Origin of the sequence: Arthrobacter endolithicus (assembly GCF_026627425.1) — a bacterium.
Classification (GTDB): Bacteria; Actinomycetota; Actinomycetes; order Actinomycetales; family Micrococcaceae; genus Arthrobacter_M.
Genome location: NZ_JAPNLH010000012.1, coordinates 55,860 through 112,369, shown reverse-complemented (window position 1 = coordinate 112,369; position 56,510 = coordinate 55,860). Strand labels below are relative to the sequence as shown.

At 64.0% G+C, this 56,510-nt stretch carries 54 protein-coding genes, 5 tRNA genes and 1 riboswitch (2 of these 60 cut by a window edge); of the genes, 31 read left to right on the top strand and 28 right to left on the bottom strand.

Features of this window, described 5'->3' with window-relative positions; translation table 11 throughout:
• The 4 genes from cysS to OS914_RS12235 form a co-directional block, all read right to left on the bottom strand.
• A protein-coding gene (gene cysS, locus OS914_RS12250; RefSeq protein WP_267546332.1) for a cysteine--tRNA ligase crosses the window boundary here: on the bottom strand, positions 1–138 show its beginning. Its footprint begins 1,326 nt before the window's first position; the window shows 138 of its 1,464 coding nt (coding positions 1–138); the start codon lies at positions 136–138; its stop codon lies beyond the left edge, outside the window.
• A 50-nt stretch (positions 139–188) separates the two neighbouring features.
• A complete protein-coding gene (ispF, locus tag OS914_RS12245) occupies positions 189–689 on the bottom strand; it encodes a 2-C-methyl-D-erythritol 2,4-cyclodiphosphate synthase (protein ID WP_267546331.1) in 501 nt (166 codons plus the stop codon).
• A 2-nt stretch (positions 690–691) separates the two neighbouring features.
• Positions 692–1,456, bottom strand: coding sequence for a 2-C-methyl-D-erythritol 4-phosphate cytidylyltransferase (ispD, locus tag OS914_RS12240; RefSeq protein ID WP_267546330.1), 765 nt, complete (start codon positions 1,454–1,456; stop codon positions 692–694).
• 148 nt (positions 1,457–1,604) lie between these two features.
• Positions 1,605–2,087, bottom strand: coding sequence for a CarD family transcriptional regulator (locus tag OS914_RS12235; protein WP_267546329.1), 483 nt, complete (start codon positions 2,085–2,087; stop codon positions 1,605–1,607).
• 287 nt (positions 2,088–2,374) lie between these two features.
• Between OS914_RS12235 and OS914_RS12230 the strand changes: the two genes are divergently transcribed.
• On the top strand, positions 2,375–2,950 hold the full coding sequence (locus OS914_RS12230) for a hypothetical protein (RefSeq protein ID WP_267546328.1): 576 nt from the start codon (positions 2,375–2,377) through the stop codon (positions 2,948–2,950).
• 59 nt (positions 2,951–3,009) lie between these two features.
• Here OS914_RS12230 and OS914_RS12225 read toward each other — a convergent pair whose 3' ends face one another.
• Together OS914_RS12225 and OS914_RS12220 are read right to left on the bottom strand one after the other, a co-directional pair.
• Positions 3,010–3,690: a response regulator transcription factor gene (locus OS914_RS12225; protein ID WP_267546327.1), complete on the bottom strand. Its 681-nt coding sequence runs from the start codon at positions 3,688–3,690 to the stop codon at positions 3,010–3,012.
• Complete coding sequence (locus OS914_RS12220; RefSeq protein ID WP_267546350.1) at positions 3,687–4,916, bottom strand: sensor histidine kinase; 1,230 nt, start codon at positions 4,914–4,916, stop codon at positions 3,687–3,689. Before OS914_RS12220 ends, OS914_RS12225 begins: the two co-directional genes overlap by 4 nt.
• Before the next feature lie 247 nt (positions 4,917–5,163).
• On the opposite strand from OS914_RS12220, the gene phoU reads away from it, so the two are divergent.
• A complete protein-coding gene (gene phoU / locus OS914_RS12215) occupies positions 5,164–5,823 on the top strand; it encodes a phosphate signaling complex protein PhoU (RefSeq protein WP_267546326.1) in 660 nt (219 codons plus the stop codon).
• A 44-nt stretch (positions 5,824–5,867) separates the two neighbouring features.
• On the opposite strand, the gene OS914_RS12210 is transcribed toward phoU, so the two are convergent.
• Positions 5,868–6,617 (bottom strand): phosphoglyceromutase, encoded by a 750-nt coding sequence (locus OS914_RS12210; RefSeq protein WP_267546325.1) that lies wholly within the window; start codon positions 6,615–6,617, stop codon positions 5,868–5,870.
• 49 nt (positions 6,618–6,666) lie between these two features.
• On the opposite strand from OS914_RS12210, the gene OS914_RS12205 reads away from it, so the two are divergent.
• Positions 6,667–7,545, top strand: a complete 879-nt coding sequence (locus OS914_RS12205; protein WP_267546324.1) for a class I SAM-dependent methyltransferase — start codon at positions 6,667–6,669, stop codon at positions 7,543–7,545.
• Position 7,546: 1 nt separating this feature from the next.
• Here the strand turns inward: OS914_RS12205 and OS914_RS12200 are convergent, their stop codons facing one another.
• Positions 7,547–7,894 (bottom strand): DUF2516 family protein, encoded by a 348-nt coding sequence (locus tag OS914_RS12200; RefSeq protein WP_324290654.1) that lies wholly within the window; start codon positions 7,892–7,894, stop codon positions 7,547–7,549.
• Positions 7,884–9,122, bottom strand: a complete 1,239-nt coding sequence (locus OS914_RS12195; protein WP_267546323.1) for a trans-sulfuration enzyme family protein — start codon at positions 9,120–9,122, stop codon at positions 7,884–7,886. The genes OS914_RS12200 and OS914_RS12195 overlap by 11 nt, the downstream gene beginning before the upstream one ends.
• 125 nt (positions 9,123–9,247) lie before the next feature.
• Here OS914_RS12195 and tmk point away from each other — a divergent pair, with 125 nt between their 5' ends.
• From tmk to OS914_RS12175, 4 genes are all read left to right on the top strand, one after another.
• Positions 9,248–9,907, top strand: coding sequence for a dTMP kinase (gene tmk / locus OS914_RS12190; protein WP_267546348.1), 660 nt, complete (start codon positions 9,248–9,250; stop codon positions 9,905–9,907).
• Positions 9,904–11,058: a DNA polymerase III subunit delta' gene (locus tag OS914_RS12185; RefSeq protein WP_267546322.1), complete on the top strand. Its 1,155-nt coding sequence runs from the start codon at positions 9,904–9,906 to the stop codon at positions 11,056–11,058. The genes tmk and OS914_RS12185 overlap by 4 nt, the downstream gene beginning before the upstream one ends.
• Before the next feature lie 94 nt (positions 11,059–11,152).
• Positions 11,153–12,754: an alpha/beta hydrolase gene (locus OS914_RS12180; RefSeq protein ID WP_267546321.1), complete on the top strand. Its 1,602-nt coding sequence runs from the start codon at positions 11,153–11,155 to the stop codon at positions 12,752–12,754.
• Between the two features lie 127 nt (positions 12,755–12,881).
• Positions 12,882–12,954 (top strand) — tRNA-Thr (locus tag OS914_RS12175).
• Between the two features lie 97 nt (positions 12,955–13,051).
• Here OS914_RS12175 and OS914_RS12170 read toward each other — a convergent pair.
• The 6 genes from OS914_RS12170 to OS914_RS18245 form a co-directional block, all read right to left on the bottom strand.
• Positions 13,052–13,492 (bottom strand): hypothetical protein, encoded by a 441-nt coding sequence (locus OS914_RS12170; protein WP_267546347.1) that lies wholly within the window; start codon positions 13,490–13,492, stop codon positions 13,052–13,054.
• An 11-nt stretch (positions 13,493–13,503) separates the two neighbouring features.
• The gene (locus OS914_RS12165; RefSeq protein WP_267546320.1) at positions 13,504–14,073 is read right to left on the bottom strand and encodes a bacterial proteasome activator family protein; all 570 of its coding nucleotides are present in this window, start codon (positions 14,071–14,073) and stop codon (positions 13,504–13,506) included.
• A 57-nt stretch (positions 14,074–14,130) separates the two neighbouring features.
• Entirely contained in the window at positions 14,131–14,358 is a 228-nt protein-coding gene (locus tag OS914_RS12160; protein ID WP_420713946.1) for a YbdD/YjiX family protein, read from the bottom strand.
• Positions 14,355–16,691 (bottom strand): carbon starvation CstA family protein, encoded by a 2,337-nt coding sequence (locus OS914_RS12155; protein WP_267546319.1) that lies wholly within the window; start codon positions 16,689–16,691, stop codon positions 14,355–14,357. The genes OS914_RS12160 and OS914_RS12155 overlap by 4 nt, the downstream gene beginning before the upstream one ends.
• A 97-nt stretch (positions 16,692–16,788) precedes the next feature.
• The gene (locus OS914_RS12150) at positions 16,789–17,772 is read right to left on the bottom strand and encodes an NAD(P)H-quinone oxidoreductase (RefSeq protein WP_267546318.1); all 984 of its coding nucleotides are present in this window, start codon (positions 17,770–17,772) and stop codon (positions 16,789–16,791) included.
• An 84-nt stretch (positions 17,773–17,856) separates the two neighbouring features.
• Positions 17,857–19,818: a 13E12 repeat family protein gene (locus OS914_RS18245; RefSeq protein WP_420713945.1), complete on the bottom strand. Its 1,962-nt coding sequence runs from the start codon at positions 19,816–19,818 to the stop codon at positions 17,857–17,859.
• A 248-nt stretch (positions 19,819–20,066) separates the two neighbouring features.
• Between OS914_RS18245 and OS914_RS12140 the strand changes: the two genes are divergently transcribed.
• Positions 20,067–20,157: transfer RNA gene (locus OS914_RS12140), tRNA-Ser, on the top strand.
• A gap of 102 nt (positions 20,158–20,259) precedes the next feature.
• Here the strand turns inward: OS914_RS12140 and OS914_RS12135 are convergent.
• Complete coding sequence (locus tag OS914_RS12135; RefSeq protein WP_267546317.1) at positions 20,260–22,230, bottom strand: FAD/NAD(P)-binding protein; 1,971 nt, start codon at positions 22,228–22,230, stop codon at positions 20,260–20,262.
• Positions 22,231–22,386: 156 nt separating this feature from the next.
• Here OS914_RS12135 and OS914_RS12130 point away from each other — a divergent pair.
• A tRNA-Ser gene (locus tag OS914_RS12130) sits at positions 22,387–22,474 on the top strand.
• Positions 22,475–22,531: 57 nt separating this feature from the next.
• Here the strand turns inward: OS914_RS12130 and OS914_RS12125 are convergent.
• The gene (locus tag OS914_RS12125; RefSeq protein ID WP_267546316.1) at positions 22,532–24,817 is read right to left on the bottom strand and encodes a RecQ family ATP-dependent DNA helicase; all 2,286 of its coding nucleotides are present in this window, start codon (positions 24,815–24,817) and stop codon (positions 22,532–22,534) included.
• A gap of 68 nt (positions 24,818–24,885) precedes the next feature.
• Between OS914_RS12125 and OS914_RS12120 the strand changes: the two genes are divergently transcribed.
• On the top strand, positions 24,886–26,319 hold the full coding sequence (locus tag OS914_RS12120; RefSeq protein WP_267546315.1) for a phosphomannomutase/phosphoglucomutase: 1,434 nt from the start codon (positions 24,886–24,888) through the stop codon (positions 26,317–26,319).
• Complete coding sequence (locus OS914_RS12115) at positions 26,316–26,825, top strand: hypothetical protein (protein WP_267546314.1); 510 nt, start codon at positions 26,316–26,318, stop codon at positions 26,823–26,825. Before OS914_RS12120 ends, OS914_RS12115 begins: the two co-directional genes overlap by 4 nt.
• 44 nt (positions 26,826–26,869) lie before the next feature.
• On the opposite strand, the gene OS914_RS12110 is transcribed toward OS914_RS12115, so the two are convergent.
• The 3 genes from OS914_RS12110 to OS914_RS12100 all read right to left on the bottom strand — a co-directional run bounded on the left by OS914_RS12110 (position 26,870) and on the right by OS914_RS12100 (position 30,529).
• The gene (locus OS914_RS12110; RefSeq protein WP_267546313.1) at positions 26,870–28,036 is read right to left on the bottom strand and encodes a globin domain-containing protein; all 1,167 of its coding nucleotides are present in this window, start codon (positions 28,034–28,036) and stop codon (positions 26,870–26,872) included.
• 129 nt (positions 28,037–28,165) lie between these two features.
• Positions 28,166–28,630, bottom strand: coding sequence for an RrF2 family transcriptional regulator (locus OS914_RS12105; RefSeq protein WP_267546312.1), 465 nt, complete (start codon positions 28,628–28,630; stop codon positions 28,166–28,168).
• 72 nt (positions 28,631–28,702) lie between these two features.
• Complete coding sequence (locus OS914_RS12100) at positions 28,703–30,529, bottom strand: phosphoenolpyruvate carboxykinase (GTP) (RefSeq protein ID WP_267546311.1); 1,827 nt, start codon at positions 30,527–30,529, stop codon at positions 28,703–28,705.
• 256 nt (positions 30,530–30,785) lie between these two features.
• Between OS914_RS12100 and OS914_RS12095 the strand changes: the two genes are divergently transcribed.
• Positions 30,786–30,861 (top strand) — tRNA-Arg (locus OS914_RS12095).
• Between the two features lie 89 nt (positions 30,862–30,950).
• Here the strand turns inward: OS914_RS12095 and OS914_RS12090 are convergent.
• A complete protein-coding gene (locus OS914_RS12090; protein ID WP_267546310.1) occupies positions 30,951–31,679 on the bottom strand; it encodes a FadR/GntR family transcriptional regulator in 729 nt (242 codons plus the stop codon).
• A 253-nt stretch (positions 31,680–31,932) separates the two neighbouring features.
• Between OS914_RS12090 and OS914_RS12085 the strand changes: the two genes are divergently transcribed.
• The 11 genes from OS914_RS12085 (at position 31,933) to OS914_RS12035 (ending at position 45,394) form a co-directional block, all read left to right on the top strand.
• Complete coding sequence (locus tag OS914_RS12085; protein WP_267546309.1) at positions 31,933–33,561, top strand: ABC transporter substrate-binding protein; 1,629 nt, start codon at positions 31,933–31,935, stop codon at positions 33,559–33,561.
• Between the two features lie 125 nt (positions 33,562–33,686).
• Positions 33,687–34,643: an ABC transporter permease gene (locus OS914_RS12080; RefSeq protein WP_267546308.1), complete on the top strand. Its 957-nt coding sequence runs from the start codon at positions 33,687–33,689 to the stop codon at positions 34,641–34,643.
• A 3-nt stretch (positions 34,644–34,646) separates the two neighbouring features.
• Complete coding sequence (locus tag OS914_RS12075; protein WP_267546307.1) at positions 34,647–36,857, top strand: dipeptide/oligopeptide/nickel ABC transporter permease/ATP-binding protein; 2,211 nt, start codon at positions 34,647–34,649, stop codon at positions 36,855–36,857.
• Positions 36,854–37,684 (top strand): ABC transporter ATP-binding protein, encoded by an 831-nt coding sequence (locus OS914_RS12070; protein ID WP_267546306.1) that lies wholly within the window; start codon positions 36,854–36,856, stop codon positions 37,682–37,684. The genes OS914_RS12075 and OS914_RS12070 overlap by 4 nt, the downstream gene beginning before the upstream one ends.
• A gap of 72 nt (positions 37,685–37,756) precedes the next feature.
• Positions 37,757–38,686, top strand: coding sequence for a dihydrodipicolinate synthase family protein (locus OS914_RS12065; protein WP_267546305.1), 930 nt, complete (start codon positions 37,757–37,759; stop codon positions 38,684–38,686).
• Positions 38,687–38,763: 77 nt separating this feature from the next.
• A complete protein-coding gene (locus OS914_RS12060; RefSeq protein ID WP_267546304.1) occupies positions 38,764–39,708 on the top strand; it encodes an ROK family protein in 945 nt (314 codons plus the stop codon).
• 36 nt (positions 39,709–39,744) lie between these two features.
• A complete protein-coding gene (locus tag OS914_RS12055) occupies positions 39,745–40,431 on the top strand; it encodes an N-acetylmannosamine-6-phosphate 2-epimerase (RefSeq protein ID WP_267546303.1) in 687 nt (228 codons plus the stop codon).
• Between the two features lie 121 nt (positions 40,432–40,552).
• Positions 40,553–41,974 carry a dihydrolipoyl dehydrogenase family protein gene (locus tag OS914_RS12050; RefSeq protein ID WP_267546302.1) on the top strand — a complete coding sequence of 474 codons (1,422 nt, stop codon included), beginning with the start codon at positions 40,553–40,555 and terminating at the stop codon, positions 41,972–41,974.
• A gap of 65 nt (positions 41,975–42,039) precedes the next feature.
• The gene (locus tag OS914_RS12045; protein ID WP_267546301.1) at positions 42,040–42,753 is read left to right on the top strand and encodes a heme ABC exporter ATP-binding protein CcmA; all 714 of its coding nucleotides are present in this window, start codon (positions 42,040–42,042) and stop codon (positions 42,751–42,753) included.
• A complete protein-coding gene (locus OS914_RS12040) occupies positions 42,750–44,786 on the top strand; it encodes a YhgE/Pip domain-containing protein (protein WP_267546300.1) in 2,037 nt (678 codons plus the stop codon). Before OS914_RS12045 ends, OS914_RS12040 begins: the two co-directional genes overlap by 4 nt.
• Positions 44,783–45,394 carry a TetR/AcrR family transcriptional regulator gene (locus OS914_RS12035; protein WP_267546299.1) on the top strand — a complete coding sequence of 204 codons (612 nt, stop codon included), beginning with the start codon at positions 44,783–44,785 and terminating at the stop codon, positions 45,392–45,394. The genes OS914_RS12040 and OS914_RS12035 overlap by 4 nt, the downstream gene beginning before the upstream one ends.
• Before the next feature lie 107 nt (positions 45,395–45,501).
• Here the strand turns inward: OS914_RS12035 and OS914_RS12030 are convergent, their stop codons facing one another.
• Both OS914_RS12030 and OS914_RS12025 read right to left on the bottom strand, forming a co-directional pair.
• On the bottom strand, positions 45,502–46,029 hold the full coding sequence (locus OS914_RS12030; RefSeq protein ID WP_267546298.1) for a SixA phosphatase family protein: 528 nt from the start codon (positions 46,027–46,029) through the stop codon (positions 45,502–45,504).
• A 22-nt stretch (positions 46,030–46,051) separates the two neighbouring features.
• Positions 46,052–46,918, bottom strand: a complete 867-nt coding sequence (locus OS914_RS12025; protein WP_267546297.1) for a winged helix-turn-helix domain-containing protein — start codon at positions 46,916–46,918, stop codon at positions 46,052–46,054.
• Between the two features lie 406 nt (positions 46,919–47,324).
• Between OS914_RS12025 and OS914_RS12020 the strand changes: the two genes are divergently transcribed.
• Together OS914_RS12020 and OS914_RS12015 are read left to right on the top strand one after the other, a co-directional pair.
• On the top strand, positions 47,325–48,068 hold the full coding sequence (locus OS914_RS12020; protein ID WP_267546296.1) for a response regulator transcription factor: 744 nt from the start codon (positions 47,325–47,327) through the stop codon (positions 48,066–48,068).
• A gap of 74 nt (positions 48,069–48,142) precedes the next feature.
• Entirely contained in the window at positions 48,143–49,558 is a 1,416-nt protein-coding gene (locus OS914_RS12015) for a sensor histidine kinase (RefSeq protein ID WP_267546345.1), read from the top strand.
• 9 nt (positions 49,559–49,567) lie between these two features.
• Here the strand turns inward: OS914_RS12015 and OS914_RS12010 are convergent, their stop codons facing one another.
• Entirely contained in the window at positions 49,568–50,833 is a 1,266-nt protein-coding gene (locus OS914_RS12010; protein ID WP_267546295.1) for an MFS transporter, read from the bottom strand.
• Positions 50,830–51,282 carry a MarR family winged helix-turn-helix transcriptional regulator gene (locus OS914_RS12005; RefSeq protein WP_267546294.1) on the bottom strand — a complete coding sequence of 151 codons (453 nt, stop codon included), beginning with the start codon at positions 51,280–51,282 and terminating at the stop codon, positions 50,830–50,832. Before OS914_RS12005 ends, OS914_RS12010 begins: the two co-directional genes overlap by 4 nt.
• A 197-nt stretch (positions 51,283–51,479) precedes the next feature.
• Positions 51,480–51,667: riboswitch (cyclic di-AMP (ydaO/yuaA leader) on the top strand.
• A 4-nt stretch (positions 51,668–51,671) separates the two neighbouring features.
• On the opposite strand from OS914_RS12005, the gene OS914_RS12000 reads away from it, so the two are divergent.
• Positions 51,672–52,337 carry an aggregation-promoting factor C-terminal-like domain-containing protein gene (locus OS914_RS12000; RefSeq protein WP_267546293.1) on the top strand — a complete coding sequence of 222 codons (666 nt, stop codon included), beginning with the start codon at positions 51,672–51,674 and terminating at the stop codon, positions 52,335–52,337.
• Between the two features lie 22 nt (positions 52,338–52,359).
• On the opposite strand, the gene upp is transcribed toward OS914_RS12000, so the two are convergent.
• Complete coding sequence (upp, locus tag OS914_RS11995) at positions 52,360–52,995, bottom strand: uracil phosphoribosyltransferase (RefSeq protein ID WP_267546292.1); 636 nt, start codon at positions 52,993–52,995, stop codon at positions 52,360–52,362.
• A gap of 97 nt (positions 52,996–53,092) precedes the next feature.
• Between upp and OS914_RS11990 the strand changes: the two genes are divergently transcribed.
• Positions 53,093–53,530, top strand: a complete 438-nt coding sequence (locus OS914_RS11990; protein WP_267546344.1) for a nucleoside deaminase — start codon at positions 53,093–53,095, stop codon at positions 53,528–53,530.
• 151 nt (positions 53,531–53,681) lie between these two features.
• Positions 53,682–53,771 (top strand) — tRNA-Ser (locus tag OS914_RS11985).
• A 139-nt stretch (positions 53,772–53,910) separates the two neighbouring features.
• On the opposite strand, the gene OS914_RS11980 is transcribed toward OS914_RS11985, so the two are convergent.
• Positions 53,911–54,201, bottom strand: a complete 291-nt coding sequence (locus OS914_RS11980; RefSeq protein WP_267546291.1) for a hypothetical protein — start codon at positions 54,199–54,201, stop codon at positions 53,911–53,913.
• 250 nt (positions 54,202–54,451) lie between these two features.
• On the opposite strand from OS914_RS11980, the gene OS914_RS11975 reads away from it, so the two are divergent.
• On the top strand, positions 54,452–55,267 hold the full coding sequence (locus OS914_RS11975) for an MBL fold metallo-hydrolase (RefSeq protein ID WP_267546290.1): 816 nt from the start codon (positions 54,452–54,454) through the stop codon (positions 55,265–55,267).
• Between the two features lie 102 nt (positions 55,268–55,369).
• Here OS914_RS11975 and OS914_RS11970 read toward each other — a convergent pair whose 3' ends face one another.
• Positions 55,370–55,705, bottom strand: a complete 336-nt coding sequence (locus OS914_RS11970) for a YnfA family protein (RefSeq protein ID WP_267546289.1) — start codon at positions 55,703–55,705, stop codon at positions 55,370–55,372.
• 183 nt (positions 55,706–55,888) lie between these two features.
• Between OS914_RS11970 and OS914_RS11965 the strand changes: the two genes are divergently transcribed.
• Together OS914_RS11965 and OS914_RS11960 are read left to right on the top strand one after the other, a co-directional pair.
• Positions 55,889–56,215, top strand: a complete 327-nt coding sequence (locus tag OS914_RS11965; RefSeq protein WP_267546288.1) for a hypothetical protein — start codon at positions 55,889–55,891, stop codon at positions 56,213–56,215.
• A gap of 17 nt (positions 56,216–56,232) precedes the next feature.
• Positions 56,233–56,510: the 5' portion of a hypothetical protein gene (locus OS914_RS11960; protein WP_267546287.1), read on the top strand. The gene runs 13 nt beyond the window's last position; the window shows 278 of its 291 coding nt (coding positions 1–278); its start codon is at positions 56,233–56,235; the stop codon falls past the right edge of the window.

Below are 56,510 nucleotides of genomic sequence, written 5' to 3'. Positions count from 1 at the left end.
CAAGGCGGAACGCAGATGGCCAATGTGCGGCTCACCCTGCACGGTGGCGCCGCAGTAGTACAACGAGGCTTCCCCTTCGGTCAGGGGAAGAAAGTCGCGGATTTCGGCAGTGGCGGAATCGTAAAAGCGCAGGGTCACCGTTCTAGGCTAGCGGATCGGACTGCCGGACTTGTCCGCTCATGGCGCAGCTATTCGGTGCGGCAGATCAGCGCCGTGGCGATGGCGGCGATTCCTTCACCCCGCCCGGTAAAGCCCAGTGTGTCGCTGGTCGTAGCGGAAATGCTGACGGGAGCACCGACCGCAGCGCTGAGGGCATGCTGCGCTTCCTCCCGGCGCGGGGCGAACTTTGGTTTGTTGCCGACGAATTGCACGGCGATATTGCCGATCTCAAAGCCGGCATCCCGGACGATCCGGGCCGCCTGAGCCAGCAGCGTCACGCCACTGGCCCCTTTGAATTCGGGCCGGTCCGTGCCGAAATGGGTCCCAAGATCGCCCAGCCCGGCGGCTGAAAACAACGCATCCGCCGCCGCGTGCGACACCGGATCGCCGTCGGAATGACCGGTCAGTCCACGTTCACCGGGCCAGAAAAGACCGGCCAACCACAAGGGCGCGGTCTCACCCGCCGGGGCGAAAGCATGGACATCCAGCCCAATTCCGGTCTGCGGAAGGGCTCGGCGTGCACTGTCCATGGCTATCCCTCGACCCAACGGGGTGCGAGCGGACCGGCCAGCAAGGCCTCGGCGAGCAGCAGGTCCCATGGGCCGGTGATTTTCAGGCTGCTCGCGGAGCCCTTCACCACATAGACGTCAACGCCGGCTGCCTCCACCAACATCGCGTCGTCCGTCACAGCTTCCAGCTGCTCAGCATTCAACCCCGCCGCGGCATCGTGGGCACGGCGAAGGGTAATCAGATCGAATCCCTGTGGGGTCTGGACCGAACGCAACGCTGCACGGTCCGGAGTCGACCGTACGCACTCAGCGGCGATTCCCGTGCTCGCAGATCTCTCAACTACTTTGACTGTATCGGTCACCGGCAGGGCCGGGATGACGGCCAACGCACCGGCTGCCAGGGTCTGCGCGACGCGATGGTAGACCTCCACAGGGGTTAAAGGCCGGGCCGCGTCTTGGATTAGTACGGCTGTCACCTCGGCGTCCAAAGCAGCCAGCGCCGCCCGCACCGACTCCGCCCGGGTGGCACCGCCGTCGACCGTTGTGATCTTTGGGTAGCGGTCGGTATCCAGTGACTCGCAGAGCGCGCGCAGGTCAGCATCCCCGGCCGGAAGCGCCACGCAAATCTGCCCCGCTATCCTCGCCGACACTACGGTACGCAGGGTGTGCAGCAGCATCGGCTCGCTGCCGACCGGCACCTTGGCCTTGGCCATGCCAAATCCCAGCCGTTCGCCGGATCCGGCCGCGACGACGATGACGGCGAGCTTGTTTTTCCCCTGTGTTTCCATGCGCCTAAGCGTAGCGCCCCGTCTCCATGCGCCCACGCCCGGCGTTGTCGTCCAGTGCCGCGCGCCACTGGACGTTGGCCAGCAGAAAGCCCCGGTACCCATGGGCACCGGGGCTTTTGCCGTTCTAAACGAAGAGGTCCGCTTTGACCTAGGAGGCCAGAACCTCATCCAAGACAGTGGCGGCCTTGTCTTCATCGGTCTTTTCCGCCAACGCCAGCTCGGAAATCAGAATCTGCCGGGCCTTGGCCAGCATCCGCTTCTCGCCCGCGGAAAGCCCACGGTCATGGTCACGGCGCCAGAGATCACGTACAACCTCCGCAACCTTGATCACATCACCGGAGGCCAGTTTTTCAAGATTGGCCTTGTACCGGCGTGACCAGTTGGTGGGTTCCTCGGTAAACTCGGCACGGAGAACATCAAAAACCTGTTCCAGCCCTTCCTTGCCGACGACGTCCCGCACGCCGACGAGGTCTACATTGTCTGCCGGTACTTCGATGGTTAGGTCACCCTGCGCCACCTTGAGCTTGAGATACATCTTCTCTTCGCCCTTGATGGTGCGCATCTTGATCTCCTCGATCTTCGCTGCGCCGTGGTGGGGGTATACTACTGTCTCGCCGACCTCAAAAAGCATGTGGTTTCTCCCTTTCCCGGATCCCAGTTTAGCACGATTCCGCCCCCTCCCGGTGGCGTTTTCGCAGGTCAGCGCCAGCTAGTGACCAGCTCTCGGTGCTAAATGGATACCCGAAAGGCCTTGACGAAACAACATTTCAATGCAGGCGGTCCGGCCCGAAATCGACGGCGCAGATCGTCAGGGAAGATTTCGCACCTGCGATCGTTACTGGCCGAAGCGTGACCAGCGCCTGTTTCCAGATAAGCTGAGGCGGAATACTGTTGGCCTTTCTATGAGGAGTTCTAGACGTGAGAATCGCTGCGAGCAAGCGGATAGTCAATCGTGCACAGCGCATCAGCCTGATTGCACTCATCGGCGCAGGTGCGCTCGCGGTCTCTGGCTGCAGCTATATCAACCCGCAGAGCACCGGCCAGATCTACTCGCCCTCGGATGGGGTGCGTTCCGACATGGGCAGCCTGGAATTGCGCAATATCCTGATCGTCTCCAGCGGCGAAAACAAGCCCGGCCGGATCATTGGCGCGGTGTTCAATACCTCTGATAGCGACATCCAGCTGACCATCAGCGGACCTGCAGGCTCGCAGACGAAGATCGCCGTCAAGGCTCATGGCGATTATTACCTGACTGAAAAGTCCGACTCGTCCATTCTGAGCAGCGTTAGCGCGGCGCCCGGGGCGATGGAAGTGCTCAAGCTCGCACAGACCGGCAGTACCGGCCCGCAGACGTCTGAACTCAACGTCCCGGTCCTGGACGGGACGCTCAAGGAGTACCGGCAGTACGTTCCCACCCCAAGCCCGGAATCAACGTCCAGCCCGTCCTCCAGCTCCAGCCCATCCAGCAGCGCCACGGCCACGTCCGGCAGCTGACCGGTACGACGGGCTGACCGGTACGACGGCGGCGCCCACGCCGTGCGCCGCCGCACCGGTCAGGGCTCGAACTTGTAGCCCAAACCGCGGACCGTGACCAGGTAGCGGGGCATCGAAGAGTCCTTTTCGATCTTGCTGCGCAGCCGTTTCACGTGCACATCCAGCGTCTTGGTATCGCCGACGTAATCCGAGCCCCAGACCCGGTCAATGAGCTGGCCACGGGTGAGCACCCGCCCGGAGTTGCGTAGCAGCATTTCCAGCAACTCAAACTCCTTCAGCGGCAGCAGCACGGGTACCCCGCCTACGCTGACCACATGACGCTCAACGTCCATCCGTACCGGTCCGGCCTGCACGGTGGCCGTAATGAGTTCTTCCGGTTCCGCCTGCCGCCGGAGCACAGCCCGAATCCTGGCGACCAGTTCCCGGGCTGAGTAGGGCTTGGTGACGTAATCATCCGCCCCCAGCTCCAGGCCGACAACCTTATCGATCTCCGCATCCTTGGCGGTCAGCATGATGATCGGGACGCCGGAACGTTGGCGCAGAGCCCGGCAGACTTCCGTCCCGGAGAGCCCCGGCAGCTGCAGATCGAGCAACACCAGGTCCGCCCCCGTCCGGTCGAATTCCGTGACGGCGTCGAGCCCGTTGTCCACTACCTGGACCTCGTAGCCTTCCTTGCCGAGCAGATACGACAATGGGTCGGAAAAGGATTCTTCATCTTCAACAATCAAGATTCTGCTCACGCAGTGGCTCCTTGGTTTTTCTGGACGCGCGCGTCGCCGGTAGTGAAATGGTTTCCGGGCTGTGGCACCGCCGGTTCGGGCACCGCGTGATCCGCTACCGCAGGTTCCGGGCTGCCCTCCATCTCCGGCAGGCGGACGGTAAAGGTGGAGCCGCTACCGGGTTGCGACCAAAGCGTTACTTCGCCGCCGTGGTTGGCGACGATGTGCTTGACGATGCTCAAGCCAAGCCCGGTACCACCGGTATGCCGGGACCGCGCCGCATCGGCACGATAGAAGCGCTCAAACACGCGTTCCTGATCCTCCGCACTGATGCCGTCGCCCTGGTCGGTCACAGCGATATTGACCAGGCCGTCCGCGGAATTTGTACCTATCCCGATTCGGGTGTTCTCCGGCGAATACCTCACGGCGTTGTCAATCAAATTCCGAAGGGCTGTGACCAGCAGATGCTGGTCCCCGTAAACCGCCCGGTCCGCGTGGCCCCCCACGGCGAAACTGATGTTCTTGTTCTCGGCCGTCAGTCTGGAACGATCCACGGCTTCGGCAATCACCGCGTTCAGATCAACCGCTTGCCCCTGCTGCACCACATCAGTGCCCTGCAGCCGCGACAGCTCAATGATGTCCTGGACCAGCGCCGCCAGCCGTGCGGCTTCCGTGTGGGTGCGCTTGGCGAATCGCCTGACGGCCTCCTCGTCTTCGGCCGAAGCCTCCAACGCTTCGGCCAGCAGCGAGATGGCGCCAACGGGCGTCTTCAACTCGTGCGAAACATTGGCCACGAAGTCATTGCGGACCGCCTCCGTCCGAGTGATCTCCGTGCGGTCGTCGGCCAGCAGCAGGATGTATTCCTCCCCCAACGGAGCCACCCGCACCTGGAGCACAATGGTTCCCTGCCCTAACGGGCCCCGCGGCAGTTCCAGCGCGGCTTCCGCGATAACGCCGTCGCGCCGCACTCTCGCGGTCAGCTGCAGCAGCTCCTGGTGCACCACGGTGTGCCCGCGGACCAGGCCAAACGCGTAGGCGCCGGGGCTCGCGCGAACGACGCCGTCGATCGCGTCCACCACGACAAACGCCCGTCCGACGACGGAGAGGACTTCGGCTGCACCGTCCGGCAGGGTGGGCTCCTCAACCTGCACCGTTTCCCGGCGTTGACGCTCGCTGAGATTAAACGAGATCATGCCAAAGACACCCAGCACAAGGCCGATGATTCCTCCGATTACGCCAATCAGCATGGGGTCCACGCCACTAGCTTAGGCACAGATGCGGCAGCACCTTATCCAGCAGCCTGTCCACAGTGCCGCCGGAATACCCGGCGGAATGCGGGCGAACGGCTGCGTTCAGCCAACGTTCACCCGCTGGTGCCGAAGTGTTCATGAGCTGCTGGAAAACTGGTCCCACAGGCTATGGCTGTAGAACCGTAGCAGTCGGCATTAGGGTACGCTGCACAGCAGTGGCCCGCGCCCATCGAAAGGACGCTCAGTGCGTAAAGTTTTTCAGGCGGAGCTGCATCAAATCGGCGAAGGGCTGATCGAGATATCCCAACTCGTCACAGAGGGCACCGAAAAAGCCGTCCGCGCCTTCCAAGGGGCGGATATCGAGCTGGCCCAGGACGTTATTGCCGCCGATGCCCGAATCGACTTCCTGCAAAATGATCTGGACGAGCGCGCCATCGACATCCTCGCCCTGCAGGGGCCGGTAGCCAGCGATCTTCGGATGATTGTTGGCTCGCTGCGGATGAGCGCGTCACTGGAAAGAATGGGCGACCTGGCCCGGCATATTGCCCAGCTTGCTCGTCTGCGCTACCCGTTGACAGTCATTCCCGCGCCATTGACGTTCACCTTTGACGAACTGGCCCGGCTGGATCTAAAAATTTCCCGGCAGGTCGGCGAACTGCTTCAAACGCGGGATCTGGCACTGGTGACGGAAATCCAGACCGCAAAATCCAGCATCAGCGCACTGCATCGAAGCGTTTTCCACGCCATCGCAGCTCCTGCGTGGCAGGAATCGCCGGCTACCACCGTTGATGTCGCCTTGGCCAGCAGGTACTTCGAGCGTTTCAGCGATCACGGCGTCTCGGTCTCGCGCAAGGTTGCCTATCTGGTGACCGGCCAGTGGCAGCCGGAGGATTTCGTTCTCTGAGCACCTCCGGCTGACCGGGCCCGGCAGACCTAAAGCGCCAACGGCTACTTTTTACCCTGGTTGGCTACTGCCTTAATGGCCTCCGCCGCAGCCGCCGGATCCAGGTACGTTCCGCCCGTATTCAGCGGCTTGAAGTTCCCGTCAAGTTCGTAGACCAGCGGAATCCCGGTGGGGATGTTCAGTGCGGTAATTTCCTCGTCAGAGATACCGTCCAAGTGTTTGACCAGTGCGCGCAGGGAGTTTCCGTGCGCGGTGACCAGCACCGTTTTCCCTGCCGCCAGATCCTTCTGGATGTCCGATTCCCAGTACGGCAGCAGCCGCGCCAGCACGTCCTTGAGGCATTCGGTGCGGGGAATCGAATCTCCCAGATCCGCGTAACGGGGATCGCCGACCTGGGAAAATTCGCTCTCGTCCGGCAGCGGCGGCGGCGCGGTGTCAAAGGACCGGCGCCAGATCATGAACTGTTCCTCGCCGTATTCAGCGAGCGTCTGCGCCTTGTCCTTGCCTTGGAGCGCACCATAGTGGCGTTCGTTGAGCCGCCAGCTTCGCTTGACATCGATCCAGCCGCGGTCCGCCGCAGCCAGCGTCAGGTTCGCGGTGTTCACGGCACGCTTCTGCCGGGACGTATACACGATGTCCGGGAGCAAGTTGTGTTCCACCAGCAATTCGCCGCCGCGGACAGCCTCCCGGCGCCCCTGGTCGTTCAGGTCGACGTCCACCCACCCGGTGAACAGGTTCTTGGCGTTCCATTCGCTATGGCCATGGCGCAGGAGAATCAGCTTGTAAGAGGTCATGCAAGAATCCTAGCCGAGGACGCTCCGCGAGGGCGGCTAGGCTAAGTCCGTGGTGCAACGGGCAGAACGAATCAGTCACCGGACCGGTGGCGTGGCCAAACCCGTCGGCAACATTACCCGCGGCACCACCAATGCCAACCGCCTGCGCCGGGTGGACCGCTGGTTGGCCGGCCCGCAGGCCTGGCGGCTGCGCACCGGAACGTCCGGTGACGGCGGCAACCCCGACGGCGGCCCAAAGCCCGGCCCGCACGGCCCGTTAGTGGTCGATCTGGGATACGGGGCAACTCCCATCACCGCCGTGGAACTGCAGCACAGGCTCGCCGCGGTGAATCCTGCCGTACATGTCGCCGGCATCGAAATTGAACCCGGCCGGGTGACTGCCGCCAAGCCTTTGGAGCACGCGGGGCTCAGCTTTCACTTGGGCGGGTTCGAAATTCCCGTCGCGGGAAATCCCGTGATGGTGCGCGCCTTTAATGTACTGCGGCAATATGAGGAGGCTGACGTCCCGGCTATCTGGGCGATGGTGTGCTCGCGGCTGGCCCCGGGCGGGATCCTGGTCGACGGAACCTGCGACGAGATTGGCCGGCTCAGCAGCTGGGTTGCGGTGAAGCCCGGCGGACCCGTTTCGCTGACCTTGTCCCTGCGGTTCGGCGCGTTCGCCCTGCCCTCGGATGTGGCCGAACGCCTGCCCAAGGCGCTGATCCACCACAATGTCCCCGGCGAGAAGATTCACACCTTCCTCCAGGCACTGGACAACGCCTGGCTGCAGGCCGCGCCATTGGGTGCCTTCGGAGCCCGGCAACGCTGGGTGGCCGGTTGCCAGTCCCTGCGGACCGCGGGGTGGCCGGTCCGCGACGGCCCGGCACGCTGGCGGTTGGGAGAACTAACGGTGGATTGGGCCGCTGTTTCTCCCTCGGTTCAGCTGTAGCTCACCAGGAACCGTATGGCCCGCGATTTCGCTTGCCGCCGCGCCGCGCGTCGCTGACAGCCGGCCGGACATCGGCGAGGTAGACGCCCGCACCGGTGGTTGCCGCGAGTTCGAAGATCAGGAAGAAACCCAGCACCGGTGTCAGGACGAACAGCGCGCTGACTACGGTGGCAGCGAGCGTGATGCCCACCCAGAAGCCTTTAGTCCGCTTGTCCATCCGCTCAAAGTCGGATGGCTTGGTGCGCAGGCAGTCTGCCAGTGCCCATAACGAAAGCGCAAGGGCCAGCAGCCCCAGCAATTGCAGCAGCAGGCCGGGGACGGTTCCGATGAGAATGTGACTAATAAGCACGTGACCAGCCTAGCGGGTTCCCGGTCAGAGCCTGCGCCAGATCGTTCCACAGATCATCCGGGTTCTCGATTCCCACGCTGAGCCGCAGCAGATTCGCTGGAACGGATTCGGGCTCATTGGCGTGCCGGCGGCGACGCTCGATCAGCGACTCGACGCCGCCGAGGGACGTTGCAGGAGTCCACAGTCGCACAGCTTTGACCACCGCGTCAGCTGCCGCCGCTCCACCGCGGACCTCGATGGCCAGGACGGAGCCAAAACCCCGCATTTGCACCTTGGCGCGCTGGTGTCCCGGATCGGTTGCGAGACCGGGGAAGCGCACGGCCTCCACCTGTGGATGCGCCTGCAGTCGCCGGGCAAGCGCCGCGGCGGTCGACTGTGAACGTTCCACCCGCAGTGCCAGGGTGCGCAGACCCCGCAGCGCCAGCCACGCCTCGAACGGACCGGCGATGGCGCCGTGGATGGAGCGGTGGTGCAGCAGTTGGGCACGCAACCCGGCATCGGATGTGACCAGCGCGCCGAGCACCACGTCTGAATGCCCCGCCAGATACTTCGTTACCGAATGCAGAACGACGTCGCTGCCAAGTTCCAGCGGCTGCTGCACCAACGGTGTGGAGAACGTATTATCGGTGACGACGACGGCACCCACGGCCGTTGCCGCAGCGGCGAGTGTGCGCAGGTCGGCGACCTCGAGCATCGGATTGGTCGGACTTTCCAGCCAGAGCATGCCGGCGGCCGCGGAACTGTCAGCCGTGCCGCCGTCGTTCTTACCGCCCGTTCCATTGATGGCGGCAACCGCTGCCTCGGTGTCGGCGATATCCACCGTGCGCAGGGTAAACAGTCCCCGCGCCTGCAGCTCCGAGGCCATCACCAGGGCTCCCTGATACGAATGCCTGGGCATGACCAGCACGCCACCCACCGGGATGAGCGAGAGCGCCGCAGAAACAGCCGCCAGCCCCGAGGAGAAGATCAGGCCCGGCAAGGATGCGCCTTCCAGAGCGGAGAGGGCTTCCTCCAGCGGATCCCAGGTCGGGTTGGAATAGCGCCCGTAGGCCCTGTCTCCGTCCACCACCTGCCCTGTCCCGACGTAGGTGGAGGACAACACAATCGGCGGGTTCACTGGCGCGTCGTGCCCGCGCTCGGGCCGGCCCGCGGCAACAACTACGGTGTCCGGCGCAAGTTCTGCCGGATGTGAGGATGGTGCAGGGTTCGGTGCGGCTTCCTGGCTCATAGCTCCAGATTAGTGCGCGGGCCGGTGCACTTAGGACTTTCATCCGGCCTGTCAGGGATTGTCGGTAGGCTACTGGTGTGACTTCCGCAGCCGTACCCGATCAACTTCCCTTCCCCGCTGAGCCTCTGCCCGGCGTCTGCGTCCAGCAACAGGCGGACAGCGGCCACGGACTGTTCATCGTTTTTGAGGGCGGCGACGGCGCGGGCAAATCGACCCAGGCCGCGTTGCTGGCCACGAAGCTGGAGCGGCTGGGCCACACGGTGCTGCGGACCCGCGAACCGGGTGGCACGCCGGTGGGCGAAAAGCTGCGCGCATTGGTGCTCGAACACGGAAATGGCGACATTGATGCCCGCAGTGAGGCGCTGATTTTCGCTGCCGCGCGCGCCGCGCACGCCGCCCAAGTGATCCGCCCGGCCTTGGCACGCGGGGAATTGGTCATCAGCGACAGGTACGTGGACTCCTCAGTCGCCTACCAGGGTGGCGGCCGGGGCCTGGGCGAACGCCGCATCCGGGACCTGAATGAGTGGGCCACCGACGGTCTGTGGCCGGATCTGACCCTGCTGCTGGACGTGGAACCGGCGGACGGGCGTCATCGACGAACTGTCGCGGACGCCGGTGAGGACCGGCTCGAATCCGAGCCCGATGATTTCCACTGCGACATTCGCAAGGTCTTCCTCAGGCTCGCCGCCGCTTCCCCGGCACAGTATCTGGTCCTCCGTGCGCAGGCTCCCGTCGAGGAGCTCGCGCAACGAATACTGGACCGGGTCCAAGGACTATTGCCGTGAGCGTATGGGACGACCTGCAGGGGCAGGAACCCGTCGTCGCCCAGCTCCGCCGGGCCGCTCAGTCACCGTCCCCCACCCATGCCTGGCTCATTACCGGCCCGCCCGGATCCGGACGGTCCAACGCCGCGAAGGCGCTGGCCGCGGCGTTGGTATGTGACCGCACGGAACTCAGCGAGCGCGGCTGCGGCCAGTGTCACGCCTGCCACACGGTGCTGGCCGGCACCAATGCGGACGTCACTTTCGTGGCAACAGAAAAAATCACGATTGCGATCGCCGATGCCCGCGAGCTGGTCACTAAAGCCCAAGACCGGCCGTCCTCCGCGCGGTGGCGAGTCATCATCGTCGGCGACGCGGACAGGATGATTGAACGGACGACCAACGTCCTGCTGAAGGCGATCGAGGAACCGCCGCCGCGCACCATCTGGATTTTGTGCGCCCCCAGCCCCGCCGACGTTTTGGTCACCATCCGGTCCCGCTGCCGCGCCGTCGCGCTGCGCGTACCCCCGGTAGCAGATGTTGCGGCGCTGCTGGTAAGGCGCGACGGCGTTGACCCGCGGCAGGCCGAACATGCGGCCCGCGCCGCGCAGAGCCACGTCGGGATCGCCCGGCGGCTGGCCAGGGACGAGGGCGCCCGGCAGCGCCGCGACGCGATAGTCCGCCTGCCCTTGACGCTCTCCGACGTCAGCACGGCGGTCCGTGCGGCAGGATCCCTGGTGGAACTGGCGACGGCGGAGGCCAACTCCTCCAATGACGAACGGGACGCCGCAGAGAAGTCAGCGCTGCTGGTCTCCCTCGGTGCGCCGGAAACCGGGACCCTGCCGCCGTCGATGCGATCCCAGGTACGGGCCCTCGAAGATGACCAGAAGCGCCGGTCCAAGCGCTCCATCACGGACACCCTGGACCGGGCCTTGACGGATTTGCTCTCCTTCTACCGTGACACCCTCCTCCTGCAGTTTGCCGGCCATGAAACGGCCGAGGTGGAGCTGGTGAACACCGCCCTGCGACCGCAACTGCTGGCTTTTGCAGCCAAGGGAAGCGCTGAGCTCACGTTGCGCCGGATGGACGCCATTAACAACGTCCGGCGCAGAATCACCACCACCAACGTCGCTCCGCTGCTGGCCGTGGAGTCCATGGCCGTCAGCCTGCTCTAGTGCAACACACCATTTGACCTGCACAGTCTGACCTGCCCACCGTTCGACCCGCACACCGTTTGACCTGTACGCCGTTTGGCCCGAGGAGAAATGCATGAATGCTATACCGCTGTTCCGGCACGGACTGCGCCGCCGTCGCCGTCGTCCCGTTGGACTCAGTCCTGTTGGATTCAGTACCGTTGGCGCCGTCGCCGCTGCGGTCGCCGGTGCACTGCTGCTCTCCTCCTGTACCCTGCTGGCCCCGACCACGGACGCTGCCCCCATCGTGTCCTCAGCCGCCGCCGAAAACCTGGTAGGTACACCAGCGGATCTGAAGACTTACTACACGCAGGCAGTGACGTGGAACGGCTGCGAAAAGTCCTTCGAGTGCACTACCGTGAAGGTGCCTCTGGATTATTCCGCCCCACAGGGGAAGTCCCTTTCGCTGGCGCTCATCCGGCTGGCCGCAACTGGAGAAAGGCAAGGCTCGTTGCTGGTCAATCCCGGGGGACCTGGCGCGTCTGGATATAACATGGTGCGCGACGGCGGCAAGAGCTACTTCTCTGCCAAACTCCGCGGCGCCTACGACGTCGTCGGCTTTGATCCCCGCGGCGTACAGCGCTCCTCACCCGTACAGTGCGTCGACGATGCGACCCAGGACAAGGAACGTCAGCAAACATTTGATCTTGACACCGACGCGGGCTTGGCCGGTTATGAGGCCCGGCAAAAAGCAGACACGGCGCAATGCGAGGCGAAAAGCGGCGGCATCCTGCCGTACATCGACACGGAGAGCTCTGCGAAGGATATGGACGTCATCCGGGCCGTGCTCAATGACAAGAAGCTGAACTATATGGGCTTCTCCTACGGCACCAAGCTCGGTGCCACCTACGCGGGGCTGTTTCCGCACAACGTCGGCAAGTTTTCCCTGGACGGGGCCCTGGACCCCTCGCTGACGGACGCGGACATCACGATGGGCCAGGCGGCCGGATTCGAGCAGGCCATCCATTCCTGGGCCGCGCACTGCCTTCAGGACGCCAAATGCCCGGTCAGCGGGACCCCCGAGCAAGCGGTCCAGCAGATCCGCGACCTTAGGGCCAGCTATGTGGATAATCCGCAAAAAACCAAGGACGGACGGCTGGTCACCGCGGAAGAGTTCACCGGTGCGCTGGCCTTCGCTATGTATTCCACGGATCTGTGGGATCCGCTCGAATCCGCGCTGACCACGGCGTTCAAGGGCGATTCCAACGCCATCCTGACACTGGCCGACTATTCCGCCGACCGTGACTCCTCGGGCCACTACACCACCAACACCGCCGCCGCTTTTACCGCCATCAACTGCCTTGACTACCCGATGGATACCGACGTTGCAGCCATGCGCAGCCAGGCGCAGGAGCTGGAGAAAGTCTCCCCCACCTTCGGAAAGATGCTTGGTTATTCCGGGCTCACCTGCAAAGACTGGCCCGCGCCGGTGGTCGATAAGCCAGCAAAAGTCACCGCCGACGGCGCCGGACCCATCCTCGTGATTGGCACCACCCGCGACCCGGCCACACCGTACCAGTGGGCTCAGTCACTGCGCGCCCAGCTCTCCTCCGGCGTGCTCGTGACCTGGGACGGCGACGGCCACACCGCTTATGGCCGCGCCAACGACTGCCTCACCAAAGCGGTGGACGGCTACTTTGTGGACGGCTCGGTTCCGGCGGATAAGACCCGCTGCTGACGCACCGCGTGATGCTTGGTTTGAGCGGCATCCTGCGCCGCGTTTTGACCTGTGGCCAAGGGCTGGATTAGAGTTGTCTCTTGCGTCCGCTACCGGATTTGGATCCGTTGGATTTCTGTGGACGCAGGCCTCCTTAGCTCAGTTGGTAGAGCGTTTCACTCGTAATGAAAAGGTCAACAGTTCGATTCTGTTAGGAGGCTCCGAACAAGTCCCGCAAGCGCTAGCTGCGGGACTTTTCTGATTCCATAGGTTCCCGGCGCCGGGAGCCACATTCGGATAATCCGCTGATGCTGATCTTCAGCGGTCCAAAAGCCGCTCTGCCTCGTCGACGTGCCGGTGCACGGTGGATGCGCGGCGCTCGACGGCGGCGATCGGGCCCGCATTCAGCCGAACCAAGGCGACGGCTTCGGCCGCGGTGGCCAGGGCGTTGCCGGCGCGGGTAAGTTCACGGTGAACGTCGTTGAGGTAACCGCCCGCACTGGCCGGGATGTCCATGCTGGCACTCGGCGCCCGCGTCTGGGCGGCTGTGCAGAGCGCCCGCACCCGCGGCAGCAGATCCGCAAGAGCGTTTGCGGTCGGGACTACACCAGCGTGAACGTCCCGATCCTCGATGCCTTCGAGCATCTGATGAAACCGGTCCAGGCCGCGGCGGAAGCGATCGTGGGCCCGCCGCCACACACCGTTGCCGAGTTCGGCGTCGTCCTTACGGCCCTGTCTGGCCGCTGCAAACAGCACAATTGCCCCCGCGGTCAGAGGTACTGGCCCGGGCCATGGCCGGGCTCGTCGTGGCGAAGGCCGCTGGCCTGGCGCGCTCCTGTGGGGGCCCGCTGCGGCTCGCCGTTTTCGCCGACGACGACGCCGGGGGCCAGGATAGTCCCGGGCGGGAGCTGACGCATTTGCAGCTGCGCAGCGGTGTGCTGATTAGCCAACTGCTGTGCTGCCATGGCCGCCTGAATTCCGTGGAAGAGTCCCTCCAGCCAGCCCACCAGCTGCGCCTGCGCGATGCGCAATTCCGATTCCGAGGGCTTCGCGTCCTCAGAAAAGGGCAAGCGTATCCGATGCAGCTCGTCGACGAGTTCAGGGGCCAGGCCGTCTTCCAGTTCCCTGATAGAGCGCTCATGGATCTGTGCCAGACGGGTCCGTGCAGCTTCGTCGAGAGGCGCGCTTTTGACCTCTTCAAGGAGCTGCCGGATCATGGTGCCGATCCGCATCACCTTGGCAGGTTCGTCCACCAGATCCCCAAGCTGCGGCGGCTTTACCTGCTCCGTCACACCGCTTAAGGCTTGTTCCTCGACAGGAACATCAGCATCATCACTCATGCGTTCATACTCTCATGCCCCGCCCGGCCAGCCAGGCGGGGCATGACGGCTGCGGATTCAGCAGCAGCGTCCCTGCGGATTGGATCCTTCGCGGTCAGTTTTATCCCGCCAGAATTCCTTCACCGTCATCGGCACGGCATCGCCGTGGACCCTCCGGTGATACGCCAGATACTTCTCGTAGGCATCCTCCCCAAGGACGCCCTTGGCATAGGCCACAACGTGCTCCAGCCCGGTGGCGAGAGTTTGCATGGTCACCGCTCGCATGGTCACAGCTCGCGTAGTCACCGCCTTGCCTGCTCCGTGGCGGACTCCGGCCCGGCCGCTGCCGCACCCGCAGCAGTCATGGCACCCGCTGCACGGCCGCCGTCGTACGCCCTCCACTGCGCCTGCACGTCCTTTTCCGCCTTGCTGGCGAGGAAACCGGCCGGGGCGAAGATCCGCGCGGGCACGGCCTTGTCCTCCGTTGCGTCCCCCATAAGCGTCGCCGCATCCTGGCTAAAGGCTTTCCACGTGACCAGCACAGAGGCGGCGATGACGATGATGGACAACACCACGAAGATGATCGACAGAGTCCCCTGGACGAAGGTATTGCGGACCACGGCCTCCATCGCTGCGACCGACTTGGCCGTTCCGAAGGAGGTCTTCCCAGCGTCCAGCGCGTTCTGGAACGCGTTGTGCTGCGCCCAGTAGCCGACCGCAGGAACCGTGGAGAAGATCTTCTGGAAGGACGCCACGATGGTGACCACCGCGACGAAGGCCAACGGCACGGCAACGATCCACAGGTACGTGAAGTTGCCGCGCTTGGCCACAATGGCAAGGCAGACCGCCAGCGCGATGGCCGCCAGCAGTTGGTTAGCGATGCCGAACAGCGGGAACAGTGTATTGATGCCGCCGAGCGGATCCGTGACGCCCATGATCAGGATGGCACCCCAGCCGGCGACCATGATCGCGGTGCAGACCCAGGACCCTACGCGCCAGGACGTGTCCTTGAAGCGGGGAATAAAGTTGCCGATGGAATCCTGCAGCATGAAGCGCGCAACCCGGGTCCCTGCGTCCACTGCCGTCAGGATGAACAATGCTTCAAACATGATGGCGAAGTGATACCAGAAACTCATCAGTGCGGGACCGCCCGCTACTTGATGCATGATGTGGGCAAGGCCGACGGCGAGCGTAGGGGCGCCGCCGGTCCGCGAGACAATGCTTGTCTCACCGACGTTGGATGCGGTCTGGGCAAGCGTCGCCGGGTCCACATGCACACCGGTTAATCCGAGCGAGTTCACGAAGGCCGCCGCGCCCTCAACGGTTCCTCCGGTAGCCGCCCCGGAGGCGTTCATGGCGAAATAGATGCCACGGTCGATGGACAGTGCGGCGACGAGGGCCATGATGGCCACGAAGGATTCCATCAGCATGCCGCCATAACCAATGAACCGGCTCTGGCGTTCCTTCTCGATCAGCTTCGGTGTGGTGCCGGAAGCGATCAGCGCATGGAAGCCCGATAGTGCCCCACAGGCAATGGTGACGAACAAGAACGGGAACACGGAACCGGCAAAGACGGGGCCATTACTACTCCCCGCGAACTCACTGAACGCCGGGACGTTAATTTCGGGCCGGACCAGCACGATCGACAACGCCAGCATCAGGATGGTGCCGATTTTCATGAAGGTGGAGAGGTAGTCCCGGGGTGCCAGAAGCAACCAGACCGGCAGGATCGCGGCGATGAAACCGTAAACAATGATGCCCCAGGCGATGGTGGTACGGTCCAAATGGAAGAAGGCCGAGGCCCACTCGTTGTGCGAGACCATGCCGCCGCCGATGATGGCCGCGATCAACAGCACGAAGCCGATGATGGAAACCTCCATGATCTTGCCCGGACGCCAGAACCGCAGGTACAGGCCCATGAACAGCGCAATCGGGATGGTCATCGAGACGGAAAAGACCCCCCAAGGGCTTTCACCCAAGGCGTTCACCACGACGAGGGCCAGAATGGCCACAATGATAATCATGATCAGCAAGGTGGCAATCAGGGCCGCCATCCCGCCGACCACGCCAAGTTCCTCGCGGGCCATCTGCCCCAGTGAGCGGCCACCGCGGCGCATGGAGAAGAACAGAACCAGATAATCCTGCACAGCGCCGGCCAGGACGACGCCGACTATGATCCAGATGGTACCCGGCAGATACCCCATTTGCGCCGCCAAGATGGGACCCACCAACGGTCCGGCCCCGGCAATGGCGGCAAAATGGTGTCCGAAGAGGACATTGCGGTCTGTCGGAACAAAGTCTTTGCCGTCGGCCTTGTACTCCGCCGGCGTGGCCCGTTTGTCGTTGGGACGGAGCAGGTGCTTCTCAATGTATTTGGAGTAGAAGCGGTAGCCGATCAGATACGTGCAAACGGCCGCGAAAACGAACCAGATTGCGTTTACGGTTTCTCCGCGGACAACGGCGAGCACCACCCACGCGATCCCGCCCAGCAGGGCGATGGCCACCCAAACGGCGATTTTCAGCGGAGTCCATCGGTGCGCCTGTTCCTCCGCCGCGACGTCGACCGCCACAGGCGGAAGGTTAGGGTCCTGGACCAGGACGCCAGGCCCTGGTTCTCGTTGCACAGATCGCTTGCTCATGTCTCTCCCTTGAGAAGGTTTTGAAGTCTTGGCATCGGCTTCATTCCCGTAGAGCGTAGCAAGGAACGCCGGGGCGGCCGCAAGCACGGCCGATCCCCTACACGGTCAGCAGGACCTTGCCCATGTGTTCACTGGAATCAAAGTACGCATGCGCCTGCGCCGCCTGGGCCAGCGGGAAGGTTTTATTCACCAGAGTCTTAACCTTTCCATTACTCACCAACGGCCAGACGTGATCGCGGACGGCGTTCATAATGGCGCCCTTTTCCTCCGTCGGGCGGGCCCGGAGCGTGGTACCGATGATGGCGGCCCGCTTGGAGACCAGCATGCCCAAGTCCAGTTCCGCCGTCGTCCCGCCCTGGAGACCGATTATGACCAATCTCCCGTACTGCGCGAGGGCTTCCACATTGCGCTTCAGATACTTTGCACCCACCACATCCAGGATGACATCGGCTCCGTGTCCCCCGGTCCGCTCGCGCAGCACCTCGACAAAATCCTGTTCGCGATAATTTATGGCGATATCCGCTCCGAGGAAGGCCGTCAACGTGCTGGTCTTTTCCTCGCTGCCGCTGGTCGCCGCCACGGTTGCACCCAACGCCTTCGCCAGCTGGACGGCCATGACACCGATGCCACCGGTACCCCCATGGATCAGGACAGTTTCGCCGGCCTGCAGCTGGGCGGTCATGAACAGATTCGAATACACCGTGGCCGCGACCTCGGGCAGGGCGGCCGCCGTGACCACGTCGATTCCGGCCGGGATACGCAGCACCTGTTCCGCCGACACCGCCACCTGCTGTGCGTAGCCGCCCCCGGAGAGCAGCGCGACCACCTTGTCGCCTTTGGAGAATGCCTTAGCAACATTGGGTCCAAAGCCGGCAATCCGCCCTGACACCTCAAGCCCAGGGATATCCGAGGCCCCAGCCGGAGGAGGATAAAACCCGCGCCGCTGCTGGACATCTGCCCGGTTAATTCCGGCGGCCACAACGTCGATCAGCACCTCGCCAGACCCGGGGACGGGGGCCGGAACCTCGCGCAGTTCCAACATTTCAGGTCCGCCCGGAGCCTTGATACCGATCGCCTTCATGTCACCCTCCACTTGTAATGCCTAATTTCTTGCTGTCACGTTACTGCGAGCTACGCGCGTCATAGCCGCTCGTCAGATAGGTGACTATGCGGCCTTAGACCTATGAGGCGTACGGGCAGCCTTCACAGCATAGACGTGATGGCTGCCAATCTCCTCAGCCGCTGTGCCAGCTGCCCAGGATGCCGACCAGATCGGAAGCATGCCCAAAAGTGTCTGGTGTGGCTGGTGGACTGCTTCAGACTTCGCCGGTTTCCGGAGAATAGAAGCCCCCCTGCGCCGGATGCACTTTCGCGCCGTGAGGTGAACGGGTGTCGGGAGCATTTGGCCGTGGAAGTGGTTTTTTGCGTCGCGGCGCTGCTTCAAGTTCCTTCGGCACAGGCCATCCTGTTGGTGCCGGGGAGTGCGGGTGCTGTGGAGGTGTAGACGTGGCCCAGGGGTGTGGTGGTTATGACGGTGTGTCGTGGGGGTGATCCGGTGGTTGGTTCTGTTCCTGGTGGGGTTCGGGGGTGTGGGGTGGAGGTCCAGCCGGGGGTTTCTTTGCGGTAGTTGCAGCGTTCGCAGAGTCCTTGGCCGTTGGGTTCGCTGGTCTGTCCGCCGCCGGCTGGGCCGTGGTTTTTGCCGGGGTGGTGGTTTTTGTTGGTTGTGGTGGGGGATGATGTGGTCGATGTGCCGGATCGGGGCGTCGCACCAGGGGGTCCGGCAGGTTTGGTCTCGGGTGATGATGAATCTGCGTAGCCCGGGCGGGAAGAGCCGTTTTTTGGAGTCCATGGCGACGAGGTGCCCGGTGCCGGGGGCGGTGTAGAGGCGGCGGATCCAGACCCGGAATGCCGGGTCCGCCGGTGCCGCAGCAATTGTGTCGGTGGTCCTGTTTTGTCCGTGTTGGAGGAGGTTTCTGGCCCAGTGGGCCGGGACGGTGCCGTAGCCGGTGAGGTGGGCGGGTTCGCTGTCGCCTTGGAACAGGGTCCTGTCGGTTATGACGAGGTGGAGGTTGATCCCGGTGATCCCGCAGGGGGTCCCGGTGGCACGGTGGACTAACGTGTCGGCCATGATTTGTCCGCGGCTGCGGGGGTCTCCACCGGCGTGGAGGGTGTCCGCTTCCCGGGACAGGGAGCCGTACACTCCGACTCCTTCGGCGACGGGCAGGAGCGCGGAAAGCCGGACCATCGCGTCCGGGGCCGGGCGTAGGCTCACGTGCCGGTCGTTGACGGCTTTCACGTTCCGGGCCAGCACGGAGACCGGGTCCAGCCGGTACGCGATCCTTTGCGCTTCCGCGGTAACGCGCTGGTAGCCCATTCCTGTCATGGTCCCGGTGTCGGCGGCGAGTTCGGTGTCTACGGCTTTGCGGTCATCTAGGGATAGGTACGCGGTTTCCTTCACGAGCAGGACTGCCCGGTATTCGTTGAGTTTCCCGGTCGCGAGGGCTGTGAACGTGTGGGGCATCTCCGTGGCGAGGACTTTAGCCAGGCCCAGGAGCTGGTTTCCTTTCGTGGGGGATTCGTGTCTTGCCAACGCGATTTGCGCCCCGATGCTGTCCGTGAGCCTGGCCGCCCGCTTCGCCGCCAACCGTTTCGCTGCCTGCCGGGCCAAGTTACGGGCCACCGGATCCGGGTCCCCCAGTCCAGGTCCTTGTTGGTCAGCACGTTGGTTCGCTAATATCCTGGCGTCCTCCAGTGCCTGAGCGGTTTCCTGGGCCCGGCGTTGGGAGGCATCAAAGGCTACCGTGACCCGGGCCTGCGCGGCGCATAAGGCCGCTTTCAGGTCCTCGTCCGCCCGGAGCAGCCCGATCCGTTCCCGGTCTTCGAAGTCCTCCGGATCCAGCAGCGCCAGTTCAGCGATCCAACCCCGGATTTTCGCTTCATCCACCCGGCCGGCAGGGCTACCGCAAGACCGGGCCGGCGTAACAGCCACACCCGCCGGAACGACGGCGGGGACAACGCCTGCCAGATACGGGACCAACGCCGTCGACGGTGCCGGTGTGGCGGTGGGTGCCGGCGGAGCGTATGCTGCTTCGCTGGGTCCGGTACCCGCCTTACCGCTATCGAACATATATCTATTCTAATCCTGGGGGTTAGAACAAACAATAGTAGATGGGTCTGTGGATAGGGAATCTTCGCAAGTTTTGGGGGCGGGTCGCGGGGCCTTGTTACGCAGGGCCCCACCCAGCCGACTGGCCGTCGGCGACCACCCAAACGGCCGTGACCGGCCGTCGGCGACCAAAGAAACCAGCGTCGTCGCCAACAGGATCTGCGGCCGTTTCGTGGCATAGCTGCGGATATGGAAGACTACAACGGTAAGGAAGGTTGTCCGAGCGGCCGATGGAGCTGGTCTTGAAAACCAGTGTGCGGTAACCCCGTACCGCGAGTTCGAATCTCGCACCTTCCGCCACGAGTACAGCGCATAACCAGCGCCTGTACAATTTTTGCCCTGGTCAGGGGAACCGGCCGGCTGGACTACATGGTCCGGCCGGCCGGTCTTTTGCGTTAACGCTTACGGGACGGCTCGCACTGCCGGCGCCAGGACGTCCGCGGCGATCTGATCCGCGTCCTGCAGGGTCCGGTAGCCGCTGCGGTACTGCGCCTTCGATTCCGCCGCAATCGCGGTCCCCCACTGAGTGGAAGAGAGCTGGAGACCAAGCACGTAAAGGCCTTCGGTCCCCCGCCCGCTTGCACCGACCGACCGGTAGGGCGGAGCTGTTACCTCTAGCCCGCTCGTCACAACCGGCTCACCGTCCGCCGCGATCATAATCCGCGGTCGGGCCAAGCCGTCCGCCAGTAGACCTTCCAGCAGCGGGGAGCGGTTCAGAAGGACCTGGTTTGCCGGTGCCAGCGCCTCGATCATATTCCGTGCCCGCAGCGGCTCAGCCTTCACCCACGGCGAAACGACGGTGAAGGTTCCGTCCGCCGGATCGATGCCGAACACCGGATCAGGGCCAACAAAACGGACGACGCCGGCACGCGACAGCGCGGCCAGCTGTTCCATCCGCAGCGCAGGCGGTCCACTGGCGAGACCTTCTACGAAGGATTCGAACCAGCCCCGCAGGGCGCCGAGCCATGACTCGCCGGTGATACCGCCGTCGGCCACCAATATCTTGATCACGGCCCGTCCTGCGTTCAGGACCCCAATGGCCATCTTGACGGGATCATCCTCCCCGGCGACACAGGCCCGCGCGTCCGCCTGCAGATACGTCTCCATAGCCGCATCGAACTCTTCATGTGTGTGGAAGGTCCGTTGCGCGAAGGGCCGGGCCAATCCCAACAGATCCAGCCGCAGCGATACCGGCACGCACGCTGCAACCAGCGCGTCGACGTCGTCCGCCCAACCGCTTCCGCGTCCAGGACGGGAGAGGATGGTGTCCAGGACGGACAGGAAATCTGCACGCTCGACGCTGCTTGGATCCACTTTGAGCAGCGTCCGGTAATACGCCCAGAGCGCGTCGCGGTGCAGCAGCGGCCAAAGATCCTGGTCGAATGCCGGCTGGAGGCCGTGTGCTGCCAGGGCCGAGACGGTTTCCTCGGTAAAAAAGCGCAGGCCCACGCTCTGCGGATAGTACGTAGCAACGGCGGCTTTGGCCCGGTAGGGTGCCCCGCGGCGGGAGGCGGCCAGAATCAGCGGCTCACGTCCGGACGGGACGTAGTTCAACGCTTCCCCGTTGCTGCTGGCCGCCCGGTCTTCCTGCTCCTTCATCGGTTCGAACCGTCCCCCGCGGCCCTCGGTGAGTTGCCCCACAACATCGAAAAAGTTCAGTCCCATCCCGCGGACAAGGACCGGCTCTGCGCCGGGTACTGCGGCCCAGTCCACGTCATTGGGAACGGCCGGTGGCCAGTAGCGGAGGCCGAATTTTCGCGCGCCGTCCGCCAATCGCTGTTGCGCAGCGTTTAACCGTGCCGGCAAGTGCCCCAAGGCGAGCACCACATTATCGGCGCTCAGCTCCTCGCCGTTGGCGAGTTCGACGACGAACCTGCCCACCGCCGTCGGCCGCCCCCGCCGAATCCGGGTTGCGGTGGTTTCATGGACCTGAACCCGGGCGCCGGCGGGGACATTGTCCAGGAGCGCAGTAAAGGTGCTGCGCAGGTATCTCCCATAGAGTGCGCGGCTGGGGAAACCGTCGGTGTCCAATTGCCTGAGCTCAGCAACGTCGGCGGCACTGAGCTCTGCATCTGGAAAGAGAGACTGGTTCCGGCGCCAGTGGTCAAAACTTCCGCCCGTCAGGGGGCGGGCGCTCAACCCGTGGTCTGGAATCAAGGTCGGGAAGAACGAGGGCGTGTTCATCAGGTAAAGCCGCGACTGGTCCGTTCGCCACACGTGCCCCGGTCCCGCTGGATAAGGATCCACCAGATGGATCTCCAGGCGTTGCTCGCCGGTGCCCGTTGCATATCGGGCCAGTAGCCGCTCCAGCAGCGACGTTCCGCGGGGGCCTGCGCCTACAATCACCACCCGGAGCCTGCTCGATTCAACCATTATCCGAGCTTAATGGACCACTTCCTCACCGCGTGACGCTACGGTTTGCCGTCGGGCAAGATGCCGCTGCCTAACCGGGACCGGCGTTTTGCTTTGCGAGAGCACTTTTAGGTAACCTTGGAAAGCTGGCTTCGGGCTTCTACCGGGGCCAGCGCTGGAGACGTGCCAGAGCGGCCGAATGGGCTTCACTGCTAATGAAGTGTGGGGCACAACTCCACCGGGGGTTCAAATCCCCCCGTCTCCGCAGCAAAAAAAGCACCCCCGATGATTCGGGGGTGCTTTTCTGCTTTCCGCAGATGTTCTATCCAGCTTGGGCGAGCACCAGAGGCAGGACCGCGCCGGCACCCGCCTGACGCAAAGCCCGCCCGGCGACGGTGATCGTCCACCGGCTGTCCACCAGATCGTCGATCAGCAGGACCGGTTGACCGGCATACGGCGCCAGCGCTCCGGCCAGATCCGGGCCGACGGCAATCCGTTCCCAGACCCCGGCCAGCCGGTAGGCACTATTGCCGCCGCGCTGGCCGGTAGGCCCGGAATGCTGCAGGTCCATCGACCCCAGCAGCGGGAGCCGCCCGATCGAGGAAATTCCCTCCGCCAGCGAGCGCACCAGCCGGGGCCTGCTGCGGGACGGGACTGCCACCACCGCCGCGGGACGCCCGGCGCCGTCCCAGCCTGTCTGCCCCCACTCCCGAAGCACGCCGATGCAGGCCTGCAGCAGCGCCGGGTCAATCTCCCTGTCTTCGGATTCTGCAGCGAACACCCCGCGCAGGGCTCCGCCCCAGCCTAGGTCCGTCAACCGTGACAGCGCCCGGCCGGCTCCGTTCTGCTCATCGGCCTTCAGCTTCCCTTTCACCGGCACGCCAAGCCGGTCCATGCCGCTGGGCCACTGCACACGCGGCTCGATAATCACACCGGCGCGACGCAATGACTCCCCCGCCTTCGAGACAGCCGAGGCATCCACAGTCGCCGAGAACCACCGACCGGTGCAGTTATCGCAGCGCCCACACGCAGTGGCCGTGTCATCGTCCAGGGCCGCGGCTAAATACTCCATGCGGCAGCCCGCGGTTTGTTCGTAAACGACCATCGAGTCCTGTTCGTTCACCCGCGCGGCGGCGATCCGTTCGTAGCGTTCCCTGTCGTAGACCCAGCCCCGCCCCGTCGACTGCCAGCCTCCCGCGGCCCGCTCCACGGCGCCGTCGACCGCCAGCACCTTCAGGAGCAATTCCAACGGTGTGCGGCGTAAATCCACCCTGGCTTCGAGGGCCACCGTGGAAACCGGCCGGCCCGCTTCGGCGAGCGCTTGGAGTACGGCCGATGCCTTCCCTTCCGAGGGCATCGACGCCGTCGCGAAGTACTGCCAGATGTCCTTGTCTTCCTTGCCCGGCAACAAGAGCACATCCGCGTTCGCCGTTCCGCGTCCGGCACGACCGACTTGCTGGTAATACGCCACAGGGGAGGATGGCGCACCGAGGTGCAGGACGAAGCCCAGGTCAGGTTTGTCGAAGCCCATCCCCAGTGCGCTGGTCGCGACCAGCGCCTTGACCTGGTTGCCCTTGAGCTTCTGCTCGGCCAGCTCACGGTCCATCGGGTCCGTGCGCCCCGTATAGGCAAGGACCTCATGGCCGGCATCGGCCAGCATTCTGGCGGTATCCTCCGCCGCGGAAACGGTCAGGGTATAGATGATCCCGCTCCCCGGGAGTTCGGCCAAGTGGGTGAGCAGCCAGCCCAACCGATCCCGCGAATCCGGGAGCCGGAGGACGCCCAGGCGCAGGGATTTACGCGCCAGGCCGCCACGGATAGTGAACACGTCGGTACCCAGCTGCTCCTCAATATCGGCAACAACACGGGAATTTGCCGTGGCCGTGGTGGCGAGCACGGGCACGGCAGCGGGCAACTGGGCAATCAGATCCGCAATGCGCCGGTAGTCAGGCCTGAAATCGTGCCCCCAGTCGGAGATGCAGTGTGCTTCATCGATTACCAGTAGGCCCGTACGGCGGATCAGCTCGGGCAGCTGGTTTTCCCGGAAGGCGGGATTTGTCAGCCGCTCCGGGGATACCAGCAGCACATCCACCTCATCGGCTGCGAGCGCCGCACGCACCAGGTCCCACTCGGTGGCGTTGGCGGAGTTAATCGCCATCGCCCGGACACCGGCCCGCTCTGCGGCAGCCACCTGATCCCGCATCAGCGCCAGCAGAGGCGAAACGATCAAGGTCGGCCCGGCGCCCCGGGCCCGCAGCAACAGGGAGGACACAAAGTAAACAGCGGATTTCCCCCAGCCGGTGCGCTGGACGACGAGTGCACGCCGGCCCGCCTCCACCAGTGCTTCAATGGCTTCGAACTGCCCATCATGGAACTGCGCGTCCGGAGAGCCGACCAATTTGCCCAGCAGCGCCAGCGCCTGTTCCCGGGTGGACCGGGAGGCACCGTCCTCCTGCCGGTCCTGAAGGCCGGGCCGGTCCTGAAGGCCGGGCCGATCCTGAAGGCCGGGCCGATCCTGAAGGCCGGGCCGATCCTGGAAGCCGGGCCGGTCCTGGAAGCCGGGCTGGTCCTGAATGCTGGGCTGGTCCTGAATGCTGGGCTGCGTCATCACTTCAGTATTCCAGCCCACCCTGACAGCGCGGTCCGCTGGTGCGATCTTGTGGATAAGCTAGTCGGGTGACTAGTGCAGAGAATACCCGGATCGACCTTTCCGCATCTTTTAAGGCCTACGACGTCCGCGGGATCGTTGGCGAGACGATTACGGCCGGCATTGTCGAGGCCATCGGCGCCGCCTTTGTGGATGTCTTGGAGCTGGCAGGACAGACTGTGCTGGTGGGCGGCGACATGCGCCCCTCCTCGCCGGAATTCTGTGCCGCTTTTGCCAAGGGCGCCACCTCCCGGGGTGCGGACGTGAAACTCCTCGACCTGATCTCCACCGACGAGCTGTACTTCGCCTGTGGTTCCTTCAAGGCTGCCGGAGCCATGTTCACGGCCAGCCATAACCCTGCCGAGTATAACGGCATCAAAATGGCCAAGGCCGGTGCCATCCCGGTGTCATCTGAAACCGGTCTGGTCGAGATCCGCGAGCTCAGTGAAAAGTATCTCGTGGAGGGCATCCCCGCCATCGGCTCCCCCGGCAGCATCAGTGAGCACGATGTACTCCGGGACTATGCCGAATATTTGCGCAGCCTGGTCGATTTAAGCGGCTCCCGGCCATTGAAAGTAGTGGTCGACGCGGGCAATGGCATGGCCGGTCTGACCACGCCGGCGGTACTGGGGAGCCGACTGCTTCCGGCCCTGCCGTTCGAGATTGTCCCGTTGTACTTCGAGCTCGACGGGACGTTTCCGAATCATCCCGCCAACCCGCTTGAACCGGCGAACCTGCTCGACCTCCAGGCCGCCGTCGTCGCCCATGGCGCGGACATTGGCCTCGCGTTCGACGGCGACGCCGACCGTTGCTTTGTTATCGACGAAAAGGGCGATCCCGTATCCCCTTCCGCCATCACCGCCCTCGTAGCACGCCGCGAAATCGCGCGGGCGAAGGCAGGTTCGCCAATGCACGCCCCGGAGACGACCCCCGTCATCATTCACAACTTGATCACTTCCCGCGCGGTCCCCGAACTTGTCATCGCGGACGGCGGACGTCCGGTCCGCACGCGGGTGGGACATTCCTTCATCAAGGCCCAGATGGCGTCCGAGGGCGCCGTCTTCGGGGGCGAACATTCGGCGCATTACTACTTCCGCGACTTTTTCAATGCGGACACGGGCATGCTGGCAGCCATGCACGTCCTGGCCGCACTGGGCGAACAGGACGGCCCGCTGTCGGAGCTGGGACGTGAGTACGAGCCCTATGTTTCCTCCGGCGAGATTAACTCCAAGGTGACCGATGTGCCGGCGGCGGTGGCGCGGGTACGTTCGGCGTACGGGCGCGACGGCGTCACCATCGACGAGCTCGATGGCGTAACCTTCACGGCGGACAACGGGGACTGGTGGTTCAACCTGCGGGCCTCAAATACCGAACCGTACCTTCGGCTCAATGCCGAAGCCCTCGACGCCGCGACCATGGACTCGGTGCGCGACGACGTCCTTGCCTTGGTGCGGCAGCCGTGACCGGGCAGCAGCCGGAGCAGGCACCGGAGGGGATGATTGAGCCCGACGACGCTGCCCGGGACGATCTGAACAAACTGCTGGGCACCGCGATCGGCATGGCACAGGAGCAGTTGGAGGCGCATGGCGCCTTCCTGCCGGTTGCCTTGGCCGTGGGCGAGGACGGCGAGATCCGGATGATCTCTGTGGTCCCGGAAGACGGTGCGCTGGAGCCCGACATCGCGCAGGGACCGGAGTTGGACGCCGATGCGCTGATCGCCGATCTCTATGAGGTGCTGCGGCAGCAAAAAGACGTGCACCGGGCGGCCGCCGTCATCTGCGACATCCATTTGCCCGAAGAGGGCACGGACGCAATCCACGTCGTCACCGAGCACCGCAGTGGCATATCGGTCGCCGCGGTGCAGGCCTACACGCCGCCGGATTCTGCGGCCCCGAGCGAGGCGGAACAGTCTGGATGGACGTTCAGCGACCCGGTCTGGGAGGCCGAAGAGATGCGGATCTGGATCTGACCAGGTTTTATCCCGGCCGAATCCGACCCGTACCGTCGTTAGGTCTAGGCTGAGGCGAGCCAAAGGTCGGGACCGAAAACCTCGTAATGGATGCGTTCGGCCGGGATGCCGGAGGCCAGGGCCTGTGAACGGATGCTCTTCATAAAGGGCAATGGTCCGCACAAGTACACCGAAGCATCGTCGGGGATGTCCAGGCCCGCAAGGGTCATGAACCCCTTGTTGTATCCTTCTTCCGGACGCTCGAGCCAGAGCTGCAGCTCGGCCGAGTCCAGCTTCTCAACATCCGCGCTCATCTGCTTCTGCAGGGCCCAGTTCTCCAGCCCCTGATCCGCGTGCAGCACCAGAACTTCGCGGTCCGAGCCGCTGTCCACCAGTGAACGCAGAATTGAGGCCGTCGGCGTACAGCCGATCCCCGCCGAGGCCAGCACCAACGGGTGGTCCCCGTCGCCGAGCGTAACGTCGCCATAAGGGTTGGAGAGCTCCAGCACATCTCCCACCGCAACGGTGTGATGCAAAACCGGCGAGACCTCGCCGTCGACATCGAGCTTGGTCGTAAAGACCCGACGCGCGGCATGTGTATCGGAGTGCAGGGAGTACTGGCGAACCTGATGTATACCGTCCGGCATGGGCACCTTGATGGTGATGAACTGACCCGGGCTGGAGGGGCTGACAGGGGTTTCGTCCGCCGGCTCGAAGGTGAAGGTCAAGGAGCCCACGCCAGCGGGCTCCTTGCTGGTCAATACCCAAGGGGAGAAGGGCTTGTCATTGGCAGCCTGCGCGTAAAGGCCTTTTTCGATCTTGATCAACGCGTGCGCCATCAGCCAGTAGACCTCACTCCAGGCGCCGGCGATCTCGTCGGTGATCACATCGGAGAGCTCTTCGGCGATTGCCTCAAAAAGGTACTGGTAGACGATCGGGTACTGCTCCGCAACGATGCCCAGCGAGGCGTGCTTATGGGCGATGCGGGACAGGACGGTCTCCGGGAGGGAATCCGGATGGGCCATAAGGTGTGAGGCGAAGGCGACAATACTGCCGGCCAGAGCCTGCTGCTGGATCCCGCTGGCCTGGTTGGAGCGGCTGAACAGACCATCCATCAGTTCTGGGCGCGCAGCGAACATCCGGGCGTAAAAGTTGGGGGTGATGACGGGCAGACGTTCGGCTACCAGCGGCATTGTTGCTTCAACGATTGCGCGGCCATGATCCGAAAGCATTGGGTCTCCTAGGTATTGGTAATTACCGACTAGACCAAACTAGCATCTGAAATGCTAGTTTTAGGGACCTTTTCTACGATTCGTAGAAATCCGTTTTTTCGGTCCAGGGAAACACACCAGAATCAGGCGCTAGGGACGGAGCATTGTGTCCAAGGCCACAAAGACGGGCTGGCCCGGACGCTTCGCGGCGAGCGAGGCAATGACGACGCTGTCGAGTTCGCCATAGAAGGCTTCCCGTGCCCGGGCCAGGGCGCCACGCAGCCCGCACCCGTCGAGTAACGGACAATCCCCCAGCGGGGTGTGGCAGTCGGCGACGTCCGGCCGGTTGTCGAGTTGGCGCAGCAGCCAGCCCACCGTCGCTACCCGGCCCGAGGTGCTAATGGACGCGCCCCCCGCGCGTCCGCGGATGACCTCTACCAGGCCCAACTCCCGAAGCCGGATCACGGCCTTGCTGACGTGGCTGTACGGGATGCCAACGCTGTCGGCAATCTGCTGCGAGGTCAACAGGATAGGTCCCTGCTGGGACCTATCCGCGGCAGCCGACAGCAGCATGACGACGCGCAGGCACAGATCCGAGAAAGCGTTTATTCGCACCCATCAACAATATCCGGAACACAAAACCGGCCCGCCGAATCCAATCCGCGGGCCGGTTTCACCACGGGTATATCAGCCCAGTCGGGACTTCAGGCCTTCCAGCTCCGCAGCCAACTCGTCCGGGAGGGAATCGCCGAACCGGGTGTACCACTGCTGGATGCTCTCGGCCTCGGTGGCCCACTCCGCCGGGTCTACCCGGACGGCCGCGGCCACATCTTCGGCGCTCAGATCCAGACCACTCACATCCAGGGAACCAGGGGCAGGAACAAAGCCGATGGGGGTTTCCACCGCTTCGGCCGTGCCTTCGAGGCGTTCGATGGCCCATTTCAGCACTCGGGCATTGTCCCCGAAGCCTGGCCATGCGAAGGAACCGTCCGCCTTCCGCCGGAACCAGTTGACCAGGAAAATCTGCGGCAGCTTGTCCTGGTTTCCCGTCTTACTCAGTTCCAGCCAGTGCTTGAGGTAGTCGCCGGCGTCGTAACCAATGAACGGCAGCATGGCCATCGGATCCCGCCGCACAACGCCCACCTGGCCGGCGGCGGCCGCCGTCGTTTCCGAGGACAACGTAGAACCCATAAATATTCCATTAGTCCAGTCACGTGCCTGCGTAACGAGCGGAATGGTGGTCTTGCGTCGGCCGCCGAACAGAATCGCGGAGATCGGCACCCCGTTGGGCTCATCGTATTCCGGTGCCAGCATGTCGACCTGATGGATCGGCGTACAGAAACGCGAGTTCGGATGCGCGGCGGTAGTGCCGGAATCCGGAGTCCAGGAATCCCCGCGCCAGTCGGTCAGGTGCGCCGGCGTCTCCTCGGTCATGCCCTCCCACCAGACGCCGCCGTCGTCGGTGAGTGCAACGTTCGTGAAGATAGAATTGCCTTTGGCAATGGCCCGCATCGCATTGGGGTTGGTGCTCCAACCCGTGCCCGGTGCGACGCCGAAGAGTCCATCCTCGGGATTAACCGCGAGCAGCTGGCCGTCCTTACCGAAGCGCAGCCAGGTGATGTCATCCCCCAGCGTCTCCACCTTCCAGCCCTTAATGGTGGGATCCAGCAGCGCCAGGTTCGTCTTGCCGCAGGCGGAGGGGAAAGCCGCTGTAATGTAGTAGGTTTTTTGCTCCGGGGAAGTGAGCTTAAGGATCAGCATGTGCTCGGCCAGCCAGCCCTCATCCCGCGCCATCGCCGAGGCGATCCGCAGGGCGTAGCACTTCTTCCCAAGCAGGGCGTTTCCGCCGTAGCCGGAACCGTAGGACCAGATGGCTCGCTCTTCCGGGAAGTGTACGATCCACTTCTCCTCATTGCATGGCCAGGCCACATCGGGCTCCCCGTCGCGAAGCGGCGCGCCCACGGTGTGCAGCGCCGGAACAAAGAACGCATCCAGTTCTTCCAGCTTCCGAAGCACCGGGGTACCAATACGCGCCATGATCCGCATTGACGCCACCACATAGGCGCTGTCCGTAATTTCGACGCCGAACTTGGGGTCATCGGCCTCCAAATGCCCCATCACAAAGGGGATGACATACATAGTCCGGCCGTGCATTGACCCGGCAAAAAGTCCGCGCAGCTTTTCCTTCATCAGCGTCGGCTCCATCCAGTTATTGGTGAAGCCTGCGTCGTGCTCGTTCTTCGAGCAGATGAAGGTCTGTTCTTCAACCCGGGCCACGTCTTTGGGGTCCGAGAAGCCTGCAAATGAATTAGGGAACTTCTCCGGGTTCAGCCTCACGAGCGTCCCGGCGTCGACCATCTCGTCGGTCAGACGCGCATATTCCGCCGCGGAGCCGTCGACCCAGTAAATTTTGTCCGGTTCCGTGAGCGCGGCAACCTCTTCCACCCAGTCAAGCAAGCGCCTATTTGTGGTGGGGGCTCCCTCGACGGACTCCTGCAGCGACGTAACGCTCATGTCTATTCCCTTCGTCGGGTCAGTGGTGTGAAATAAATGCTAGGGCCCCAGACCGGGCCGCTGAGGAAATCACACGTGGGACGTCGTCCCGAAAGCTGACTGTAAAAGCCCTACATCACGGGGTTTCTTGCCCGTGACAACAAAATTTGACGTGATGTGAATCACGTAGACCGGTATAGTAAAATCAATGCTAAGCCGCCGATTTGTGGCTCGGTCCCGTTCGCGCTAAAGTTACATACGGCCCAAGGGCCTGAATGCGTGCGTAGCTCAACGGATAGAGCATCTGACTACGGATCAGAAGGTTGGGGGTTCGAATCCCTTCGCGCGCACCACCGAGGAACCGAAAAAGAGTCGTTGACGTGCAAAAAACACAGGTCAACGACTCTTTTTTTGTGCTATCCAAATCTGCGGTAACCAGGGGTTAGTCCGCCACGACCTCGGCAATGCGCTGGCGAATCCCATCGAAATGCCGGTTGAGCAGCTCGGAGGCGAGTGGCTTATCCTTCGCAGCGACGGCGTTGTAGATCTTCCGATGCATCACGGCGGTAGCCACCAGATCCCCGGATCCAGCCCCGATCTCAACATGGATCTTCCGGTATACCTTCCAAAAGACCTCCATCAGGCTGGTCAGAAGGTCGTTGACCAAGGGCTCAAAGAGCAGCGAATGGAACTGCGCATCCGCTTCAGTGAAGTTTTCGCCCCGCTCAGCGAGCTCTTCCATCCTGCTTACCGCCGCTTCAATCTGGCCCAACTGCTCGGCGGTCATCACATCGATCGAGCTGCCGATCAGGCCGGATTCCAGGGCCTGGCGGACATCCACCAACTGCAGCGCCTCCAGCCCCTGATGCCGCAGGGAAAGCCTTCCCCGGAAGATCAACCCGTCGGCCAGGGCATCAAAGTTACTCGGTGCCACGAACATCCCGAAGCCATGGCGAATCTCGAGCACGCCCAGCGCCTGCAGGACCTTGAGCGACTCGCGGAGGGTATTGCGACCCACACCGAGGGCCAGCGAAAGCTCGCTTTCCGTCGGCAGTGGATCGCCGGCCTCCAGCTCACGCTCCAGAATGAGATCCATAATGTCTGCCTGCAGGGCGCGCAAGCGGGCCTGTGCGCTGAATCGTGCCTGCGGTATGACTGCCGATGTCGCCAATCTGACTCCTTATAAAGTGTGCCGCCGCCCAGCTGGAAAGGCGCCCGCGGATCACAACGTTAAAAACATACGATATCGGATGTCCGACGTCGGCGTCTTGGTCAGCATGGCCGGCGGCCGAGAATGACGACTTATCCGTGATGAATCTGTAACCCCCCACGCACTTGACGTCAGCTGTGACGTCTCTTACAGTTTTACTATAAGCATCGGACGTCCTACATCCGATATCTAACCTTCGAAATGGTGAGCCCACATGAGTAGCACTTTTGAGAATCTTCCGTTGGTAAAGGATGCGTCCCGACGCAACTTCTTGAAGATGGCAGGTGTCCTCGGCACTGCGACGGCATTCGCCGGCACGCTGGCCGCGTGTGGCAACTCGTCGACGTCAACAACGTCCGCCGCCGCCAATACCGCAGCGGTCAACAAGGACCTGACAATCGAGGCCGGCATCTCCTACTCGCTGTCCACCGGGTTCGACCCAATGTCCTCCTCGGGAGCCACTCCGCTGGCCGCTAACCTGCACATCTTCGAGGGCCTCGTGGAGCTCGACGCGGCCACACGCAAGCCCTACAACGCCCTCGCCGCGTCGGATCCCCAGAAGATCGATGACACCACCTACCGGGTGACGCTTCGCGATGGCGCGATGTTCCACAATGGCACCCCGGTGACCACAGACGACGTCGTCTACTCGTTCACCCGTGTTCAGGACCCGGCCAACAAGGCGCTCTTCGCGCAGTTCATCCCGTTCATCAATACCGTCACGGCCGTGGACGCCAAGACCGTCGAGTTCAAGCTCAAGACCCCGTTCGCCGGCTTCGGCCCGCGTATCTCCGTGGTCAAGGTTGTGCCCAAGGCATTGGCCTCGGCCGACCAGAAGGCGTTCGACGCCAAGCCGGTCGGAACTGGGCCGTACAAGTTCGTCTCCGCCGCCAAGGACGACAAGATTGTCTTCGAACGCAACGACGCCTACAACGGGCCCAAGCCCGCGCTCGCCAAGTCAATGACCTGGTTCCTGCTGGCAGACCCGTCCGCACGAGTGACCGCCGTCCAGTCCGGGCGGGTCCAGGCCATTGAGGATGTTCCATACCTGGACGTCGACGGTTTGAAGTCCAAGGTTCAGGTTGAGTCCGTGCAGTCCTTCGGCCTGCTGTTCCTCATGTTCAACTGCTCCAAGGCACCGTATAACAAAAAGGAAGTCCGGCAGGCCCTGCATTACGCGCTGGACAAAGATTCCATTATCAAAACGGCCCTGCTGGGGAACGCTACGGCCGCAACCTCCTACTTCCAGCCGACGCATCCGGATTACCAGAAGGCCGCCACGGTCTACGGGTTCGATGCGGATAAGGCCAAGAAGCTGCTCTCCGATGCCGGTGTGAGCAACCTGTCGCTGACGCTGACCACGACCGACACCGCCTGGGTGAAGGACGTCAGCCCGCTGATCAAGAAGAACTGGGACGCAATCGGCGTCAACACAACCCTTGAATCCCTGGCCTCATCAGCCGTTTACGCACCGGATAAGGTCGGCGGCCTCAAGTACGACGTCGTCGCCGCACCCGGTGACCCCTCGGTTTTCGGCAACGACGCGGACATCCTGCTGAGTTGGTTCTACCGCGGCGATGTCTGGGCCAAGAACCGCTTCGCCTGGGCCGACCAGCCGCAGTACGCGGTTGTGCAGACCAAGATGGACCAGGCGACGCAGGCCACCGGCGATGCCGCGAAGAAGCTGTACAAGGAAATCATCGACATCATTGCCGAAGAGGCTCCGCTGTACCCGATCTTCCACCGCAAGCTCCCCACCGCCTGGGATGCCAAGAAGCTCTCGGGCTTCGCACCCCTCCCGACGACCGGCCTGAGCTTCATCGGCGTCGGCCGGACGGCCTAGCGCCTGACTGCATGACACAGACCAAAGGGGCTGTGGCCCTCGCGGCCGCGGCCCCTTTGGTCTAACCACTCCACCTATGACGCAGCACCCACTGCGGACAACTCGAAAAAAACCGGAGAAGCAAATTGGTAATGTTATTGCGACTGCTGGGACGCCGGCTCGCAGCACTTCCGCTGATGATCCTGGGTGTCACCCTGCTGGTCTTCGTGGTGCTGCAGTTTGCCCCAGGTGACCGCGCCGTGGCCGCCCTCGGCGAAGGGGCAACGCCAGAGGCACTGCAGCAGTACCGGCTGGACAACGGCCTCAATGACCCGATGTTCCTGCAGTACTTCAGGTACTTGGGAAACCTCATCACCGGAGACTTCGGCAAGACCCTGCCGCCGCAGAAGGACATCACGACAGTCATCGCGCAGGCCTTCCCGCTGACGCTTGAGCTGACCTTCCTGGGCGTGCTCATCGCCGTCGTCGTCGCTCTGGTCTTCGGTGTGCTGGCCGCACTGTACCGCGATACCTGGGTGGACCAGCTGATCCGCGTGTTTTCCATCGCCGCCATCGCCACTCCCTCCTTCTGGCTCGGCATCCTGCTCATCCAGTGGTTTGCCCTCGGCACCAACTCAATCTTCCCTTCCGGCGGTCTGGCAGATCCCTCGACGGGATTCGATGGCTGGATCAAGTCCATGGCGCTTCCGGCCCTGGCGCTGGGCGTTCCCGTCTCGGCGTCCCTGATCCGTGTGGTCCGCACGTCCATGGTGGAGGAACTGGACCGTGACTACGTCCGGACCGCCGTCGGCAATGGCGTCCCCTACCGCGAGGTCGTCTCCAAAAATGTGCTCCGCAACGCACTCGTCACCCCGGTGACCGTGCTGGGTCTGCGCGTTGGCTACCTGCTCGGCGGCGCCGTCGTCATTGAAATGATTTTCTCGCTGCCCGGGATGGGCCAACAGATCCTCAATGGCATTACCAACAAGGACACCAATCTGGTCCAGGGCGTAGTACTGGTCATCTCGGTGACCTTCGTGCTCGTGAATATCCTTGTTGACCTTCTCTACCTGCTCATTAACCCCCGAATCAGGACGGTCTAAGCCATGCGCAGCAAACTTGCCGAACGGTTGAGCGCTCCGGGACTGCGGTTCAAGGCCCTGTCCCTGTCCTCCAAAATTTCCCTGCTCTTTTTGATTTTCATTATTCTGATGGCCATTCTCGCCCCGGTCATTGCGCCGCACGATCCGCTGAACACCGGCATCCCGGCCCAGCCTCCGAGCCCTGATAACTGGTTCGGCACCGACCGGCTGGGCCGCGACGTCTTCTCCCGCCTGCTCTACGGCGCACAGTCCTCGCTGGAAATCGGCCTTGGCTCGGTGATCCTCGCCATCGTCCTGGGCGCCATGCTGGGCTCCCTCGCCGCCACAACGTCCAAGGCGCTGAGCGAGATCATCATGCGCATCATGGATGTGCTGATGGCCTTCCCCGGCATCGCCCTGGCCGCCGTCCTACTGGCTTCCTTTGGTAATTCGGTTCCGGTCATCATTGTCGCCATAGCGATAATTTATACGCCTCAGATAGCGCGCGTGGTCCGGGCCAATGTCCTGGCGCAGTACGGCGAGGACTACGTCCGGGCCGAGCGCGTGATCGGCGCCGGGCGGACCTATATTCTGCTCAAGCACATAGTGCGCAACACAGCGGCCCCTGTTCTGGTGTTCGCCACTGTCATGGTGGCCGACGCGATCATCCTCGAGGCCTCGCTGTCCTTCATCGGCGCCGGGATCCAGGACCCCGCGCCGTCCTGGGGCAATGTGATCTCCTATGGCCGCAATCTGGTCCTCTCCGGCGGCTGGTGGGCCACGACCTTTGCCGGCCTGACTATCCTGCTGACGGTGCTGGCCTTGAATGTCCTGGCTGAGGGCCTGACCGATGCGATGGTCAACCCGAGGCTGCGCAAGGCCCCGAAAGTGAACGACGACGACGGCTCGGCCGCCGCCGTCGCCCGCAAGGGGCTGGACACTGAGGTGGCCACCTCACCGGCCCAGCCGTCCGTCGTCGAAGGTCACGAACTGGACCGATTCGAGCGCCAGGGACCCGGGGCGGAGATAGTCACCGACTCCGAGCTCGCGGGCGTGCTGGACGATCCGCACGCCGCCGTAAACCCGTTCGCCCTACTCGATCATGAGCTCACGCTGCTGCGCGATATTGAAGCCCAGCGCACGGACCGTCTGCCGCAGGTCAGCCCGACGGCCCGCACCGTGTTGGAAGTGCGCAACCTCTCGATTCGATTCCCCGCCCGTTTCGGTGAGATTGCCATCGTGGACAATGTCAGCTTCACCGTCCGCGAGGGCGAAACAATGGGGCTGGTTGGTGAATCCGGCTGCGGTAAATCGATCACCTCGTTGGCCATCATGGGGCTGCTGCCCAAGACGGCCAGGATCACCGGCTCGATCACGTTTGATGGCAAGGAGCTGCTGGATTCCGCCGCGGGGGTCAGCGACGCGAAGGCGTACCAGGGCCTGCGCGGCGAGCAGATCGCCATGGTCTACCAGGACGCGCTGAGCTCGCTCAACCCGTCGATGCTGATCAAGGACCAGATGAGCCAGCTGACCAAGCGCAATGGCCGCAAGACGCCCAAGGAACTGCTGGAACTGGTCAAGCTGGACCCGGAGCGCACGCTCAAGAGCTATCCGCATGAACTCTCCGGCGGCCAGCGCCAGCGGGTGCTCATAGCCATGGCGCTCTCCCGTTCACCACGGATTGTTGTGGCCGATGAGCCGACGACGGCCCTGGACGTCACGGTGCAGAAGCAGGTGGTGGATTTGCTCAACGAGCTGCGCGATCAACTGGGCTTCGCGATGATTTTCGTCAGCCACGACCTGGCTCTGGTTGCCTCGCTGGCGCACCGCATCACAGTGATGTACGCCGGTCAGGTGGTGGAATCCGCACAGGCGTCAGAGCTGCTGCAGAATCCGCAGCACGAGTACACCCGCGGACTGCTCGGCGCGGTGCTCTCGATTGAGGCGGACGCCGTCCGGCTGCACCAAATCCCGGGAACCGTCCCCTCACCGCGGGATTTCTCCGCCGGTGACCGGTTTGCCGGGCGCTCGCTGCGCCCTGACGCGGACCCGACGCAGCAGCTGGCCTTCGTCAAAGTCCCCATCGGTACTGCTGCCGGCGCCGACAAAGACCACTTCTGGGCGAGCCACCGGAAAGAAGATGCGCCGGTCCTGGCCGGAGTTGGCGCCGCCCAATCGGGCAGCACACAATCGGGCAGCACACAGTCGGAAACCACCGGGAAAGGCGCAAAATGAGTACTGTACCGAACCCCTCCCAGCCCGGGCGGAACGATGCCCCGGTCATTGAACTGCGCGACCTGCATGTGCACCATCGGACCCGCTCAGGCGGGCTGTTCAAGCCCAATTATGTCAAGGCCGTCAATGGTGTGAACTTCTCGGTCAGCCGCGGTGAGACGGTCGGAATTGTCGGCGAATCGGGGTGCGGCAAGTCCACGTTGGCAAGCGTACTGGTGGGCCTGCAGGCACCGACCTCCGGAGAGGTCCTCTTCCACGGCCGTCCCGCCGTCAAGCGCAGCGCGAAAATGCGCAAGGAGTTTGGCCGCGCAGTCTCGGTCGTCTTCCAGGATCCCTCCACCGCCCTGAACCCGCGGATGACCATCCAGGACATCCTGACCGATCCACTGGTGATTCATGGCGTCGGCAACGCCGCGTCCCGCGCCGCCCAGGTCAGCGAGCTGCTGGCCCTGGTGGGTCTGCCGCAGTCGGCCGCCGAGGTCACCCCCTCCCAGGTTTCCGGCGGCCAGCGGCAACGCGTGGCAATTGCCCGGGCCCTTGCGCTGGGACCGGATGTGATTGTCGCCGATGAACCAACGTCCGCATTGGACGTGTCCGTGCGCGCGCAGGTGCTGAACCTGCTGTCCGATCTGAAGAAAGAGCTCAACCTGGGCATGGTCTTCATCAGCCACGACATCCAGACGGTCCGCTACGTTTCGGACCGGATTTGCGTCATGTACTTTGGCGAGATCGTCGAGGAAGGTCCGGCCCGTGAGGTGTTTGAGAATCCCCGCAATGATTACACCAAAAAGCTGCTGGGCGCTGCCCCCTCGCTGCTGCACACGTAGCCCTGCTGCCGTCCGGGCAGCCCCGCGAAATTTGCACCTATTAATATCAACTATTTATTTTGGAGAAATACTGTGACTTCCGTCGCTACCCGTTTCCAGGGCGTTATCCCGCCCGTCGTCACCCCGCGCACCCTCGAAGGAACCATTGATGTTCCGTCGCTGGAAAACGTCGTCAAGCACCTGCTCGACGGCGGGGTGGACGGACTGTTCGTTCTGGGCTCCTCCGGCGAAGTCAGCCACATGACGAACGCCGAGCGGGACCTGACGCTGCAGACGATTGCCGGCGTCAACGCCGGAGCGGTTCCGCTCTTTGTCGGCGCCTGCGAGCAGACCACCGCACGCGTGATCGAAGAAGGAAAGCGCGTCGTCGGCCTCGGCGCCGATGCCCTGGTGGTGACGTCGCAGTACTACGCCGTGAGCAACGCGCAGGAGAACGGCACCCACTACCGCAGCATTCATGCCGCCATCGACGTCCCGATCTTCGCCTACGACGTCCCGGTGCGGACCCACTTCAAGCTCCCCACGGATCTGCTCGTTGAGCTCGGCAAGGAGGGAGTGCTGGCGGGCGTCAAGGATTCCTCCGGTGACGACGTCTCTTTCCGCCAGCTGCTGCTGGCCGCGAAGGACATTCCCAATTTTGACATCTTTACCGGCCACGAGGTCGTTGTCGACGGTGCGCTGCTGGGCGGGGCCCAGGGCGTTGTTCCCGGACTCGGTAACGTGGACCCGCGTGGCTACAAGAACCTGTACCAGGCCGCCATGGCTGGTGACTGGGCCAAGGCCAGCGCCGAGCAGAACCGCCTTGCCGATGTTTTTGAGATCGTCTACACCCCGCGGCCGGGCCGGCTGTCCGGAAACGCGGCCGGTCTTGGAGCCTTTAAGACTGCGCTGATGCTGATGGGTGTCATTGAGACTAACGTGATGAGCGCTCCGATGCTGGCGCTGGATGAGGGTGAGACGGCCGCGGTCAAGGTGATTCTGGAGCGTACGGGCCTGATCTAGGCGGCCCCCAGCACACGCCCCCGCCCCAGCGCACACCCCCGCCCACCGATCTGGTAATTCCTGAGGATTCTGTACGTATGACGCATGTGATTGGGATCGATCTCGGTGGGACCAAGACCGCTGCGGGGGTTGTGTCAGCGGACGGGTCAGTGCTGTTGACCGCGCAGACGCCGACGTTGAACCGGGACGGCGGGGAGGCGATTCTGGATGCCACCGCCTCACTGGTCCGGGGGCTGTGGGAGCGGGCCGCTGCTGCCGGCATCGAGGTTTCCGCCGTAGGCATGGGATCGGCAGGCGTCATCGACGCTGACCGTGGTGCCGTGGTCTCGGCTACGGATGCCATTCTTGGCTGGGCCGGAACCCGGATCAAATCCGGGTTGCAGACGCGGCTGGGCCTGCCGGCGGGAGCCGTCAGCGTTGTCAACGATGTCCATGCCCACGCGATTGGTGAGGCGTGGCTGGGCGCCGGGGCCGGAGCGTCCAGCATGCTCATGCTGGCCTTCGGAACCGGTGTCGGCGGTTCGTTCGTCATCGGCGGCCGGCCACTGTTGGGGCACCGATATGTTGGTGGCCACGTGGGTCACTTCGCCTCCAGCTACGCCGTGGCGGCTGATGGCTCGGAATTGGCGTGCACCTGCGGACGTCGGGGGCATGTGGAAGCCATCGCCTCGGGGCCGGCGCTGCATGCCCTGTATCTGCGCAGCGGCGGCGATCCTGGCGCCGTGGACACTCGCGAGGTGTTCGCCCGGGCCAACGCCGGCGAGGTGGTGGCCCTGAGAGCCGTTGATACCGCAGCCCGCGCCGCCGGCGAGGCCATCGGGGGGCTGGCAAATGTCCTGGACCCCGAGGTGGTAGTGGTCTCCGGCGGTCTGGCCGATGCCGGGGCCCTGTGGTGGGACAGGATGACCTGCGCAGCAGCCCAGGAGCTGATGCCCCCGCTGGCGGGGCTGCGGATTGAGCGGGCTAGGCTGGGCAACACCGCGGCCGTTGTCGGAGCCGCCGCGCTGGCTCTTCGCGCGTAATCCATCGTCGACTTTGACACATTATGAGGAGTGAGCATGACCCTGAAACTGACCAATCTGGATGTCCTGAAGGGCCAGCTTATTGTTTCCGCCCAAGCGTACCCGGGCGAGCCGATGCGCGATCCTCGGACCACCGCCCAGGTGGCGGCCTCGGCCGTCATCGGGGGAGCCGCAGCGGTCCGGGTGCAGGGTATTGCTGATATCCAGTTCACCCGTTCTGCCGTCGAAGTGCCCGTGATTGGACTCTGGAAAGACGGACACGATGGCGTCTTCATCACCCCCACCCTCCGCCACGCGCTGGCCTGCGCTAACGCCGGTGCGCACATTGTGGCTATCGACGGTACCCGCCGACCCCGTCCGGACGGACTTGACCTGGCCGCAACCATCGCGGGGATCCACGCAGAATCCAATGCGCTCGTCATGGCGGACTGCGGCTCCCCGGCGGATGCCGCGGCGGCGGCGGCAGCCGGCGCCGACCTGATCGGCACCACGTTGGCGGGCTATTCCGGGGAACGCGCCAAGACCCAGGGACCGGACCTGGACATGCTGGCGCAGATCGTCGCTGCGGAACTGGGCCTGCCGCTGATCGCAGAAGGGCGCATTCATACCCCGGTCCAGGCCCGGCAGGCGCTCGATGCCGGCGCATTCGCCGTCGTCGTCGGAACCGCTATAACGCACCCGGCCTCCATCACCGGCTGGTTCAAGGACGCCCTCAGCGCCTAATCCACAACGCCAGCGTTCCACAGCCACCTGGGTTCCCCAGCGGTCCTCCTGCTTGTGCCGCAGCTGCGGTGAAGCAGGGCTGTATCGTGCGCGTGCGGCACAGTCGACGTAGGCTCGACTCATGGCTCAGACGCGAACGGTTGATGTTGTCATTATCGGTGCCGGTGCCGCGGGCGAAAATGCCGCGGACAGGGTAGTAAAGGGTGGCCTCTCGGCGATCTTGATCGAGGCCGAACTCGTCGGCGGGGAATGCTCCTATTGGGCCTGCATGCCGTCCAAGGCGCTGCTGCGCCCCGGAGCGGCCCTGTTGGCGGCCCGGTCCGTGGCCGGTTCGCGGGAGGCCGTGACGCGGACCTTGGATGCGGCCGCCGTGCTTAAACGCCGGGATGAGTTCACTTCGCACTGGCAGGACGATAGCCAGGTCAGTTGGGTGGACAACGCCGGTATCGAGCTGATCCGCGGGCATGCCTGGCTCACCGGTGAGCGCTCCGTGGAGGTGGCGGGGAACGACGGCGGCACGCATGTTCTGCATGCCACGCACGCCGTCGTCCTGGCAACCGGTTCCGTGCCCACTGCTCCCCCGCTGTCCGGCTTGGCCAACATCGAGTATTGGGGCACCCGCGAAGCAACGTCGGCCAAAGCCGTCCCGGACCGGCTGACGGTGTTCGGCGGCGGAGTTGCCGGTGCCGAACTGGCACAAGCATTCGCCCGGCTCGGTTCCAGTGTCACCCTGGTGGCGCGTGGCGACCTGCTCACCATGTATCCCACCGAGGCCCGCGAGCTGGTCAAGGCCGGATTGCGGGCTGACGGCGTGGACCTGCGCCTGCATACTTCCGCGGACAGTGTGCGGCGCAATGCCCGCGGCGAAGTGGAACTGGTCCTCTCCGACGGCAGCGGAACGGTGACGTGCGATGAACTGCTCGTTTCCACCGGGCGTCACCCGGCATTGGAGGGCCTGGGGCTGGAGAGTGTCGGCCTGGAGGCGAAAAAGCTCGATACCGACACCACCGGCCGGGTTTCCGGCAAGGATTGGCTCTACGCCGTGGGGGATGCGGCCGGGAAGGTGCTGCTGACGCATCAGGGGAAATACGAGGCGCGTGCCACGGGTACCGCCATCGTGGCCCGTGCGGCGGGGACGCTCCACGGCGCGCCCGCACCCTGGAGCGCGGGCGCGCAGACCGCCAACGACCGAGCAGTACCGAACGTTGTTTTTACCGACCCGGAGGTTGCCTCCGTCGGCTTGTCGGTCCAGCAGGCGCGCGACGGCGGACGAAACGTTTCCGAGGTGTCGCTGCCGATCGCGGTGGCCGGGTCCGCGCTGTATGCCGACGACTATAAGGGCTGGGCCCAGCTGGTGATCGACGAGGACAACAAGACATTGCTGGGTGCGACGTTTGTCGGTCCGGATGTCGCCGAACTGCTGCATGCGGCCACGATCGCCGTCGTCGGGCAGGTTCCGTTGGATCGCCTGTGGCACGCCGTCCCGTCCTACCCCACCGTGAGTGAGGTCTGGTTGCGGCTACTGGAAAAATACGGCCTCTAGAACTATTTGAACTGACCGGTCAGTTTTGGTAGGATTTAGGCGGCTCAATAATCCACCGGAAGGCCATGTCTGTGCTGTCAGCTTCGAAGCTTCAGGTCCAGGGCCGTCACCGGGACCTTCTCCCGGCGACCAGCCTGGAGGCGCAGCGCGGAACCCTCCTCCTGGTCCAGGGGGACGGCCAGGAACGGCGCACAGCCCTGGCTCTGACCCTGACCGGAAGAATGCGGCCCACCTCAGGATCCGTACACTGGGGACATGAGGGGGATATTGCGCACCTGCGCCGGCACAGTGCGCTGATCGACGCGCCGGACGTCAACGAACCCGAACAGCATCTGAGCGTGCAGGATCTGACCGCGGAGGACCTGGCCCTGGTGCCGCGCAAATTCCGCGACCGCACCCGCCCGGCGGCATGGTTGGCCGAGCACGGGCACGCGGACGTCGCCGCCAAATGGGTCGATGAACTGGACCCGGAACCTCGGCTGAAGCTACTGACCGATCTGGCCCTGGCGAATGCGGACGTCGATGTGATGGTGGTCGATTCACCCGATCGGCACAGCGCCGACCCGCAGGACTGGCTGCCGTTCCTGCAACGGCTCGCGGCGGGCAGCGGAACGGCAGCCCCGGTGCGTCCGCTGACGGTGATTGTCACGGTCGCGACCATACCGGAGAACTGGCACGGCGCCGTCGCCCGTTTGGGAGACACTCCCCCCGAAGTAAATACAGCCGGGAGTCCACGCACGGAACCGGCGCTTAACGACGAATCGCAGGAAACCAAATGACCGTCCTCCGTCTCGCTCTTTCCGAGCTCAAGCGCATGACGGGGGGCCTGCTTCCGAAGCTGACCATCCTGGCGCTGATCATGGTTCCGCTGCTCTACGGCGCCCTTTACCTGTATGCCAACTGGGATCCGTACGGCAATCTTGACCAGCTTAAGGCGGCCGTTGTTGTCCAGGACCAGGGCGCCACCACCAAGGACGGCAAGCACCTCCAGGTGGGCAATCAGGTGGCGCAGACCCTGATCGACGGTAAAAAGTTCGACTGGGTTAAGGTGGATTCTGCCCAGCAGGCGGACAGCGGAGTGGAATCCGGCGAGTACGCGTTTGCGCTGAAGATTCCCCGGGACTTTTCCCAAAACCTCGCATCACCGGAAAATTTCGATTCCGCGAAACAAGCTATTTTGGGCGTCACCACCAATGATGCCAACAACTATCTACTGACCTCCATTATCGACAAGGTGACCACGCAGGTGCACCAATCCGTGGCCAAGGAGGTGGGGCAGACCACCGCGGACGCGCTGCTGACCGGTTACGGCACCATTCATACGCAAATCGTTAAGGCGGCCGACGGCGCCGGCCAGCTCGCATCGGGAGCGGCAGGTCTGCGCGACGGTGCTGCACAGCTGCACACGGGCACGGGTACGCTGACCGGCGGCGCGAATCAGTTGGTGGACGGCCAGAGCCAGCTGGTGGACGGCGCGAACCAGCTCAATAACGGCGCCGGGCAGCTGAGCACCGGCCTGGACCAGCTGAAGTCCCAAACCGCCTCGTTGCCGGTCGATAGCCAGGCACTCTCCGCCGGAGCCGCACAGGTGGCGGCCGGAAACGCGACGCTGAATACCAAAGTCCAGGATGCCGTCGGCGGGCTTGATCAACTGGATGCGGCGGCAAAAACGGGCTTCTCGCAGCGGCTCGATGCGCTCGTCGCGGCCGGAACGATTCCCCAGGCAGACGCGGACAAGATCAAGGCCGATGTCCAATCCGCCCCGGTCGGCCCGGCCGTGCTGGACGCCAAGGCGAAGCTGCACACCGATGCGGCGGACGTGCAGCAGCTCGCGGCGGGCTCGCAGGCCGTGGCCGGGGGCGCTGCCAAACTCGCCGCGGCCGCTCCGACCCTGACCGGTGCCATCACGCAGGCCAACGACGGCGCGGCCCGGCTCTCCTCCGGGGCCGCCACACTCGCGGCCGGCCAACAGACCGCGCTGGATGGCAGCCGCCATCTCGCCGCCGGCGCCCAGGCACTTGACGACGGTGCCGCCAAGCTCGACGGCGGTGCAAAAACGCTGTCCACCGGAGCCGCCACGCTGGCCGATGAACTCGCCAAGGGTGCCGGTCAGGTCCCGAATCCCAACGACGCGCAGAAGGCCAATGCCGCCAAGGTCATCTCGGACCCCATCGCCGTCAATTCGCTGTCCCAGGCGCAGGCCGCCAACTACGGCTCCGGACTGGCACCGTTCTTCCTGGTCTTGGCCCTGTGGATCGGTGCTTTCATGCTGGTCCAGGCCATGCGTCCGGTGACCCAGCGCGCATTGGCGTCCAACGCACCGTCCTGGAAAATCGCCGTCGGCGGTTGGCTGCCGTTTTTTCTAGTGTCCACGCTGCAGGCCGTGGTGATGTATCTGGTGGTCTATTTCGGGCTCGGGCTGAATCCGTCGCATCCGGTGCTCACCCTGGGCCTGCTGCTGCTGGCCTCGATGGCCTTCACCGCCATCATCCAGGGCATAGTAGCGCTGCTGGGCACGGTGGGAAAGTTTGTGGTTCTGATACTACGGGTGCTCCAGCTGGTCAGTTCCGGCGGCACGTTTCCTTGGCAGACTACACCCGGGCCGCTGCATGCGATCCACACCATAATGCCCATGGGCCATGTAGTGGAAGGTATGCGGCACCTGATTTACGGTGCCGATCTGGCCCCCGTGGGATCGATTGTCCTTGGCCTGATCGGTTATACGCTCTTTGGCCTGGTGTTGTCCTTTTTCGCGGTGCGCAAGCATAAGTTCTGGACACTGAAGACGCTGCAACCGGAGATTGCGGTATGAGCGAACCTGCGCACCCTGCCCAATCGCGGCGGCCCGCCCGGACCAACGCCACCCGGCAAAAGCTCTTCGATGCATCCATGCTGCTGATCGGCGAGCGTGGACCCGCCAGTGTGACGGTAGACGAAATTGCCGCCGCGGCGGGAGTTTCCAAGGGCACCGTGTATTACAACTTCGGCAGCAAATCGGAGATGATCGCGGCTCTGCTGGAGCACGGCGTGGAAATGCTCGAGTCCCGTCTGGTCTCGCTTTCTCCGGCAGCAAAGGCCGTGGATGACCTGCAGGAAATGCTCGGTGCCATGCTGGATTTTTTCGCCGAGTATCCCTCCTTCGCCCAACTGCTGGTCAGCGAGATGTGGCGCACCCCCGGCGAGTGGCACGAGACCTTGACCCTGCTGCGTGAGCGGCTGGTCGGCGTGATCGGCGGCGCGGTGGAACGCGTGGCCCAGGAGAATCAGGTGGATACGGAGATTACCCCGGCCAGCGTGGCCGGGGCGATTCTGGGAGCCACGTTCGTGATCGGGCTGGACCGGCTGGTATTCCATCCGGACCGCTCACGGGAACAGGCCCTCGCTGTGGTCATGACCGTCATCCGCGGCTATCTGAGGTAACCCCGTCGATTCCCCCTCTTCCGCTCCCGCTGAGTGGGTACATCTGCCCCTAAAATCCCCCACGGAAGGGGCAGATGTACCCACTCAGCGGAGTCTTCGCGGTATTTTCAGGCCGCGCGGGGAACTGCGAAGGCCGTGGCGCGGGCGTCCTGGCCGTCGAGCCCGGCCCAGGTTCCGGCGTACTCGAAGACCGCAAGCGCACTCGTGGGGTAGCTCATGGCCAGATTCGTATACGCTGATTCATCCGAATCCCGGGACGCCAGCCGCAGACCAAGCTCCTGGATGCCCGGCAAATGGCTGATCACCAGCAACGTTCGGACAGTCTCCGGCAGATGGTTCACCACGGCCAGCATCTCCCCTGCGGAGGCGGCGTACAGCCGGTCCTCCAGCTTGGCGGTGGGCGCCTTGTCGCCGAGCTGCTGACAGACCCACGTGCAACTCTGCCGCGCCCGCAAAGCACTGGAACAGAGAATGAAATCGGGGATCACCGAGTTCTCCAGCAGCCAACGGCCCGCAACGGCCGCATCCGCGTGTCCACGCTGCGCCAGCGGCCGGTCATGGTCCGCCACCCCCAGCGGGTACGCCGCCTTGGCGTGCCGCATCAAGACAAGCCGCAGGAGGTGTGTTTCGCTCATGACCTCAGTCTAATGACCACCGTTAGATGGAGTATTCCGGCGCCGCCCAGACCACCACTTCGGGATGCTCGTAGAACCGGTATCCCTCGCCGCGGACCGTGCGGACCGTATTGGCCAGCCGTCCCAGCTTGGACCGTAGCCGGCGGATGTGCACGTCGATGGTGCGCTCATTAGGTACCTCGTCCGCATTGCGCCACAGCCCGTCCAGCAGCTCCTCGCGTCCCACCGTTCGGGTGCCGTGTTCCACCAGGTAATTGAGTAATTCAAATTCTTTGAACGTCAGGTTCAGCGTCTCCCCGTCAAGGTGCACTTCCCGGCGCGCCAAGTCAATCAGCACTCCGGTGGGCCGGGTTTCAGGGACCGGCCGCTGCCGGGCCGTGTCCTGACGCTGGCGCACCAGCACGGCCGGATCCCCGAAGGTGGACCGCACCACGTCCAGAGCCGTCCCGGGGGCATCCGCCGGAGCGAGGGCGACGGCGGCATAGCTCTGCGCCTGCGGCACCAGCGTCTGCGCGTAGGCGCGGATATCCTGAGCCAGTTTGGCCAAGGAGGTTCCCGCCGCCGCAGCGGTCTCCTCATCCACACCCACATACAGCACAAACCCGCGGGCTACGTTCTCCACCTGGGCGCTACGACGGCGCTCGAAACCGGGGACAACCGTCGTGGGGGCCGTCGAGGGAACTGCCGGGAGGTAAGGGCCCCGGCTTCCCTGACCGGGCGTCGGATTACGGGAGTCCTGATATCCGAGTCCGTGCCCCGCCCCGGGCGCCGGGTGGGGCACGGACTCGGCAAACGGGGCCCGGAAACTGTTGTTGGTGGTGGCGCCGCCGATCGCGGCCTTGCCCGCGTTGCGGACGGAGATGTGGACGTATCCGGATGCTACTGACATGGTGACCTCGATGTGAATAGCCGCCTTCGCGGCACGAATGCTTCTTCACTCCCGCCCAAACGGCGGAGTAAATGCCCATGGCGGGCGGGTCCGAAGACCCATAATGCCTAAACTCTGGGGTAGTGAGTCAGGCCTGCATTCGACAACAGCACATGAGCCTGCCAGCGGTTTCACTGGGTAGGGTCGCTGCGGCTGCAGATGCCATTGAGTGGATGTTCACAATGAGAGTCTGTCGCGTAACAAACCCAACGTGCAAGTAACATTGGGGAAAATCATCCGCATGCTGAGACAAAGACGTCCATCGTGATGCAGGTCACGTTGCTCCAGGCCTCACGCGGACCCCACTCACAGCCGACCGTCAGGTAACACCCAGCGGCTCGAAACGAGCGCGGTGCACAATGATGTCATGGCATCCTCGAGCTCCCTGACGGACCATCTGCCCCATCTGACGCATCCGGACGGCTCCCCTATCCGCGCCCTTGTCGTCGATGACGAACCCAGCCTGGCCGAGCTGATGCGGGCCGGGCTGCAGATGTCGGGCTGGAACGTCCGGGTGGCCAACGATGGCGACCGGGCTATTAAAACGGCCCGTGAGTTCCGTCCGGACGTCCTGGTGCTGGACGTGATGCTTCCGGGGCTCGACGGCGTCGCGCTGCTGGGCAAGATCCGCACCTTTGCGCCGGGGTTGCCGGCGCTGTTCCTGACCGCCAAGGACGCGGTGGAGGACCGACTCGCCGGATTGGCGGCAGGAGGGGATGACTACGTCACCAAGCCCTTCAGTATGGAAGAGGTCCTGCTCCGACTGCACCGGATCGTCCAGCGCTCCGGCGTTACGGCCGGCACTGGCGCAGAACTGGTGGTTGGAGATCTGCAGTTGAACCAGGACCCCCGCGAGGTCACCCGAGGGGGCGAGCGCATCGCGCTGACCGCCACCCAGTACGAGCTGCTGCGCTATCTGATGGAAAATCCCCGGCGTGTGGTCAGTAAGGCGCAGATTCTTGAACGCGTGTGGAACTATGACTTCGGTGGGGAGGCAAACATTGTGGAGCTGTACATTTCCTACCTGCGCAAAAGGATCGACGCGAACCGGCCGCCGATGATCCATACCATCCGCGGTGCGGGCTACGTGCTGAAACCTGCTGTGAGGTGAAGACCGGAGGATCCCGACCGCGCTTGCCGCGGCCGCATTGGGCCGGTGTGAAAGCATGGCGTTTGCGCACCAAGATGGTGCTGGCCACGATGGCCCTGCTCACTGCCATCTGCCTCATCGTGGGATCGGTTAGCTATGCTGCGGTGCAGTCATCCCTGATGCACCAGCTGGACACCACCTTGAACGAGGCCTCGCACCGGGCCGTGGTATTCAGCAGCGGAGCTCCGCCGCGGGGCTCATCGGGGTCCCGCCCGAACCCCTTGAATGCGCGCGGCACCGGCATCGGAACCCTCAATGCCCGTGTTTCCGGCGGCACCGTGACCAGTGCAGGCCTGCTCGCAAATGACCAGACACTAACCGGAATCACTCCAGACGATGCGCAGACCCTGCGCACAGTTGCCGTCGGGGCCGCGCCGGTGGATCGGACCCTCTCCAGCGGCGAATACCGCCTGACGGCAATCCGGGTCCCGGACGGGGATGTCGTCGTCACCGGCCTGCCACTGGCTGCCAATAATGCCATTCTGGCTTCCCTGGTCCTCGCGATTGTGCTGATTTCGCTCGGCGGCCTTGCCGCCGTCGGCCTGGTGGGGACCGTGATTATTCGCCGTACCTTGGCGCCGCTGGAAGAACTTTCCGCGGTAGCCGGCAGAGTCGCCGAGCTGCCGCTGGAGGCCGGCGAGGTGGCACTGACCGAACGCGTCCCGCTTGACGCCGCGAACCCGGCAACGGAAGTCGGCAACGTGGGCCATGCGCTTAACAAGCTGCTGGACAACGTTTTCAGCGCTCTGGTGGCCCGGCAGAGGAGCGAGACCAAGGTCCGTCGTTTTGTTGCCGACGCCAGCCACGAACTCCGCACGCCCCTGACGGCCATCCGCGGTTACACCGAATTGCTGCGGGCCACTGAGACTCTGAGTGCTGAAGGGATGAATTCGCTGGACCGGGTGGAGTCGCAGTCCCGACGGATGGGCACCCTGGTGGAGGATCTGCTGCTGCTGGCCCGGCTCGACGAGGGTCTGCCCCTAGCCAGTCACGAAGTGGACCTGACCGAAGTCGTCGTCGAATGCGTATCCGACCTCCGCGTGATGGCCAACGACCATCGATGGCAGCTGGACATCCCCAGCGAACCCCTGAACATCTGCGCCGATGAGACACAGCTTCGCCAGCTGCTCACCAATCTGCTCAGTAATGCCGTCAAGCATACGGCTGCCGGCAGCACCATTTGTACCCGCCTGCAACGATCCGCCGTGGGCGCCGTGATCCTGACCGTTGCCGACGATGGGCCAGGCATCCCGGCCGAATTCCAGGACAAGGTCTTCGACCGCTTTGCCCGCGCGGATCTTGCCCGTGCCGGGAGTACCGGGAGCACCGGACTTGGATTGGCCATTGTGCAGGCGATTGCCCACGCCCACGGCGGCCGGGTCGAGCTGCGCAGCAGGCCAGGGCGCACCTCTTTCATCGTCCACTTGCCGCAAAGACTGGTCGTCCCGTGACGACCCGGCCTAACCGCGCAGCGGCCGCCGAAAACTGAACTGCGTCACGCTGTGCATTTGATCGCGCAACCGGACGTCGTTGCGCCGATTGAGCAGGATCAGCGCCCAGACACCGGCCACCAGGGCTACCACAGCGCCGATTCCGACCGACCAGCGGGCGCCAAAGACGGTCCCGATCCAACCGACCAGCGGTGCGCCTATCGGCGTCCCGCCCTGCAGCACCACCATGTACACCGCCAGAACGCGTCCCCGCATCACCGAATCCGTGGAGAGCTGGACGCTGGTATTGCAGGCGTTCATAAAGGTCAGCGATGCCAGTCCCACGGGGATCAGGGCCAGGGCATAGAGCCAGTAGCTGGGCATCAGCGCCGCGACGGCAACGAACACCGCGAACGCCAGCACTCCGCCGATCACGTAGCGCATTCTGGTGCCCTGCCGTCGGGCCGCCAGCAGCGCCGCCGCCAGCGTGCCCACCGCCATGACAGACCCCAGCAGCCCGTATTCGCCTGCTCCCAGATGGAAGACCTGCGTGGCCATGAGCGCGTTGGTGATCTGGAAGTTCATCCCAAAGGTGGCGACCACCCCGACCAGCACCATAATCATCATCAGATCAGGACGCCGCCGGATATAGACCAAGCCTTCCCTGATCTGGCCCTTGCCCCGCGGCGCGCGGGCGGAGGGATGCAGCTCCTCGGGGCGCATCCGCAACAGTGAGATCAGCACCGCAAGGAAGCTGGCCGCGTTGAGCAGGAACGCGGTTCCGGTGCCAAACCCGGCAATCAGGAATCCGGCAACGCCGGGGCCGGCGAGACGGGCGAGGTTGAACGACGCGCTGTTGAGGGCGACGGCGTTAGGAACGTCGCGCTGCTCCACGACCTCGGAGACAAACGCCTGCCGGGACGGCGCGTCAATGGCACTGGCGACGCCCAGCAGCAGCGCGATGGCAAAGACCTGCCAGAGCTGGACGGTATGGGTCACCACGAGTAGTCCAAGCGTGAGTGCGCACAGCCCCATTGCCGTCTGGGTGCACAGCAGAATTCTACGCTTGGAGATGCGGTCCCCCAGCAGTCCGGCGAAGGGGCCTATGAAAACGATCGGCAGGAACTGCAGACCCGTGGTGATGCCCACGGCCGTCCCGGAGTGGTTGGTCAAGATGGTCAGCACCAGCCAGTCCTGCGCCACGCGCTGCATCCAGGTCCCGATATTCGATACCAGCGCACCACCGACCCATAACCGGTAGTTATAGACCTTCAGGGCCCGGAACATTTCCTTCATTTGCCGCTCATTTGCTGCAAAATGCGCGCCGCGTCGGTAAGCACGGCGCGTTCGCCAGGTTCCATCCCCGCGAGGCGTTCCGCCAGCCACGCTGTCCGGTGGGTACGCGCCTCCGCCAGAACGGCCCGGCCGGCCGCCGTGATATTCACCAGAACCTGCCGGCGATCTGTGGGGTGGTCACTGCGCGTCACCAGCGCGGACAGTTCAAGGGCGTTCACGATCCTGGTCATCGACGGCGCCTGGACGTGTTCCCGGTCGGCGAGCTGGCGCAGGGTCATCGGATCAGGGTGGATGGCCGCGAGCACAGAATACTGGCCCGGCGACACGGCCTCGCCGCTGCCCTCGGTACGCAGCCGGCGCGAGGTGCGCATCACGGCGATCCGCAGATCCACGGCCAGGGCGCCGACATCCTCCGGAGCCGACAGCGCCGCGCGTTCTACTGTAGTCATATAGTTAGCCTAGGTCATTACCCTTGCTAAGTACATTCGTTGAGGTAGGCGCGACCATCTTGCAAGGCGGCCGCACATAGATACACCTCCAACCCCGCCCGTTATCAAAATGTGACTATTCGGCTACTGTCCGGTACGATTACCAAGGCGTCAAATCCGGCAACTACTGCCACTGGTGCCCGTGGCCGGATCGCCGAGCTCTGCCGCCGCCCACGTTCCGTTCTAGGAGAGGCAGAGACGGGGGACCCACTTTGTGGGCTTCCCTCCCGAAGCCCTTGGGGTTAAGTCATCTGCGTCCTTCTGCCGTACTCGGCTCGGGACCGGAGAGCCGGATGCTCTCATCCGAACCCGACAGCTCACCTCGCAGGCGCGTTAGAGAGGTTTTCAGCATGTCCCAGAAGTCCCAACACGGCCGCCGCCGGATCGAAACGCTGCGCGGCACCTCTGCCGCCCGTCGCTGGTGGGAAGCGGCGCCCAAGCCCGGCCCGGCCGGCAGGCGAATGACCGCCGTCGCCATCGCCGGCTTCCTCCTCGTCGGCGTCGGTGCCTCCAACGCCGCTCTGAACAACGGCGGAACGCCTGGTCCGCAGGCTGCACCTGCCGACGCAGCCGTCGCCGCCCCCAGCAGCGCAACGCTGTCGTTCACCCGGACAGCCGTCAAGTCCAGCGCCGCTCCCACGGCGACACCCAACGTCCGCGCCGCTGCCTCCGACGTGCAGGTGCTCGGCGCCAACGGCGGGGCCGTCAATGATCCGGCCGGGGCCAAAGCCTACGCCGCCGCGTCGCTGGCTTCCTTCGGCTGGGGACCGGAGCAGATGGCCTGCCTACTGCCTTTGTGGACCCAGGAATCCGATTGGACCACGACCGCGGAAAACCCGTCCACCCTGGCCTACGGAATTGTCCAGTCGCTCCCGGCCGAGAAAATGGATTCCGTCGGCAATGACTGGAAGAACAATTACCAGACACAGATCAAATGGGGCCTGAACTATATTAAGGACCGCTACGGCTCACCGTGCGGAGCCTGGGACCACGAAACGGCCATGAACTGGTACTGATCCGCAGTTAATGGGCCCGACGCTAGTGCACGACGCCATAGAGACGGTCGCCGGCATCGCCTAGCCCGGGCACGATGTAGGCATTCTCGTCCAGCTTCTCATCGATGGACGCCAGCACAATGGTGACGTTCTTGCCTTCCAGCTCATCGCGCAGCTTCTGCAGCCCTTCCGGTGCCGCCAGCAGGCATATGCAGGTGATATCGGCTGCACCGCGGGCAAAGAGGAACTTGATGGCCTCCCGCAGGGTCCCACCCGTGGCGAGCATCGGATCCAGCACGTAGACCTGCCGACCAGTCAGATCATCGGGCAGACGCTCCGCATAGGTGATTGCCTCCAGCGTCTGCTCATGCCGCTCCATCCCCAGGAACCCCACCTCGGCAGTGGGGAGGAGCCGCGTCATCCCCTCCAGCATGCCTAGGCCTGCACGCAGAATCGGGACCACCAGCGGCGTGGGCTTGCACAGACCGGTGCCGACCGTCGTCGTCACCGGCGTCTCGATGTTAACCGGCTCCACGCGCACGTCGCGGGTCGCCTCGTAGGCCAGCAGCGTGACCAGTTCTTCGGTCAGCAGCCGGAAAATCGGCGACGTGGTGTTTTTGTCCCGAAGAACGGTGAGTTTGTGGGCAATGAGCGGGTGGTCCGCAACAAGTACGCGCATAGGTAAAAGTTACCATTGAGCCGTGACCTCAATAGCAAAGTCCCCCTCAGCGCCCGCGCCCGAAGGCGGTCGAGACCGTGCCCGGTACCGCGCGTGGATGGCTCTGGCACTGGACCAGGCAGCGCAGGCCGGGGCCACCGCGGACGTGCCGATCGGCGCCGTCGTCCTCGGTCCTGACGGAGCCGTTCTCGGGTCAGGCTGCAACGAGCGCGAGGCCCTGGAAGACCCGACGGCGCACGCCGAGATGATCGCCATCCGCGCCGCCGCGCGCGAACTGGGCAGCTGGCGGCTGGACGGCTGCACGCTGGCGGTCACGCTGGAACCGTGCGCCATGTGCGCCGGAGCCATTGTGCTGGCCAGGCTCCCGCGCGTGGTATTCGGAGCGTGGGACGAAAAAGCAGGCGGGGCCGGATCCGTCTTCGACATTCTGCGCGAACGCAGGCTCAATCACTGGGTGGAGGTGTTCCCCGGCGTCCGGGAGGATGAATGCGCCGCCCTGCTGCGGGACTTTTTCGCCGACCGGCGCCTTCCGTAGTTGCTGCACCCTTCAATCCCTCCCCGTCCCCGCCCGGGACGCGGGGCCGCGCGACCCGGCGCCGAATTTGGGGCGGGACCCGGCGCCGTATCCGAGGCGGGGAACGGTGCTTTTGGGAAGCGGGCCGTCCGTCCGGTAAAGTAGCTGCGTTGGTGACGTGTCCGAGCGGCCGAAGGTGCAACACTCGAAATGTTGTTCAGGTGAGAGCCTGACGTGGGTTCAAATCCCACCGTCACCGCCAATTGAGAAACCCCTTCTTCCCTTTGTTTACAAGGGAGGAAGGGGTTTCTTGCACGAAGCCAGCCCACTGGGGCACATTTGGGGCACCTCTGATTGTGAGCAGACCCCTGCTCCCAGATGGATTTGTCTGTAGCCAGCGTTTAGCTGTACTCGGAATATGCGGTTTCCCTTTGTTGTGGCCGTACACGTCCGGGCAGCGCGTCAATTTTCTCAAGGGCGCGGTGGGCTGCAACCACGAGCAGGCAAAAGCCCACGAGGCTAAGCAGCGATCCGAAAGCTATCACTGCGATATAGCCGGCGGCAATTCCGGAGCTACCGTCGGCGGTGGCAAGATACATCCCCAAGGCGGTTGCTGCCGCGCCCAATAAGGGTCCCCCAAAAAATAGCGTGATGCCTGCGACGAAAAGACCTGCGGACCGCTTGAACTGCATATTTCCCCCTGGGAGTATTCGACAATTGAGAATACAACGACTAAGGGAACATTACGGCTTACCTGCCACGGACACTCACAGAGGAATCGGGCCTAAAGGACTGGCCGTGCTTTGTCCTCACCGCCGCAAATCCCCAAAGCCACGTGAGAAGGCTCCTAATCCCCTGGATGCCAAGGGAATCAGAGGCCTTTCTCATACACTGGGTCTCACTGCACCCGGCCCTGGAGCCGCTGACAGCCAAGGAGACACCATGACCATCTGGACCTGCGCAACCTGCGCCATCGAGCATCCCGACTCCCAGACGCCCCCGGTGAGCTGTGAAATCTGCGCCGATGATCGGCAGTTTGTGCCTGCGGGAGGTCAGCGGTGGACCACGCGGGAAGAACTCGCAACCGCCGGCCACAGGATCACGGTGCGTGAACTCGAGCCGGATCTCTACGCGGTGGAGTGCGCCCCGAGACTTGGCATCGGCCAGCGCGGCCTACTGCTCCGCACCGGGCACGGCAACCTGCTCTGGGAGCCGCCGGGTTTCATCGACGACGCAGGAGTCGAGGCCGTCCGCGCACTCGGCGGCGTTGCGGTCATTAGCTCAAGTCACCCGCATCTGACCGGCTCCTCCATTCAATGGAGCCACGCCTTCGGTGGCGCACCCGTGTACATTGCGGCGGCAGATCAGAAATGGATCAGGCGTCCCGATCCCGTCATCCGGTTGTGGGATGCCGGCTGCGAGCTCCTGCCAGGACTTTCGATGCTGCAATGTGGCGGTCATTTCGCCGGCAGCAGCATTGTCAACTGGCCCGACGGCGCCGGCGGTCAGGGCGCGCTCCTTACCGGGGATACCATCGCCATCGGTGCGGACCGAAAGTCCGTCAACGTCATGCGCAGCTTCGTGAACAACATCCCGCTCCCCGAACGGGCAGTCCGCAGAATTCTCGACGTAGCGACGCCCCTGGAATTCGACCGGATTTACAGCGCCTTCGGACTCATCGCGGCCGGTGCAGGCCCGATTGTGGACGGTTCCTTGCAACGATACATCCACTGGATCCGCGGCGAGGTGGAGGAGTAGCCGCACGAGGCGAAAACACCGCTCGCCTCATGCTGCGGGCTCGTTGTCAGGCAACGGTTTGGTGGCGCGGGCAGATGCCGTTTCGCCTGGCGGTCGAGCAGACTATGCGTTCCGCGGCGCGAACATGATGACGGCCACGCCGACCAGACACACGGACGCACCGATCACATCCCACCGGTCGGGACGGAAACCATCCAGCAGCACCGCCCACAACAGCGACCCGGCAACAAAAACTCCACCATAGGCAGCAAGGATCCGGCCAAAGTTTGCATCCGGCTGGAGTGTGGCCACGAAGCCGTACATCCCCAGCGCCACGATGCCCAGGCCGGCCCACCACCACGCTTTGCCTTCCCGGACGGCCTGCCAAATCAGCCAGGCTCCCCCGATCTCGGCGACCGCAGCAAGCACGAACAGGACTATTGATCGGAAAATTGTCACTCGTCCAGTGTCCCCTGCGTTACCCGGCCATCCCTTACCGGCCCGGTCACGAATAGTAGGTAAACTGGCTCCGGACACCGCCGGAGCTTCACGGGAGCCAGCGCGGAGCCGTCCATCTATCGTCGTTGTGCGGCATCGGCGCGCTGCGATTCGTTGGGGCATTCTGGAACCGAAGGAGGACACGTGACCGCCGTTTCCGCGCCGTTCCGCTGGCTGCGCTCCGGGGCTATCGGGGGGACAATCCTGGCGCTTGCGGCGGGTGCGCATACCTTGGCCGGCGGCGTGCTGCCGCCACCGGTCCTCATGCTCGCCCTGACTGCACTGACTGCAGCGGTGTCTGCCGTGGTGACCAGTATCCGCGTTCCGCTGACCCTGATGCTGGCGTTGCTCGGGGCCAGCCAACTCCTGCTGCACAACGTCTTCGACCTGCTGTCCAACCCCATGTTTCCCACGGCCGCGTTGGTCGAGCCGGCCATGGCGCATCATCCCATGGTGTGTCAACCGCCCTGACACCCCAAGCAACCGCGATGGCGCACATGCCCATGCAGCTAGGACCTTCGGCTGCCCTGGCCATGACGCTGGCGCACATCGGCGCTACCTTGGCCTCCGCCGTCGTGCTGGCCAAAGGGGAGGAAGCTCTGTGGCTACTCGCCGACTGGCTGCGCCCACTGGTGCGGCTGGCCGCGCCCGTCAGTGCCGCCGTCGCTCCCTTCCCGTCGCTTACCGCGGCCAATAGCCCCCTCCGTCCGCAGCCGAGGCGAAATTTGCGGGCCGACAGCCGGCGCGGGCCGCCAGCTCCGACACC

What these genes read in the sequence shown, in the direction of transcription:
- ispF (WP_267546331.1), bottom strand. Translation starts at nt 689, where the DNA reads ATGGACAGTGCACGCCGAGCCCTTCCGCAGACCGGAATTGGGCTGGAT.
- ispD (WP_267546330.1), bottom strand. Translation starts at nt 1,456, where the DNA reads ATGGAAACACAGGGGAAAAACAAGCTCGCCGTCATCGTCGTCGCGGCC.
- OS914_RS12235 (WP_267546329.1), bottom strand. Translation starts at nt 2,087, where the DNA reads ATGCTTTTTGAGGTCGGCGAGACAGTAGTATACCCCCACCACGGCGCA.
- OS914_RS12220 (WP_267546350.1), bottom strand. Translation starts at nt 4,916, where the DNA reads ATGCTGATTGGCGTAATCGGAGGAATCATCGGCCTTGTGCTGGGTGTC.
- OS914_RS12210 (WP_267546325.1), bottom strand. Translation starts at nt 6,617, where the DNA reads ATGACCTCTTACAAGCTGATTCTCCTGCGCCATGGCCATAGCGAATGG.
- OS914_RS12195 (WP_267546323.1), bottom strand. Translation starts at nt 9,122, where the DNA reads ATGAGCCAGGAAGCCGCACCGAACCCTGCACCATCCTCACATCCGGCA.
- OS914_RS12180 (WP_267546321.1), top strand. Translation starts at nt 11,153, where the DNA reads ATGAATGCTATACCGCTGTTCCGGCACGGACTGCGCCGCCGTCGCCGT.
- OS914_RS12165 (WP_267546320.1), bottom strand. Translation starts at nt 14,073, where the DNA reads ATGAGTGATGATGCTGATGTTCCTGTCGAGGAACAAGCCTTAAGCGGT.
- OS914_RS12155 (WP_267546319.1), bottom strand. Translation starts at nt 16,691, where the DNA reads ATGAGCAAGCGATCTGTGCAACGAGAACCAGGGCCTGGCGTCCTGGTC.
- OS914_RS12150 (WP_267546318.1), bottom strand. Translation starts at nt 17,772, where the DNA reads ATGAAGGCGATCGGTATCAAGGCTCCGGGCGGACCTGAAATGTTGGAA.
- OS914_RS18245 (WP_420713945.1), bottom strand. Translation starts at nt 19,818, where the DNA reads ATGTTCGATAGCGGTAAGGCGGGTACCGGACCCAGCGAAGCAGCATAC.
- OS914_RS12135 (WP_267546317.1), bottom strand. Translation starts at nt 22,230, where the DNA reads ATGGTTGAATCGAGCAGGCTCCGGGTGGTGATTGTAGGCGCAGGCCCC.
- OS914_RS12125 (WP_267546316.1), bottom strand. Translation starts at nt 24,817, where the DNA reads ATGACGCAGCCCAGCATTCAGGACCAGCCCAGCATTCAGGACCAGCCC.
- OS914_RS12110 (WP_267546313.1), bottom strand. Translation starts at nt 28,036, where the DNA reads ATGCTTTCGGATCATGGCCGCGCAATCGTTGAAGCAACAATGCCGCTG.
- OS914_RS12100 (WP_267546311.1), bottom strand. Translation starts at nt 30,529, where the DNA reads ATGAGCGTTACGTCGCTGCAGGAGTCCGTCGAGGGAGCCCCCACCACA.
- OS914_RS12085 (WP_267546309.1), top strand. Translation starts at nt 31,933, where the DNA reads ATGAGTAGCACTTTTGAGAATCTTCCGTTGGTAAAGGATGCGTCCCGA.
- OS914_RS12075 (WP_267546307.1), top strand. Translation starts at nt 34,647, where the DNA reads ATGCGCAGCAAACTTGCCGAACGGTTGAGCGCTCCGGGACTGCGGTTC.
- OS914_RS12070 (WP_267546306.1), top strand. Translation starts at nt 36,854, where the DNA reads ATGAGTACTGTACCGAACCCCTCCCAGCCCGGGCGGAACGATGCCCCG.
- OS914_RS12060 (WP_267546304.1), top strand. Translation starts at nt 38,764, where the DNA reads ATGACGCATGTGATTGGGATCGATCTCGGTGGGACCAAGACCGCTGCG.
- OS914_RS12055 (WP_267546303.1), top strand. Translation starts at nt 39,745, where the DNA reads ATGACCCTGAAACTGACCAATCTGGATGTCCTGAAGGGCCAGCTTATT.
- OS914_RS12050 (WP_267546302.1), top strand. Translation starts at nt 40,553, where the DNA reads ATGGCTCAGACGCGAACGGTTGATGTTGTCATTATCGGTGCCGGTGCC.
- OS914_RS12045 (WP_267546301.1), top strand. Translation starts at nt 42,040, where the DNA reads ATGTCTGTGCTGTCAGCTTCGAAGCTTCAGGTCCAGGGCCGTCACCGG.
- OS914_RS12040 (WP_267546300.1), top strand. Translation starts at nt 42,750, where the DNA reads ATGACCGTCCTCCGTCTCGCTCTTTCCGAGCTCAAGCGCATGACGGGG.
- OS914_RS12035 (WP_267546299.1), top strand. Translation starts at nt 44,783, where the DNA reads ATGAGCGAACCTGCGCACCCTGCCCAATCGCGGCGGCCCGCCCGGACC.
- OS914_RS12030 (WP_267546298.1), bottom strand. Translation starts at nt 46,029, where the DNA reads ATGAGCGAAACACACCTCCTGCGGCTTGTCTTGATGCGGCACGCCAAG.
- OS914_RS12025 (WP_267546297.1), bottom strand. Translation starts at nt 46,918, where the DNA reads ATGTCAGTAGCATCCGGATACGTCCACATCTCCGTCCGCAACGCGGGC.
- OS914_RS12020 (WP_267546296.1), top strand. Translation starts at nt 47,325, where the DNA reads ATGGCATCCTCGAGCTCCCTGACGGACCATCTGCCCCATCTGACGCAT.
- OS914_RS12015 (WP_267546345.1), top strand. Translation starts at nt 48,143, where the DNA reads ATGGTGCTGGCCACGATGGCCCTGCTCACTGCCATCTGCCTCATCGTG.
- OS914_RS12010 (WP_267546295.1), bottom strand. Translation starts at nt 50,833, where the DNA reads ATGAAGGAAATGTTCCGGGCCCTGAAGGTCTATAACTACCGGTTATGG.
- OS914_RS12005 (WP_267546294.1), bottom strand. Translation starts at nt 51,282, where the DNA reads ATGACTACAGTAGAACGCGCGGCGCTGTCGGCTCCGGAGGATGTCGGC.
- OS914_RS12000 (WP_267546293.1), top strand. Translation starts at nt 51,672, where the DNA reads ATGTCCCAGAAGTCCCAACACGGCCGCCGCCGGATCGAAACGCTGCGC.
- upp (WP_267546292.1), bottom strand. Translation starts at nt 52,995, where the DNA reads ATGCGCGTACTTGTTGCGGACCACCCGCTCATTGCCCACAAACTCACC.
- OS914_RS11990 (WP_267546344.1), top strand. Translation starts at nt 53,093, where the DNA reads ATGGCTCTGGCACTGGACCAGGCAGCGCAGGCCGGGGCCACCGCGGAC.
- OS914_RS11980 (WP_267546291.1), bottom strand. Translation starts at nt 54,201, where the DNA reads ATGCAGTTCAAGCGGTCCGCAGGTCTTTTCGTCGCAGGCATCACGCTA.
- OS914_RS11975 (WP_267546290.1), top strand. Translation starts at nt 54,452, where the DNA reads ATGACCATCTGGACCTGCGCAACCTGCGCCATCGAGCATCCCGACTCC.